Here is a 55,757-nt window from a genome sequence, read left to right as displayed (position 1 = left end):
TCCGCATCGCGGACTGCAGCCCCTCGGCGGTGCCGGCGCTCATGACCCGCTCAGAGCCCTCGTCGCCGTAGTCCCGCAGCACGTTGCCGTCCGCGTCGGTCACCTTCGACACCATGTGCGGAGAGGCCAGCTCCCCGCCGTTGGAGATCGCGGCGGACACGAGCGCCATCTGCAGCGGCGTGGCCGTCACGTCGAACTGCCCGATGCCGGTGAGCGCGGTCTGCGCCTTGTCCATGCCGGACGGGTAGGAGCTCTCGGCGGCCCGCACGGGCACGTCCAGCTTGTCGGTGTTGAAGCCGAACTTCTCGGCCTGGGCCTTGACCTTGTCCTGCCCGAGGTCGACGGCCATCTTGGCGAAGACGTTGTTGCAGGAGTACCGCAGGGCCGTGCGGATGGTCGCGTCCTCGCAGGGCGCGGAGGCGTTCTCGTTCTTGAGGACGGTCCGCGTCCCGGGCAGCGTGTACGGGTCGGGGCTCGCGGTCTTCTCGTCGACGGACCCGTAGAGCCCGCTCTCCAGCGCGGCCGCCGCGACGACCAGCTTGAACGTCGAACCGGGCGGCAGCGGCTGGCGCAGCGCGCGGTTCACCATCGGCTTGTCCTCGTCGGACGTGAGCGCCTTCCAGGCGTCGCCGTCGGTGGAACCGCTGATCTTCGACGGGTCGTAGGACGGCGTGGACACCATGCCGAGGATCTTCCCGGTCTTGGGGTCGACGGCGACGGCCGCGCCCTTCTTGTCGCCGAGCGCCTTGTACGCGGCCTTCTGCACGGCCGGGTCGATGGTCGTGAGGACGTCACCGGGGTCGGCACGCTTGTTGGTGAGCGTGTCGAGGGGGTTCTTGAGGCGGTTGTCGGTGCCGTCGAGGAGGTCCTTGTAGATGCCCTCCAGCTGGGTGGCGCCGTACACCTGTGAGCTGTAGCCGGTGACGGCGGAGTACAGCGGGCCGTCCTTGTAGGTGCGTTTGTACGCCAGGTCACCGCCCTTCGTGCGCTGCGAGCCGGTGACGGCGTCCCCGGCCACGATGATGTCGCCCAGCGGGTTCGCGTACTGCTCGATCGCGTTGCGCCGGTTCAGCTGGTCGTCCGCGAGTGCCTTCGAGTCGTGGAACTGCACCCAGGTCGCCCGCACGAGGAGGGCGAGCACCAGGAGCAGCACGAAGACCGAGGTGTGCCTGATCGTCTTGTTCATCCCACTGAAGGACGAGCACCCCGCCGCGTTCCGTTCCCCTCTTGCGGCGATGTGTCCGTTTTCTCAGGAGCTCTTCATGAACCGTGCCGCTCAGGAGCTCAGCTCTTCATGAACCCCGCCTCGTACGCCGCGATCACCGCCTGCGTACGGTCCCGCGCCCCCGTCTTCGCGAGGACCGCCGCCACATGCGTCTTCACCGTCGCCGGGCCGACCTCCATCCGCTCGGCGATCTCCGCGTTGGTCAGCCCGGCCGCCATCAGCCGAAGGACCTCGCTCTCGCGCCCGGTGAGCCGGGCGATCCAGGGCGCCCGCGCGGTCTCGGCGCGCCCGTGCTCGGCGGCGAGCGCGCGCACGGCCGCCGGGAACAGCAGCGAGTCGCTGCGCGCCACCAGGCGCACCGCCTGCACGAGCGCCTCCGCCTCGGCCCGCTTCAGCAGGAAGCCGGACGCTCCGGCGCGCAGCGCCTCGTACACGTAGGAGTCGTTCTCGAAGGTCGTGACGACGACGATGCGGGGCGGCTCGGGCATCGTCTGGAGGATCTGCTCGGTGGCGCGGATGCCGTCGATCTCCGGCATGCGTACGTCCATGAGCACCACGTCGGGCTTCAGCTCGCGCACCACGGACACCGCCTCGGCGCCGGTCGCCGCCTCGCCGACGATCTCCAGGTCGGGCTCGGCGGCGAGGATGGCGCGCAGCGCGGTGCGCACCATGCGCTCGTCGTCGGCGAGGACGACGCGCAGCGGGGCGGCGGGGTCGGTCATGGGTGTCCCTTCGTGCGGGTCGTGCGGGTCGTGTGGGTCGTGCGGGTCGTGCGGGGGTGCTGGGGGTGCGGGTCATACGGGCCCCTTCAGGGGCAGCCGTACGTGGAGTCGCCAGGTGGTGGCGGCGGTGGCGGCGGTGGCGGTGGCCGTGCTGTCGGCCGGAGCGGCGGCGTCGGGCGGTCCGTCGACGGGTCCCGCCTGCGCCGTGCCGCCGAGGAGGCGGGCCCGGTCGGCGATGCCGCTCAGGCCGTGGCCGCCGCCCGCGCGGGTGGGCGCGGGCCCGGATCCGGCGGCGGGCAGCGGATTCTCGGCGACGATCTCCAGGCCGGAGCCGTCGAGGGCGACGCGCAGCGTCACGACGGTGTCCGCCCCGGCGTGCTTGAGGGCGTTGCTGAGGGCCTCCTGCACGATGCGGTAGCCCTCGCGGGACACCATCGGCGGCAGCGCCTCCGCGTATCCGGATCCCGGCGTGCCGAGGACCTCGGGGTCGATGTCCGCGTCGACGCGCAGGCCGCCCGCCCGGGTGCGGTCCAGGAGCCCGGCGAGGTCGCCGCCGAGCGTGGGCGCCGGTGCGGTGGAGCCGCGCTCGCCGCCCTCGCGCAGCACACCGAGGACGGTGTCCAGCTCGCCGACGGTCCGCCGGGTGGTGTCCTCGATGGCGGCCAGGGCCTCGCGGACGAACTCCGGGTCCCGGTCGAGCAGTTTGCGGGCCGCGCTCGCCTGGAGCGTGACGGCGCTGAGCGCGTGGCCCACCGAGTCGTGCAGCTCGCGGGCGAGCCGGTTGCGCACGGCCAGGTCGGCGGCGCGGCGCTCGGCGTCGGCGAGGCGGTCGGCGGGCGTGGGCCCGAGCAGCGCGGGCGCCCAGCGTGCGAGGAGACCGCCCGCGCCCGCCGCGCACCCGGCGAGCGCGACGAGGAACAGGAGACCCGTGACCGGCGCGAGCGCGAGCACCCAGGGTTCCCGCAGGTTCTGGGGGAGCCCGAGCCAGGAGTCCCCGAGGCCCACGAAGACCGGCAGGATGATCTGGAAGCCCGCGAACGGCACGAGCCCGAGCGTCATCCCGCTCATGACCCCGCCGAACCCGAGGTGCAGCGTGAACCAGGCCATGGTGCGCCCGCGCGCGGCCCGTGACCGCGGCGGCCCGTCGGCGAGCGAGGCGTCCGGCACCTCGCACAGCGCCCGCACCGCCGCCACCGACATCGGCCGGGTCAGCGGGAACAGCGCGGTGATCGCGGCGAGCGGCAGCCCGAACGCGAACGACAGGAGCTGGGAGGGGAACGAACCGAGCATCGTGGTCTCGCCGAGCAGCGGCCCGGCCATCGTCGAGCCGACGAGGACGTACGGCATGGCGAGCGCGCCGCCGAGGATCAGATGGATCCACCGGCGCCGCGTCCGCCGCCCGACGAGAACCGTGGCGAACCGCCGCACGCCACCCGGGGAGGGTCGTCTCACGCGGTGCCCGTCCGCGCCGTGCGCCCGGCGCGCGAGGCCGCCCGCTCCTTGAGGAAGCGTGCCCCCGTGACGGCCACGAGCGTTCCGATGATCATCTGTACAGCGTAGGACAGGAGCATCGCGGACGTGGGCCGGTCGGCGACGTCCGCGGTGCCCGCGAACGACGCCGTGAACAGCCACGCGCCCCAGCACGCCACCGCGCCGGACCCGGCGAGGGCGAGCGCGAGCGGCACCTTCACGGGCAGCGCGGGCAGCCGCCGGAACGCGAGGACAAGGACGCCCGCCACGGCCGCGGCGAGGTAGCCGAACTCGAGGGCGGAGAGGACGTGGAAGTCGGACGTGCGCTCGGCGGCGCGCGACTCGTTCAGGCCGAGCGTCGAACCGCCCGCCCACAGCAGCCGCAGCCCGGCCGGGTACAGGGCGAGCACCGCGGCCGTCACCGCGCACACCCGCGTCGCGCGCTCGCCCCGGACCGCCTTCGGCAGGTCCCACACGCGGCCCCGCCACAGGTGCCCCCACCGGTCGCGGGCGTACAGGACGAACAGCAGCCCCAGGCTGAGCCCTTGGAGGATGAACCCGCCGTACACCACCCCGAACACCCACTCGTCGAGGAAGGCCGCGCGGCCGGTCCCCTCGGCGTTGTTCACCGATCCGCCGAGCGCCCGCACGGCGAGCTGCGCCGGGAACCCGGCCATGATCGGGAGCAGCAGCCCGGTCGCGACCCACATGGGCAGGCCGAGCAGCCAGGCCGGAACGCGCCTGCCCCAGGGCCGGGTCAGCAGCAGCGCGAGAACGATGACGGCGCCGTCCATGAGGATGGTGACGCTGTTGGCGACGGCCATCAGACCGCGGTGGTCGAGGAGGGAGCTGCCCTCGGGGATGCCGATGTGGCTCCCGGCGATCCAGGCGACCTTCAGGGAGAGATAGGGCAGGCAGGCGGCCACTGCGACGGCGCGGAGCGCAGGCCGGAGCCTGCCGGGGGAGGAGTGTGCTCCGCGGTCTGCGGCCGGGGCGGGGGCGAGTGTCTGGGTCATGCCTCCACGCTCCCGCCGCGGCCCCGCCCGCCACCTCCTGCCTGCCGGTGAACCGCCTCCGCCGCACGGGGGAGGGGGGCACCGGCCCGCGAGGAGGGGGGCGGGGAGCCGCGCGGCGGGGGCGGACGGACCCAAGAGCCGTCGGGTCGCCGACGTGAGCCGGTGGACCTCGGAGCCGCCGGGTGAGCCGGTGGGTCTCAGAGCCGCCGTGTGGCCAGGGTGAGCCGGTCCCGCGCGTCGAACAGCGCGTCCTTGACCATCTGCTCGTGGGCGGGCGTGAGCCGGGCCACCGGGACCGAGCAGCTGATGGCGTCGCGTGCGGGGGTGCGGTAGGGGATGGCCACGCCGAAGCAGCGCAGGCCCAGGGTGTTCTCCTCGCGGTCCACGGCGAAGCCCTGGTCGCGCACCGCGTGCAGTTCCTCGATGAGCTTCTCGCGGTCGGTGATGGTGTTCTCGGTCAGCGACGGCAGCGTCTCGGGGAGCATCTTGCGGACCTGCTCGTCGGTGTGGGAGGCGAGCAGCGCCTTGCCGAGCGACGTGGAGTGGGCGGGCAGGCGCCGGCCCACGCGCGTGAAGGGGCGCAGATAGTGCTGGGACTGGCGGGTGGCCAGGTACACCACGTTCGTGCCGTCGAGACGGGCGAGGTGGATGGTCTCCGTGGTGTCGTCCGAGAGCCGGTCGAGCGTCGGCCGGGCCGCGGCGACCACCTCGTCGCCGTCGATGTACGACGTGCCGACGAGCAGCGCCCGCACCCCGATGCCGTACCGCGTACCGGTCGCGTCGGTCTCGATCCAGCCCAGCTCGACGAGGGTGCGAAGGAGCATGTAGAGGCTGGACTTCGGGTATCCGACGGCCTCCTGGACGTCGGCGAGGGCGTGCATCCCGGGCCGCCCCGCGAAGAACTCCAGCAACTCCACCGTCCGCACCGCGGACTTGACCTGCGCGCCCCCGCCCGTCTCCCCAGCCGACATCGCCCTTGACCCCTCACGTCCGACAGGAAATAGTCTCCACTGTCCCCACCGATTCATCATCGGGGACGGCGTTCAGCATATCGAACGCCCCTGGTGAGTGGCAGTAGATCCGACGCACGGCGAGCGGCTCGTGACATCCGGGCCGCGGACACCGGCTCGCACGGCAACCCTGGAGGAACCCGCGGTGGCAGCAGCACCAGTCTGGAGTGTGGACCCCCGAACCGGGAAGCGGCGCGCACAGGTCGCCGCCGAGGCCACCGCGCGGGACGTGGACCACGCCGTCACGGCCGCGCACGCGGCGCGCGCCCCGCTGGCCGACCGCACCACCCGCACGGCCTTCCTGCGCACCGCGGCCGACCTCCTGGACGCGGCGCAGGACGACCTGGTCGCGACCGCGGACGCCGAGACGGCCCTCGGCACCGCCCGGCTGACCGGTGAACTGGCCCGCACCCGCTACCAGTTGCGGGCCTTCGCGGACCTCGTCGACGAGGGCGCCTACCTCGGCGTCGTCATCGACCACCCCGACAGTGCCGCCACACCTCCCGTCCCCGACCTGCGCCGCTACAAGATCCCGCTCGGCGTCGTCGCCGTCTACGCCGCCTCCAACTTCCCCTTCGCCTTCTCCGTGCCCGGCGGCGACACCGCGAGCGCCCTGGCCGCGGGCTGCCCCGTCGTCGTCAAGGCGCACCCCGACCACCCCGACACCTCCGAGCGCGTCGCCGCCGTCCTGCGCGCGGCCGCCACGCGTCACGGACTGCCCGCGGCCGTCGTCGGCCTGGTGCACGGCTTCGAGGCGGGCGTCGACCTGGTCCGCCATCCGCTGGTCGCGGCCGCGGGCTTCACCGGTTCGGTACGCGGCGGCCGCGCCCTGTTCGACGCGGCGGCCGCGCGCCCCGTGCCGATCCCCTTCCACGGCGAACTCGGCTCCCTCAACCCGGTCGTCGTCACCGAGGCCGCGGCCGCCGAGCGCGGCGAGCAGATCGGCACCGGCCTCGCGGGCTCCATGACCCTCGGCGTCGGCCAGTTCTGTGTGAAGCCCGGCCTGGTCCTCGCCCCCGAGGGCGCGGGCGGCGACCGCCTCCTGAAGTCCCTGACGGAGGCCGTCGGCGCCACCGCCCCCGGGGTCCTCCTCGACCAGCGCATGCGCGACACCTTCGTCGCCGGGGTCGTCGAGCGCGCCCAACTGCCCGACGTGAGCGCCCCGGTGGCGCCGGGTGCCGCCGACGAGCACACCGTCACCGCCGGCTTCCTCACCGTCCCCGCCGCCCGCCTCGCCGCCGCGGGCGCCCACGACCTGCTCCTCGAAGAGTGCTTCGGCCCGGTCACCGTCGTCGCCCGGTACACGGACGAGGCCGAGATCACCGCGGTGCTCGCCCGGCTCCCCGGCAACCTCACCGCGACCGTGCACCTGTCCGCCGAGGAGGCCGCGGGCGACCCGGCCGCGCAGGGGCGCGGCACCCGCCTCCTGGCCGAACTGACCCCGCTCGCCGGGCGGGTCCTCGTCGACGGCTGGCCCACCGGCGTCGCCGTGGCCCCCGCCCAGCAGCACGGCGGCCCCTACCCCGCCACCACCAGCACCTCCACCTCCGTCGGCGGCACCGCCATCGAGCGCTGGCTGCGCCCCGTCGCGTACCAGAACACCCCCGAGGCGCTGCTTCCGCCGGAACTCCACGACGCCAATCCCCTCGGTCTGCCGCGCCGCTACGACGGGCGCCTGGAACACTGACGGCATGAACGCCAAGCAGACCGGCAGCCTCACCCTGCCCGAACTCCCCTTCCCCTTGCGGCCGTACGGACCCGAGGGCGACTGGAGCTACGAGAACGGCGCCCTCACCGGCTGGGCGGGACCCCGCCAGGACCGCTTCGTGCCGCCCACCGGCGAGGCCCTCGACCCGGCGTCCGACGCGCCCCGGCTGCTCGGCGCGCCCGAGGGGGACTTCCAGCTGATCGCCCGCGTCACGGTCGGCTTCGCCGCCGCCTTCGACGCGGGCGTGCTCTACCTGCACGTGGCGGAGCGCGAGTGGGCCAAGCTCTGCTTCGAGCGCTCCCCGGACCGCCCCACGATCTGCACGGTGGTCACCCGGGGCCGCTCGGACGACGCCAACGCCTTCGTCGTGGACGGCTCCAGCGTCTGGCTGCGGATCAGCCGCACGGGCACGGCGTTCGCCTTCCACGCCTCGACGGACGGCGCGCACTGGACGTTCGTGCGCATCTTCCAGCTCGGCGACGAGAAGGCGGCCGCCGCGGCGCTCGTCGGCTTCCTCGCGCAGTCGCCGCAGGGCGAGGGGTGCGTGGTGACGTTCGAGGAGATCGAGTTCCGCCCGAACTGGCCGAAGGGCCTGCGCGACGGCTCCTGAGCCGGTCCGTTCCCCTCGTCAGAGCGTGACGCGCGTCCCCGTCGCGGCGGCCCGCTCGATCGCGTCGAGCAGCCGCTGGCGCCGGGCGGCGTGCGCGAAGTCCGGCACGGTACGGGTGCCTTCGCGCAGGTCGCGCAGGATGCGGGCGTACTGGACCCCGACGTTGTACGCGGGCTCCGCACGCAGGCCGTCCAGCTCGGGGACGTCGAAGTACCGCTCGGGGACAGGCAGTTCGGCCAGTTCCGTGGCCGCGCCCCGGGCGCCCCGCACCGTCAGCCGGGCCTGCTGCAGATGCCCGTGGTCACCGGTCACGACCAGGTCGCCGTCCGTGCCGTTGATCTCCCAGTGGAAGTCGGTGCCGCGCGAGAGCCCGCCCCGGAAGTGCACGGACGCGACCGCGCCGGAGGCGAGCCGCCCGCTGACCGCGACCTGGTCCTCGACGGTCATCGGGACGGCGCGGCCGCTGCCCTCCTCCCGAACGACCGGCCGCCGGGTCGCCGTCGTCGCCGACACCTCCGCGAACTCGCCGAGCACCATCGCCAGCGAGTCCACGGTGTGACCGAAGGGGATGGTGAGCATCGTGCCGCCGTTCTGCTTGTCCAGGAGGTAGGCGCCGCCCGGCTCGAAGACGGGTCCCCAGCGGCGGCCCGACGCGACGAGGCTCATGGACAGCACGTCACCGACGAAGCCGTCGGCGACCAGGTCGCGCAGATGCCGCACGGCGGGCGCCGACCGTGCCTGGAGCCCGGCGAACGTCCGCACCCCGGCGCGGGCCGCCACCGCCGCCAGCTCCTCCGCCTCCGTGACGCCGTTCCCCAGCGGCCACTCCGACAGGACGTGCTTCCCGGCCGCCAGCGCCGCGAGGATCACCTCCCGGTGCCGGGGCACGCGGACGCTCACGACGACCAGGTCCACAGCCGGGTCCTTGGCCAGCTCGGCGGCGGAGCCGTAGGCGCGGCCGATGCCGTACTTCTCGGCCGCGGCGCGGGCCGACTCCGGCGTCGACGCGGCCAGGGCGCGCAGGTCGTAGCCAGTGAGGCGGGTGAGGGCGGGGAGGTGGGAGTGCGGGGCCCAGCCGGAGCGGGCGGAGAGGCCGACGATGCCGACGCCGACGGTGCCTGTGGCGTTCCGGGTGTTCTCGATCATGCCCGGACCGTAGGGGCCGGAGGCCGATCACCCGCAAGGGCACCAACTATATTCTGGAAACCATGACAGCTCAGAGCCGCTTCACGCCGCCGTCGGCGGCCGCGGAGCACCGGCACGACATCTACGGGCTGCTGTGCCCCGGCCGGGAGATCTTCGAACTGCTCGCCACCAAGTGGGTGGGCCTCGCGATCACCGCCCTGGAGGACGGGCCCCGGCGGTTCGGCGAACTCCGCTCCCGCCTCGAAGGCGTCAGCCCGAAGGTCCTCACGCAGACGCTGCGGCGCCTGGAGGACTACGGCCTGGTGCGCCGCACGGTCTTCGCCGAGGTCCCGCCCCGGGTCGAGTACGAACTCACTCCGCTGGGCAGAGGCGCGCTGGAGCCCCTGGCCCACCTGCGCACCTGGATCCGCGCGAACACCCACCGCTTCGGCCCCCACCCGGGGTGACCGCCCGCCCGCACGGGCACCCTGGGCCGGGGCTGTGCCCACCCCGTGCCGCCCCTGGCGGCCCAGTTGCCCACAGGGGTGGAGGGGCGGGAGCCGGGCGGCCGCCCGCCGGGCAGGGGGCGGGGAGCGGAGGCGCCCGTAGGGCATACCGACCGGTAGACGCCGGACGGCCGGTCCCGACACCGGGAAGCAAGGTCGACCTGCGGTGGCGGTCGGCGTGGGGGCGGGGCCGCGGCGCGGGACTGGCGGTCCACTGGAAACGGGATGGGGGCCCTGCTCTTTAAGAGCTTGGGGGAGGCTGGGAAAGAATCCCGGCGCGGAGCGGCGGGAATGGAAACTCCCGGCCCCGGGTTGCACAGACGCGGAGGACGTCTCCGCTTCGTACGACCCGAGGAAGAACCACATGCGCGTCGAGATCTGGAGCGACATCGCCTGCCCCTGGTGCTACGTGGGCAAGGCCCGCTTCGAGAAGGCCCTCAAGGCCTTCCCGCACCAGGACGCCGTAGAGGTGATCCACCGCTCCTTCGAGCTGGACCCGAACCGCCCGAAGGGCGACACGGCCGCCGTGATCCCGATGCTGGCGCAGAAGTACGGCATGACCGAGGACCAGGCGAAGGACGCCGAACGCCGCCTCGGCGACAACGCGGCGGCCGAGGGCCTCGCGTACCGCACCGAGGGCCGCGACCACGGCAACACCTTCGACATGCACCGCCTCCTGCACTTCGCGCGGGAGAAGGGCGGCCAGGACGCCCAGGACCGCCTCATCGGCGCGTTCTACCGCGCCAACTTCGCCGAGGAGCGCTCGGTCTTCGACGACGACGAGCGCCTGATCGCCCTCGCCGCCGACGCTGGCCTCGACGCGGACGCGGCGCGCGCGGTCCTCGCCGACCCCGACGCGTACGCCGAAGCGGTCCGCGCCGACGAGCGCGAGGCCGCCGAACTCGGCGCGAACGGCGTGCCGTTCTTCGTGCTGGACCGGAAGTTCGGCGTCTCCGGCGCCCAGCCCGCCGAGGTCTTCACGCAGGCCCTGGAGCAGGCGTGGGACGCCCGCTCGCCGCTGACGGTGCTCACCGAGGGGGCCACCGAGGGCGCCGACGGCGACGCCTGCGGCCCGGACGGCTGCGCGGTGCCGCGCGCCTGAACCGACCCGCACAGCCCCGCGCTGGACGGCATCGGACGGCATCGGACGGCATCACCCCTGGTCGGAGGCCATGAGTAAGCGTCGCTAAGCGGTATGGGTCAGGCATCCGCAATGGACCGGGCCCGGCCGGGGCGGCACAGTGATCCCATGGAGACTTCCGGCCAGGGCCCCGTCCAGACCGTCCAGACCGCTTCGAGTCCCGCCACCACACCGGCGGCCTTCGAGGCGCTCGTACGCTCCGAGTTCACCCCCCGCACCACGTATCTGAACAGCGCGAGCACCGGCCTGCTTCCGGGCCGCGCCGTCCGGGCCATGCACGAGGCGACCCTGTCCGTGGCGGAGGGCCGCCCCGCCGACATGTTCGCGGACGTGGAGGCGGCCCGCGCCGCCTTCGCGCGCCTGGTCGGGGTGGCGCCGAGCCGGGTCGCGGCGGGCGCGTCCGTCGCCGTGTACAGCGGCCTGGTCGCCGCCTCGCTGCCCGCGGGCGCCGAAGTCCTCACCGCCGAGGCCGACTTCAGCTCGACGGTGAACCCCTTCCACATGCGCGCCGACCTCAAGGTCCGCACCGTCCCGCTGGAGCGGATCGCGGAGTCCGTGCGCCCGGGCACGGCCCTGGTCGCGGTCTCGGCGGCGCAGTCGGCGGACGGCAGGATCGCCGACCTGCCCGCGCTGCGCGCCGCGACCCGCGCGCACGGCGCCCGCCTCTATCTGGACGCCTCGCAGGCGACGGGCTGGCTGGACCTCGTCGAGCACATCGCCGACGTGGACTTCCTGTCGTCGGTGGCCTTCAAGTGGCTCACCTGCCCGCGGGGCGTGGCGTTCTTCGTGGTCCCCGACGGCCCCGAGGACCCCGAAGCTCCCGAGGCCTTCGGCGGTGTGCCCGCGCTGCTCGCGGGCTGGGTCGCGGGCGAGCGCCCCTGGGACAGCTGCTACGGCCCGATCGCCGAACTCGCCCGCTCCGCGCGGCGGTTCGACGAGAGCCCGAGCCTGTTCGCGTACGCGGGCGCGCGGCACTCCCTCGCGGTGATCGAGGAGCTGGGAGTGGCCGCGATCCGCGCCCACGACCTGGCGCTCGCGGACCGCTTCCGCGCCGGACTCGCGGCGCTCGGGCACGAGCCGGTGGACGCGCCCGGATCGCCCATCGTGTCCGTGCCCGGACTCGGCGTCCGGCAGGCGGAGTTGAGCGCGGCGGGCGTCGAGGTGTCGGACCGCGCGGGCCAGCTGCGGGCGGCCTTCCACCTGTACAACACGGAGGCCGACGTGGACCGGCTCCTGGAGGTCCTGGGCGAGAGCTGAGCCGGGCCCGAGGGCCGGGACCGGGGCGGGGTCGAGGCCGCGCCCCGGCCCCGGCCGCCCGCCGCCCTACCTGCGCAGCGCCTCCCGCCGCGCCTCCTCCGGGCAGTCCGCCGTCTCCACGCAGAGGTTGGTCTCGACCCGGGTGAGCAGCCGGGCCAGCTCCGCCCGCTCGTCGGGGGCGAGCCCGGCGAGGGTGTGGTCCTCCAACTGGCCCCAGGAGCGCCGCACTTCGGCGAGCAGCCCGCAGCTGGAGTCGGTCGCCTCGACGAGCACGGCCCGGCGGTCGTCCGGGTCGGGGCGTCGCCGCACGTGCCCGGCCTGCTCCAGGCGCTGGAGCATCTTGGTGACCGTCGACGGGTCGAGGTCGAGGATCTTGATGAGGTCGGACTGGCGCACCGGGCCCGCGTCCCACAGGTGCATCATCACGAATTCCTGGCCGGGGTAGAGGCCGAGGCCCTTCAGGAGCTTGCCCGCCGCGATCCGGTGCAGCCGGGCCACCCGGCTGATCACCATGCTGACCGGGCCGTCCTCGGCGGCCAGCGGCAGCCGCTCCCTACACGCGGGGTCGGCCTGTGCGGCCCCCGCCGTCCCTGTGTCGGCCTTCATCGCAGCTCCTGCCCTTCGCCGGCCCGGCCCTGTTCGCCGTCGCCGTCCTCCACCAGTGTCGTCCTGGTTCCCCTCCGAGATTAACTTGGTCGGCCAAGGAATGCGCTACAGTGACTCCCGGTTGAATTACTTGGCCGACCAACCTTCGTACGCCCTGGAGCTGTGATGACCACCGCATTCGACCCGATCGACCTGCACGGCGTGTCCCTCACCAACCGCATCGCCCTGGCGCCGATGACCCGCAGCCGGGCGGGCGCGGGCGGCGTCCCCACCGGCCTCGTCGCCGAGTACTACGCCCAACGCGCCAGCGCCGGCCTGGTGATCACCGAGGGCGTGCAGCCCTCCCCGGTGGGCCAGGGCTACCCGGACACCCCGGGCCTGCACAGCGCCGAGCAGGTCGAGGGCTGGCGCAAGGTCACCGACGCCGTGCACGCCAAGGGCGGCCGGATCTTCGCCCAGATCATGCACACGGGCCGCATCGGCCACCCCTCGCTGCTCCCCGACGGCCTGGTGAACGTCGGCCCGTCGCCGATCGCCGCCGCCGGGCAGGTCTACACGCACGAGGGACCGAAGGACTTCGTCACGCCCCGCGAGCTGACCGGCGACGAGGTGCGCGCCACCATCGGCGAGTTCGTCGAGGCCGCCCGCAACGCCATCGAGGCGGGCTTCGACGGCGTGGAGCTGCACGGCGCCAACGGCTATCTCATCCACCAGTTCCTCGCGCCGGGCTCCAACCAGCGCGACGACGAGTGGGGCGGCTCGCCCGAGAAGCGCATCCGCTTCGCCGTCGAGGTCGCCAAGGCCGTCGCCGCCGAGATCGGCGCCGCCCGCACGGGCATCCGCCTCTCGCCCGGCAACCCCTTCAACGGCATCCACGAGCCCGACCCGGAGGAGGCCTACCTCGCCCTGGCGAAGGAGCTGAACACCCTCGGCCTCGCCTATCTGCACATCATGGAGGTCGGCGAGGTCCGCGAGCTGACGCAGGCGCTGCGCAAGGAGTTCGGCGGCACGTTCATCCTCAACCCCGCGACCGAGGGTCCCACCGGCCACGACGACCTGGCCCTGATCGAGGAAGGCGCCGCCGACCTCGTCTCCTTCGGCTCCCTGTTCCTCGCCAACCCGGACCTCCCGGCCCGCCTGAAGACCCGTGGTCCGTACAACACGCCGGACCAGTCCACGTTCTACGGCGGCGACGCCAAGGGCTACACGGACTACCCGGCGCTGCGGTCCGCGTGACCCGCTGACCCACGAGCGGAAACGCCGACGGCGGTGGCCCGGCACCGAAGAGGTGCCGGGCCACCGCCGTCGGCCACGCGGCTCGGCGCATCAGGACGTCAGAACGTCAGGACGTCACCCCACCGGCGTGAAGTCCCGCGCCCCGATGTACTCGGGCCGCCGCACCGGCGCCGCGAACGGCTCGACCGCGGCGTTCTCCACGCTGTTGAAGACGAGGAAGACGTTCGAGCGCGGGTAGGGCGTGATGTTGTCGCCGGAGCCGTGCATGGCGTTGCAGTCGAACCAGGTCGCCGAGCCCGCCTCGCCGGTGAACAGACGGATGCCGTACTCCCCGGCGAGCTTGGTCAGCGCCTCGTCGGACGGCGTGCCCGCGTCCTGCATCTGCAGGGACTTCTTGTAGTTGTCCTTGGGCGTCTCGCCCGCGCAGCCGAGGAACGTCCGGTGCGATCCTGGCATGATCATGAGCCCGCCGTTGGTGTCGTGGTTCTTGGTGAGCGCGATCGACACCGAGACGGTCCGCATGTTCGCCAGGCCGTCCTCCGCGTGCCAGGTCTCGAAGTCCGAGTGCCAGTAGAAGCCCGACGCCCCGAAGCCCGGCTTGACGTTGATCCGGGACTGGTGGACGTACACGTCGGAGCCGAGGATCTGGCGGGCCCGGCCGACCACGCGCGGGTCGGCCGCGAGGCGGGCGAAGACCTCGCTGATCCGGTGCACCTCGAAGATGGACCGGATCTCCCGGGAGCGCGGCTCGACGATGGAGCGCTCGTCGGCGCGCATCGCCGGGTCGTTGATCAGCCGCTCCAACTCGTCGTGGTACTCGGCCACTTCCGTGGGCGTGATGAGCTGCTCGATGGCCAGGAAACCGTCGCGTTCGAACCCCGCCAGGTCCTCGCCCGTGATGGGGCCCTCGGTACCCGGCGCGGACCACACCACGGGGTCCTTGCGCTCGATGAGCACCTCTTCGGCGCCTCGGGTCGGGTACAGGTCGGCGGTGCGTCCGGGTGCGGTGGTCATGGTGTTGCCTGCCTCTCCTCTCTCGTACGGCCCTGTGCGGGATGTCCTTGCCGTCAGTCGTGGGTCACACCGTCTCCGGCTCCGTGAGCAGCGGGTACACGCCGTTCTCGTCGTGGTCCTCGCGGCCCGTCACCGGCGGGTTGAACACGCACAGGCAGCGGAAGTCCTTCTTGATGCGCATCGTGTGCTTCTCGTGCCCGTCGAGCAGATACATCGTGCCCGGCGTGATGGTGAACTTCTCGCCGGTCTCGTCATTGGTCAGCTCGGCCTCGCCCTCGGTGCAGACGACGGCCTCGATGTGGTTGGCGTACCACATGCTCGTCTCCGTACCGGCGTAGAGCACGGTCTCGTGCAACGAGAAGCCGACGCGCTCCTTGGCGAGCACGATGCGCTTGCTCTCCCAGGTGCCCGACGCGGCCTTGACGTGCCGGTCGGTGCCTTCAATGTCCTTGAACGAGCGGACGATCACGGTCAGTCAGTTCCTCTTCTGTGCGTGCTGTACGGGTGCGGTGCGGGTGGTGTACGAGGACGGGGTGCCGCGCGGGCGTCCGCTCAGGCGGTCTCGCGGACCGCGCGGGCGAGTGTGCGCAGGCCCTCGTCCAGTTCCTCGGCCGTGATGGTCAGGGCCGGGAGCAGCTTGACGACCTCGCTCTCGGGGCCGGAGGTCTCGATCAGCAGGCCGAGTTCGAAGGCGCGCTTGGCGATGGCGCCCGCGCGCGGCTTGTCGCGGAACTCGATGCCCCAGACCAGGCCGCGGCCGCGGTACTCCGCGATGGCGTCGCCGTTCTCGTCGGCGATCGCGACCAGCGCCTGCTCGATCTGCTCGCCGCGGGCCTGGGTCTGCTTCTCCATCGCCGAGCCGTCGGCCCAGTAGGTCTCCAGAGCGGCGGCGGCCGTCACGAACGCCGGGTTGTTGCCGCGGAAGGTGCCGTTGTGCTCGCCCGGCTCCCACACGTCCAGCTCCGGCTTGAACAGGCAGAGCGACATGGGCAGGCCGTAGCCGCTGATGGACTTGGACACCGTCACGATGTCCGGCACGATGCCCGCCTCCTCGAAGGAGAAGAACGCCCCGGTGCGGCCGCAGCCCATCTGGATGTCGTCGACGATCAGGAGCATGTCCCAGCGCTTGCAGACGTCGGCGAGCTGCCGCAGCCACTCGGCGCGCGCGACATTGATGCCGCCCTCGCCCTGGACCGTCTCCACGATCACGGCGGCGGGCTGGTTCAGGCCGGAGCCGGAGTCCTCCAGGAGGCGCTCGAACCAGATGAAGTCGGGGGTGCGCCCGTCCAGGTAGTTGTCGAACGGCATCGGCGTGCCGTGCACCAGCGGGATGCCCGCCCCCGCCCGCTTGAAGGCGTTGCCGGTCACCGCGAGCGAGCCCAGCGACATGCCGTGGAAGGCGTTGGTGAAGGACACGATCGACTCGCGGCCCTTGACCTTGCGGGCCAGCTTCAGCGCGGACTCCACCGCGTTGGTGCCCGTCGGGCCCGGGAACATGACCTTGTACGGCAGGTCGCGCGGGCGCAGGATCAGGTTCTGGAACGACTCAAGGAACGCGCGCTTGGCCGTCGTCGACATGTCGAGGCCGTGCGTGACGCCGTCGCGCTCCAGATAGTCGATGAGGGCGCGTTTGAGGACCGGGTTGTTGTGGCCGTAGTTGAGCGAGCCGGCCCCCGCGAAGAAGTCGAGGTACTCATGACCGTCCTCGTCGAACATGCGGCTGCCCTGCGCGCGGTCGAAGACAGTGGGCCAACCGCGGCAGTAGCTGCGCACCTCCGACTCCAGGGTCTCGAAGACGCTCAGGTCGGGCTGGGTGATGGTCACAGCGGATCTCCTGGGAGATGGATTGATCGAGGGGTTCTGAGTGGACTGGGATCGTGCCGGGGGCATGTGACGGTGCGTCAGGCCTCCGGCGGCGCGGCTGCCGGCCGGTCAGCGGAACAGTGGGGCGATGTCGTACAGGACCTCGGGCTCGTGCCCGCCGTCGTCGCCGGGAAACAGGGCCGCGTCGAACAGCACGGTCCGCTCGACGCGCGCGCCGTGGCGCTCGGCGAACGAGGTGAACAGGCGCTCGGAGGCGGTGTTGCCCGGCGAGATGGTCGTCTCCAGGGCGTCGAACCCGGGATGGGCGGCGACCTTCGCGGCGAGCCCGTCGAGCAGCGCACCGGCGAGGCCGCGGCCACGCTGCGCGTGGTCGACGGCCACCTGCCAGACCACCAGGGTGCGCGGCTTGTCGGGGCGGACGTAGCCGGTGATGAACCCGACGGGCTCGCCGTCCGCGTCCCTGGCCACGACGGATGTCGCCGCGAAGTCGCGGCACCACAGCAGGTAGCTGTACGAGGAGTTCAGGTCGAGGACCTTCGAGTCGCGGGCGATCCGCCAGATCGCGGCGCCGTCGGCGACGTCCGGGCTGTCGAGCCGCAGGCCCTCGGGCATTTCAAGGAATTTCGCTTGCAGGTCGGTCGGTAGATCGGCTTGTGCAGCGGTCATGCGGATTGAATTTACCGAGCAATTTCTGGGATTGCATCGGGGGAAGGGGTTACGCGCGGCGCATTCATATGTTATCACGCAGGCGCGGGCGCCCGCATGAGCGGCTGGGGTTTTGTGGTGTTATTGCCGGATTTACTTCCGGCAAAACGGACCGCCTGTGGAGTGCGTCACAGCAGCGTAATCCCCGCGAGACGTGCCCGAATTACGGCGTTTGGCGCTGGCGAAATCTTAGTGTTTAGGCCCTCGGAAAGCGGGCAGAAGAATACGGGAAGCTGCACTCATAAAGAATTCATGAAAGCGCACGGGATAATTGCCCTGGAGTGCTTTATCGCGGCGCGTGAATCGCGTTTCTCGGCGGTGCCGGACGGGCCGTCCCGGAGGGAAGAGCCCGTCCGGCGATTGAGGACGGGGCGCGGAGCGCCGATCGGCGCTCACCCAGGCTTACGCCCAGGTGTCGGTGACGGCACGCCGGGCGGCCTCCAGGTCCACGGCGAGCCCGACCTCGCCCATCGCCGCGCCGAGCGCCGCCAGCGAGGCGTGCACCACGCCGCGCGTCGCGTCCGGGCCGTAGTGGTTGACGCGGATCATCTCCTTGGCCAGCGCCCCGCCGCCCGCCACCAGCGGAAGCACCGGGTCGGCGGCCAGCGCCCGCGCGACCAGGTCGGAGGCGTCCACGCCGTGCGGGGCCCGCAGCGTCGTCGCGACCGGCGCGGCGTCCGCGGCCTCGTACACGTACGGCTCCAGGCCGCCGCCGAGCGCGAGGGCGCCCGCGCGCGTCGCCGTCGCCGCCGTCGCGTGCCGCCGCATCAGCGCCCCAAGGCCCTCCGCCTCGATGCGCTCCACACACGCCTCCAGGGCCAGCATCTCCAACTGCGCCGGGGCGTGCAGGAGCGCCTTGCGGCCGCCGTCGATCCAGCGCTCCTTCCAGTCCAGGAGGGAGAGGTAGGAGCGGCGCGGAGCCTCGGGGTTCGCGGCCATGCGCTGCCAGGCGCGCTCGCTCACCGACACCGCCGACACGCCCGCGGGGCCGCCCATCGCCTTCTGCGCGCCGATCACGCACAGGTCCACGCCCCACGCGTCCGGCAGCAACGGCTCGGCGGCCACCGAGGCCACCGCGTCCAGCATGAACAGCGCGCCGTGCGCCCGTACGACCTCCCCGATCTCCGCCACCGGGTTGGTGTTGCCGGTCGCCGCCTCCGCGTGCACCAGGGACACGAAGTCGATGTCCGGGTGCTCCGCGAAGGCCGCCTCGACCTGCGCGGCCGTCACGGCGGTGTGGAACGGCACCGCGAGGTCGACGACGCTCGCGCCGCAGTCCCGCAGCCAGTTCCCGAAGGTCTGCCCGTACGGGCCGGTGATCACGTTCAGGGCCTTCGTGCCCGGCCGGGCGGCGCCCCGGATGCAGCCCTCCAGGGGCAGCAGCGCCTCGCCCTGCATGATCACGACGTCCTGCTCGGTGTCCAGGAGCCGGGCCACCCGGTCCTCGATGGCGGCGAAGTGCGCGGCGCCCAGCGGCGCCAGGTCAAGGAAGGGGTGGGTCACGCTGCTGCTCGCTTCGGTAACGGGGTCTGTACGGCGGGTCGGTGAGGCGGCCCCGGGGCTCGGCCCCTGGCCTCTCGCCGTCGAGCGTACCCACCGCCCCGGTCAGCCCTGTCGCCTCCCACGCTGCTGTCTAAGCTGACGCACATGAGCGAACGCGCGGTGCTGCACGTGAAGGGGCGGGTGCTCGTAGGGCCCGAGGACGTACGCGACGAGCTGTGGGTGGTCGGCGGGCGGGTGACCTACCGGCGGCCCGCCTCCGCCGCCGGGGACGTGACGACCGTTCGGGGCTGGGCGCTGCCCGGCCTCGTCGACGCGCACTGCCACGTCGGCCTCGACGCGCACGGGCCCGTCGCGCCGGACGTCGCCGAGAAACAGGCCCTCACCGACCGCGACGCGGGCGCCCTGTTGCTGCGCGACGCGGGCTCGCCCTCCGACACCCGCTGGATCGACGACCGCGAGGACCTGCCGAAGATCATCCGCGCCGGGCGGCACATCGCCCGCACCCGCCGCTACATCCGCAACTACGCCCACGAGATCGAGCCCGACGACCTCGTCGCCTACGTCGCCCGCGAGGCGCGGCGCGGCGACGGCTGGGTCAAGCTCGTCGGCGACTGGATCGACCGCGACGCCGGGGACCTCACCGCCTGCTGGCCGCGCGGTGCCGTCGAGGCCGCCATCGCCGAGGCCCACCGGCTGGGGGCCCGCGTCACCGCCCACTGCTTCGCCGAGGACTCCCTCCGTGACCTCGTCGAGGCCGGCATCGACTGCGTCGAGCACGCCACGGGCCTCACCGAGGACACCATCCCCCTCTTCGCCTCCCGCGGCGTCGCCATCGTGCCCACCCTCGTCAACATCGCCACCTTCCCGCAGCTTGCCGCCGGGGGCGAGGCGAAGTTCCCCCGCTGGTCCGCCCATATGCGGCGGCTCCACGCCCGTCGCTACGACACCGTCCGCGCCGCCTACGACGCCGGTGTCCCCGTCTACGCCGGCACCGACGCCGGCGGCGCCCTCGCCCACGGCCTCATCGCCGGGGAGGTCGCCGAACTCACCAAGGCCGGCATCCCGGCCGTCGACGCGCTCTCCGCCGCGGTCTGGCGCGCGCGTTCCTGGCTGGGGCGCCCCGGGCTCGTCGAGGGGGCTCCCGCGGACCTCGTCGTGTACGCGGAGGACCCACGCGCCGACGTCAGGGTGCTGGCCGCGCCTTCGGCGGTGGTGGTGAACGGGAGGGTGGTGGGCTGAGCCCGGCCCCTGCGGGGCTCCCCAGTCCCGCCCCTTCCCGAACCCGGTGGCCGCGCCCCCGGCCCCCTCGCCGGGCTGCCGTTCGAGCCAGGAGAGGTGGTCGTCGTGGAAGCGCGGGTCGACGCGCCGGTCCCGGGCGGCGTGCAAGTACCCGTCGTGGAGGGTCACTTCGTCGAACCCGATGCGATTCCGCTCGGGGAAGGCGTGCGGCTTCCCGATGGCCCGCGTCTGATACCCGTGCCGTCCGAACTCGGAGGCCAGCGTGACCGGGTACTCCCACGGCACGCCGTCCCGGTAGCCGGTGCGGCGGCGCGAGGTCCGCGCGAGGCCGGTGTGCAGGGCGGCGCGGGCCGGGATGCACGACGGCGCGGCGGAGCACGCCTTCTCGAACCGGGCGCCGCGCCCCGCCAGTTGGTCCAGGTACGGCGTGCGGACCAGGGGGTGCCCGGCGGCGGACAGGAAGTCGCCGCGCCACTGGTCGGCGGTGATCAGGGCGACGTTGCGAGGCATGCGGCTCCTGTTGACGGAGGGTGACGCGACGGGGTCCGGCTCGTTGTACTTGAATTTGCCGCGCCACCGGCTGTCAACGTGACGATCACGCTTGTCACCGGCACGTGCGGGGTGAGAGAGGCCAGAGGGAACGCCCGTGCCGGCAGATTCGAATACATCGGCGGAAACTTCTCCTTGGGGTGAACTCACGTCGCGTTGCTGACTGTTCACTCTCAGTGCGTAAAGATTCCGGGAGTCGGGAGGGCGCCGCCAGGCGCATCCCGGCCTCCCTGGTGCCGCGCGCACGCGATGTCCCCGTGTGGCGTGCGCGGTTGGTACTTCCGTGACTCATGTGAGGGTTCCACCACCTTGACCAGCAACGCCTTCCGCAGACTGCCCGGGCGCCGCATCGGCGCGCTCACCGCCGCCACCGTCGTCGCCGCGGGCTCCGCGGCGCTCTCCACCGCGGGCACCGCGCACGCCACCGACGACCACCGCGGCGGCCGCGCCGACGCCGTCGTCCTGCGCACCGGCCTCAACGTCTCCCTGCTCAACAAGACCGTGAACCTCCCGCTGAACGCCGTCCTCAACGAGGTGTCCGCACCCGCGAGCGCCCAGAAGACCGCGCTCACCGCGAAGTTGGACGGCGTGGACGGGGGACGCCCCTTCAGCGTGCTGCGCGCCGACGTCGCGACCGCGCGGGCCACCGTGAAGGGCGGCACGGCCGAGGGCTACAGCAACATCGCCCGCGCGAAGGTGCACCTGCCCGGTCTGCCGCTGCTGCCTCTCGTCGAGGTCGACCAGGTGACGTCCAAGGCCCTGTGCGTGTCCGGCAAGCGGCCCGTCGCCGACTCCAAGCTCCTCGGCGGCGTGACCGTGCTCGGCAAGCGCGTCGCGGTGAAGGCCGCGGGCACCACCCAGGTGTCCGTCCCCGGCGTCGGCGACGTCCGGCTCGACCTGTCGTCGACGCGCACCACGTCCCGTACGGCCGCCGCGGTCGCCCTGCGCCTCAAGGTGTCCGTGGACCCCCTGAAGCTCGGCGTCGCGGCCGTCGACGGCACCGTCACCCTGGCCGGCGCCACCTGCACGACCCCCGGCCCCGGCCCCAAGCCCCTGCCCGAGCCCCAGAAGGCGGGCCCCGCCCCCCAGGGCAAGCCCGCCCAGCCGGTAGCCGCCAAGAAGGAGGCCCCCGACGACAACCTCGCGGAGACCGGCGGCAGTTCCTCCACCCCGTACGTGGCCGGGGGAGCGGTGGCCCTGGTCCTCGCCGGGGGCGGCGCCCTCGTCCTGGCACGGCGCCGCCGCTGAGGTCGGGGCCCTGCCGGGGCTCCCCAATCCCGCCCCTTCCCGGCTGTGACAATGTGCGGCTCCGCCGCGTGGGGGGCTCCGCCCCAGACCCCGCTCCTCAAACTCCCCCAAGCTCTCAAGGAGCAGGGGGGACCCCCACGAGGGGCTGGATATGCCGCCGGTGCGGCAAGATTTCAGCCCGTCCGGCGCTTGAGGACGAGGCGCGGAGCGCCGACAGCGGGGGTCCGGGGGCGCAGCCCCCGGGTTCGGGAAGGGGCGGGACCGGGGAATGCCCCGCAGGGCCCCACCCCTTCAGGCCCCAACACACACCACCCCCCGCAAAGCCCCCAAAAACGCATCCGTCGTCCCCCGGTCCCGCACCGCGACCCGCAGCCACTCCGCCCCGAGCCCGGGAAACGTATCGCCACGCCGCACGGCGAACCCCCGCTCCCGCAACCGTTCCCGCACCACGAGCCCGTCGGCAACCCGCACCAAGACGAACGGCCCCTCCGCGGGACCGGCCACCGACACACCCGGCAACTCGCCGAGCCCGCCCACGAGATGCCGCCGCTCGGCGGCCACCCGATGGGCCACATGCCCGGCCTCCGCGAGCGCGCGCGGCGACACACACGCCTCCGCCGCGGCAAGCGCGGGCGACGACACCGGCCACAGCGGCTGCGCGCGGGACAACTCGGCGACGACCGCCGGGTCGGCGAGGACGTAGCCGACGCGGAGGCCCGCGAGCCCCCACGTCTTCGTGAGGCTCCGCAGCACGACGAGACCGGGCACATCCACCCGCCCGGCGAGGGCCTCCCGCTCGCCCGGCACGGCGTCCATGAACGCCTCGTCCACCACGAGGACCCGCCCGGGCCGGGCGAGCCGGACGACGTCCGCGGCGCGATGCAGCACCGACGTGGGGTTCGTGGGATTGCCGACCACGACGAGGTCGGCGTCATCGGGCACCAGACCCGGATCGAGCCGGAACCCGTCCTCGGCCCGCAGCAGCACCCGCCCCACCGCGTGCCCGGCGTCCCGCAGCGCGGCCTCCGGCTCGGTGAACTGCGGATGCACCACGACGGGCCGCCGCACCCGCAACGCCCGCGCAAGGAGCACGAACGCCTCGGCGGCTCCCGCCGTCAGGAGCACCCGCTCCGGCGGAACCCCGTGCCGCGCCGCCACCGCGGCCCGCGCCGCCCGCCCGTCGGGGTAGGCGGCCAGGCCGTCGAGGGACGCGGCCACGCGACTCTTCAGCCACGGCGGCGGCGTCCCGGCACGGACGTTGACGGCGAGGTCGACCAGATCGCCCTCGCCCCGCACCTCCACGTCCCCGTGGTGCCGCAGGTCGACGTCGGGCCCGGCGACGGCCGCCGCCGGGCCGTCGGCGACCCCGGCCTCAGTGGGAGTGCGCATGGTTTCCGTGGTGGCCGTGGCCGTGGCCGTGGCCGTGACCATGGCCGTGGTGATGGTGGCCGTCGTCGTCGGGGTGGAAGTGCGGCTGCTGCGGCAGGCCCACCTTGTCCTCGAAGCCCGGCAGCGCCACCCGGTACACACAGGTGTCGCAGTTCATCCGCAGATCCCCGCCCACGGCCTCCCGGTACCGCTCCATGACCAGCTCGACCAGCTCCTCCTCGGGGCCGATCACATCGGCGGACCGCACCTCCACGTCGGGGTGCGCGGACGCCCAGCCGTCGGTCTGCTGCCGCACCCGGTCCGGCAGGATGCCGGTGAACAGGAAGTACGGCAGGACCACGATCCGCCGCGCGCCGAGCGCCACGCACCGGTCGAGCCCCGACGGCACGTCGGGCGCGGCGAGCGACACGAACGCGGTCTCCACGCCCGCGTACCCGCGCCCCTCCCACAGCAGCCGCGCCGCCTTGAACACCTCCGAGTTGGCGTCGGGATCCGTCGAGCCGCGCCCCACCAGGAGCACGGTGACGTCGGCCCGGTCCTCGGGCGTGCGCACGGTGTCGCCGAGCGCCTCGTCGAGCCGCCGCTCCAGGACCTTCAGGATCGAGGGGTGCGGGCCCAGCGGACGGCCGTAGGAGTACGAGATGCCGGGGTGGCGCTCCTTCTCGCGGGTCAGCGCCGCCGGGATGTCGCCCTTGGCGTGCCCGGCGGACACCAGCATCAGCGGCACCGCCGCGAACCGTTTCACGCCCCGCTCGACGAGTTCGGTCACGGCTTCGCCGAGCGGCGGCGGCGACAGCTCGATGAAGCCGCCCGCGACGGGCAGTTCGGGGTTGCGGCGCGCCAGTTCCGCGACGAAGTCGCGGAACGCGGCCGCCCCGGCGTCGTCGCGGGTGCCGTGTCCGGCGATGAGCAGTGCGGGCGGGGTGGTCACTTGTTCTCCTCGGGTCGGATCCCGGCGCCCGGCGCCGGGGGGTGGTACAGCAGGGCGTTCAGAGCGGCCGACGCGACCGCCGAACCCCCCTTCTCGGACACGTTGCTGACGGCGGGAAGCCCGCTGGCACGCAACGCCTCCTTGGACTCGACGGCGCCGACGAAGCCGACCGGGAGGCCGATCACGAGGGCGGGCCTGGCGTCGAGCAGCAGCAGTTCCTCCAGGGCGGTGGGCGCGCAGCCGATCACCCAGAGCGCGCCGGGACCGACCTGTTCGTACGCGAGCCGCACCGCGTGCGCCGAACGCGTAAGGCCGGTCGCCGACTTGGCGTCCTTCAACCGGCACACCGTCTCGCGCCGCGTGATCCCGGCCGCGACCATCTCCACGTCCACGACGACGGGCGCGCCCGCGTGCAGGGCGGCGTGGCCGCGTACCAGCGACTCCTCGTCCGTGACGAGGTCCCGCGCGTACTCCAGGTCCGCCGCGGAGTGGATGACGCGCTCCACGACGGCGCGCGTCAGCGGCGCGAAGTGCGAGGTGTCGAGCCGGGACCGCAGCCGCCGGAACGACTCCTGCTCGATGGGGTGCACGATGCGTTCCCCTGTGCTCATCGCTGTCACACCCCCTGCCAGCGGTAGCCGCGCGGCGTCACCATGCGGCCCGCGATGGCGCGGGTCGCGGTGTTGCCGACGGTCACGACGGTCATCATGTCGACGCTGTCCGGGTCGAGCGCGGCCAGCGTGGTCAGGCGCACGCTCTCGTCGGGGCGCGAGGCGTTGCGTACGACCCCGACAGGCGTCGTCGGCGCCCGGTGCTCGGCGAGCAGCGCCAGGGACTTGGGCAACTGCCAGTCCCGGCCGCGGCTGCGCGGGTTGTAGAACGTCACGACCAGGTCCGCCTCGGCCGCCGCGCGCACCCGGCGCTCGATGACCTCCCACGGCGTGTGCAGGTCGGACAGGCTGATCGACACGTGGTCGTGGCCGAGCGGCGCGCCGAGCAGCGCCCCGGCGGCGAGCGCGGCGGTCACTCCCGGTACGCCGACGACGTCGATGTCGTCCCCGGCCTCGGCGAGGGCGGGCGACGCCATCGCGTACACGCCCGCGTCCCCCGACCCGATCAGCGCCACCGCCCGGCCCTCGCGGGCCTCGGCGACGGCGGTACGGGCCCGCTCCTCCTCGGCGCCGAGCCCCGACTCGACGACCCGGGTCCCCGGCCGCAGCAGATCGCGGATCTGGTCGACGTACTGGTCGAGGCCCACGAGCACGGCGGCGCGCCGCAGTTCGTCGCGGGCGCGGGGCGTGAGCAGGTCCCGGGCGCCGGGCCCGAGCCCCACGACGGCGAGCCGCCCCCGCGCGGGCCGCCGCACCACGGCACACGTGGCCATGGCGGGCCTGCCGTCCGCCCGCTCCGACTTCCGCTTCGGCACGACGAGTTCACCCCCGTCGCGCAGCGCCGCGGCCTCGGCGACGGACGGCGTCCCGACGGCGGCGAGCGGCGCCCCCGAGGGGTTCGGCACGTCGACCTCGGCGAGTTCCTCGGCGGTATACGTCACCAACGGCACCCCGAGCCGCGAGGCCGCCTCGACGATCCCCGCCTCGTCCCGCTTGGCGTCGACGGTGGCCAGCTCCCGTACACAGAGAGCCGAGAGCCCGGCCGCACGCAGCGACTCCCGGACCAGCCCGAGCACCTCGTCGACGGGCGCCCCCTTACTGGCCCCGACCCCCACGACAAGCGAGGGCGGCCGCAACACGACTTCGCGCAGCGCGGGCTCAAGCGTCCGGTCGGACACGCGCACCACCGGCTGCTCCCGCCGCGCCCCTTCGTCCCGCCCGGCGGGGCTCCCGCTGCCTGCCGTCCCCTGCTGTGGCTGGTCGCCCAGCCCCGGGTGGCGGCCACCGTCCGTCTCCCGCCGTGGGCAATCGTCCCGCAGGGCGATAGGGGTCTCCCCTGGTCGAGCGGAGCCGAGAGCTTGGGGAAGGGTGGGCACAGCCCCGCCGGAGGGTGCCATGACGTTCGACGGAAGGGCGGGAAGGGGCCACGCCAACTCCGCCTCCAGGGCGACGGCCTCCCCGTCCAGCATGGCCCGGGTCACCCCGGCGACATCCCCCTCCACGGGGAACCCGAGCATGTCCAACCCCGGCACGGCCACCGCATCCGTGGCGGTAGTGATCACCGGCTCGGCCCCGAGCACCTCCCCGACCTCCCGAGCCAGCGCATTCGCGCCCCCGGCATGCCCGCCCAGCAGGGCGACGGCGAACCGCCCGCCCTCATCGACACACACGACCCCCGGGTCGACCCCCTTCCCCGAGAGCAGCGGCGCGGCCAACCGCACCACGGCCCCGGTGGCGAGAAAGCACACCACCTGCTCGCACTCACGAAAGGCCCGCTCGAACGCCTCCCGTACGGGCCCCTCGTACACCCGCGTACGAGCGGGCCAAGCCGAGGCCAACCGCTGACAGGCGCCCCCGCCAGACTTCGTGCCGGAGATCAGGCCGATCACTGAACTACCCCTTCGGTAAAGGAAGTTGAACCAGAGGGCCCCGCGCCCGGCACAGCCGACCGCGTACCCCACAGCAGAAACACCGGATTGGTCGCGGCGAGCCGCGTGACCTCACCCGGCAGCGGCGCGAGCCGCGACGACTGCAACAGCACCCCGTCGCAGTCGAACCCCGCCCCGAGCAGCGCCGCCCGCACCGCGGGCACCCGGTCGACCGCGGCGAGGGACACCACCACGGCCCGCCGCGCCCGCCGCGCGCACGCGGTGACGATGGCGGGCAGCTCGCGCCCGCCACCGCCGACGAACACGGCGTCGGGGTCGGCGAGGTCGGACAGGACGGTGGGCGCCGCCCCGTGCACGGCGAGGACGTCGACGCCGTGCGCGGCGGCGTTGGCGCGGACACGCTCGATGCCGTCGGCGGTCTTCTCCACGGCGGTCACGGCGGCGCCGAGCCGCGCGCACTCCACGGCGACGGAGCCGGAGCCCGCGCCGATGTCCCACACCAGGTCGCCCACGCGCGGCCCGAGCCGGGCGAGCGCGAGGGCCCGCACCTCGAACTTGGTGATCATCGAGTCCCGGTGCGCGAACTCGTCCTCGTCGAGCGCCCAGCGGCCGGGCCCGGTCCGCGGCCCCGCGACGGTACGGGCGGCGGCGGTGACCGCCCGGTCCTCGTCGAGGCAGAGCACGACGCCGACCGCGGTGCCCCAGTCGCGGGCGGCGGCCTCGGCGGGCGTGACGCGCTCCACGCGTTCTCCGGCGGGGTCGCCCAGGGCGGTGGCCACGACGAGCGTGCGGCCCTCCGTGCGGCGGGCCAGCTCGGCGCCGAGTTCGGCGGGGCCGCTGCCGGGGCCCGTGAGGACGGCCACCTTCGGGTGGGCGCGGCATGCGTTCACCGCCGTGCGCAGGGCGCGGCCGTGGGCGCTCACCACGACTGCGTCGTCCCAGGGGAGGCCGACCCGCGCGAACGCCGTTGCCACGGAGGAGACACTGGGCCGGACGTCCAGGGCGTCCGGCCCGAAACGATCCGCCAGCGCGCGCACTATGCCGAAGAAGCCCGGGTCCCCGGAGGCGAGCACGACCACGCGTGCCGCGTGCGTGGGCGCCGCCGATCGGCCTGCGGCCTCGTCCTCAATCGCCGGACGGGCTTCTTCTGCCTCGCCCTCGGCGGTCAGGGCCTGCTCGATCGCCTCCAACGCCGGGGCCAGCGGACCGAGCACGACCCGGCGCACGTCCACCGGAACCTCGGCCGCCGCAAGATGGCGGTGCCCGCCCACCACGAGGGCGGCGTTCCGCACGGCGGCCCGTGCCGTCGCGTCGAGGGGCGCCCCTGTCCCCGTACCGAAGACCGTGATCACCGTTCGGACCTCTCCGCGCGGAGGGCGGCGCGGGCCTCGGGGTCGGCCTTGCGGAAGCCGTGGAAGTGGCCGGGGTGGTAGAGGTGGGAGCGGGTGCCGTGGGCGCCGAGCGCGGGGCCGACGAGGAACAGGGTGTGCTTCCACAGCCGGTGTTCCTTCACCGTCTCCTCCAGCGTCTCGATGGTGCAGGTGAGCACCAGCTCCTCCGGCCAGGTGGCCTGGTACGCGACGACGACGGGCGTGGTCGTCGGGTAGCCGCCCTCGAGGAGCTCCCGCACGAGCTGGCCGCTGCGCGCCGCCGACAGGAACAGCGCCATCGTCGTGCCGTGCCGCGCGAACTCCCGCACCTCCTCGCCGGGCGGCATCGGCGTCTTGCCGCCGCCGAGCCGGGTGAGGATCACGGACTGGGCGACCTCGGGAATGGTCAGCTCACGCCCGGCGATGGCGGCGACCGCCGAGAACGACGACACGCCCGGCACGATCTCCGTCTCGACGCCGAGCGCGACGCACCGGTCGAACTGCTCCTGCGTGCCGCCCCACAGCGCCGGGTCCCCGGAGTGGATCCGCGCGACCTTCAGGCCGTCCCGTGCGGCCCGCTCGTACACGGCCACGACGTCCTCCAGGGACATCACCGCCGAGTCCAGGATCTCGGCGCCGTCGCGGGCGTGCTCCAGGACGTCGGCCTGCACGAGGCTGGCGGCCCAGATCACCACGTCGGCGTCCGCGATGGCCCGGGCGGCCCGGAAGGTCAGCAGGTCGGCGGCGCCGGGACCGGCCCCGACGAAGGTCACCTTGCCGGTGGGGGCGGCGTCGGCCATGAGGGAGTTCCTCTCGTACAGAACAGAACGGGGACAGAGCGGGGACTGAAGAAGGGATGTGCGGCCCGGGGACGGGGCCGGGGGAGTGGCCCGTGGGGCCATGGGGCCGCCGCGCGATGCGGGGGCGGGCTCAATCGGCTAGCAAGAGCGCATGGCGGTGTTCGTGGCGCTCGGCGCGTTCGTGATGACACTCGTCGGCGGCTGGACCGCCGGGCGGGTCACCGACCGGCGCCATCTGGTGCTCGGCCTCGCGGGCGGCCTGATGCTCGGCGTGGTCGGCCTCGACCTGCTGCCGGAGGCGCTGGAGGCGGCCGGCGGCCCGGTCTTCGGCGTACCGGCGGCGCTGCTCCTCGCCGTCGCGGGCTTCCTGTTCGCGCACGTGGTGGAGCGGCTGCTCGCGCTGCGCAGGTCGGCGCACGGGGCGGACGAGCACCCGGGCGGCCGGGCCCCGGAGGTCGGCCTGACGGCGGCCGCGGCGATGGTCGGCCACAGCGTGATGGACGGGGTCGCGATCGGCGCCGCGTTCCAGGTGGGCGGCGGCATGGGCGTCGCGGTGGCCGTCGCGGTCATCGCCCACGACTTCGCGGACGGCTTCAACACGTACACGATCACCCGGCTGTACGGGAACGCGCGCCGCAAGGCCGTCGCGATGCTGTTCGCCGACGCGGTGGCGCCGGTCGTGGGCGCGGCGACCACACTGGCCTTCACCATTCCGGAGCAACTGCTCGGCGGCTATCTCGGCTTCTTCGGCGGCGCCCTGCTCTACCTCGCCGCCGCCGAGATCCTGCCCGAGGCCCACCACGACCACCCGGCGCGCTCGACGCTGCTGTGCACGGTGGCGGGGGCGGCGTTCATCTGGCTGGTGGTGGGCATCGCCGACTGAGCCGCGCACGTCGGCGCGGGCCCGTGGCCGTGCGGTGGACGTCATAGTTTCCCGCCCCGCCCGCCCTCGCGCCGCGCGGGCGCGATGAGCGTCGACAGATACGGCAGCGGCCCGTCGCCCAGCTCGGCGGCGCCCCGGATGGACTCCTCGGGCAGCCCGAGCGCCGACCCCCACACCGCGTCCTCGGTGCGCCCCGTCTCCCGCAGCGCCGCCGCGACCTCGTGCGCGAGCCGCCCGAACTTGTACGCCACCACCGTCCCGGGCCCGGCGAGCGCGTCCTTCAGGACGGCGGCCCCGGCCGTCACCGGCACCAGCGTCAACGGCTCCGTGCCCTCGGTGAGCACGGCTCCACTGCGCGCCGCCAGGTCCTGCATGGCGGTGATCCCGGGCACGGTCTCGACACCGACGCCCGGCACCAGCTCCGCGATGGTCTGCGCGAGATAGGTGAACGTCGAGTACACATTGGGGTCGCCGATCGTCGCGAACGCCACCGTGCCGCGCTCCCGCAGCAGCTCGGCGACGCGCTCCCCGGCCGCGTCCCAGGCCGCCTCGCGCCGCGCCCGGTCGGTGCGCTCGTTCAACGCGAACACGACCCGGACGACCCGCTCCGCCGGAACGTAGTGCAGCACCGTCGCCTCGGCGCGGCCGCGCTCGCCGGTGTCCATGACCGGTACGACGACGACGTCGGCGCCGCGCAGCGCGTTCACACCCTTGACGGTCACGAGCTCGGGATCGCCGGGTCCGACCCCCACCCCGATCAGCCTGCTGCCGCTGCCACTCATGCCTTGCACCTCTCCACGAACCGACGGGCGATCCCGGGCTCGGCGGCCCAGTGCGTGTGCAGATAACTCGCGTGCACACCCCGTTGTACGAAACCTTCGACGCGCCGTTCAGGAGCGTGCAGCCCCCAGGCGGGAGCCGCCCCCGCGCCCGGCTCCACGACCGTGCGGTGGAATTCGTGCCCGCGCATCCGCGTGCCCACGCCCGCGAGCACACTGTCCGACACGGCGACGGCCTCGCGGTACCCCAGCGTCAACCGCTCCGACATCCGCGCCGTCGCGTCAAGGACCCCGCACATCGGCTTCCCGTCCAACTCCCGCGCCAGATACAGCAGCCCCGCACACTCGGCGGCGACCGGCGCCCCACCGGCGGCCAGGTCCGCGACGGCTTTCCGCAACGGTTCGTTGGCGGACAACTCCGGCGCGTACACCTCGGGGAACCCGCCCCCGATGACGAGCCCCCGGGTCCCGGGCGGAAGCTCTTCGTCGCGCAACGGATCAAAGGTCACGACGTCGGCCCCCGCGGCGGCGAGCAGCTCGGCGTGCTCGGCGTAGGAGAAGGAGAACGCGGCGCCACCGGCCATGGCGACGACAGGCCCATGACGACCGCGGGACCGGTCCGACACCCCCTGCCCGTCCGGCGTGCACCCCTCAGCCTGCCCCGGCGAAGTTTTCAGCCCGTCCGGCGTTTGAGGACGAGGCGCGGAGCGCCGATTCGAGGGAGGACTGTCCCACCCGCCACGGGACCCCCACCCCCGGGGTCCAGGGGCGCAGCCCCGGTTTCGGGAAGGGGCGGGATCGGGGAACGCCCCGCAGGGATCCCACACCGCACCCGACAGCGGCGCCGCACCACGCGCCAGAGCCAACACCGCCTCCAGGTCACACCCCTCCCGCACCTGCGCGGCCAACGCGGCAACAGAGGCCAAAGCCTCCCCCCGCCGCTCGGCAACAGGCACAAGCCCCAAATGCCGAGAGGGCGCCCGAACCTGCGGCACCCGCCGCAACGCACCCAGCACCGGCACCCCGGAAGAATCCAACGCCTCCCGCAACAACTCCTCGTGCCGCTCCGACCCCACCTTGTTGAGAATCACCCCACCGACCCGGACCTCCGGATCCCACGAGGCGAACCCGTGCACGAGCGCGGCCACGGACCGGGACTGCGACGAGGCGTCGACGACCAGCACGACAGGAGCCCGCAGCAGCTTCGCGACATGCGCGGTGGAGGCCAGCTCCCCCTGCCCGGAGGCCCCGTCGTACAGCCCCATCACACCCTCGACAATGGCCAGATCACACCCGGCGGACCCGTGCGCGAACAAGGGACCGATCAAGTCGGGTCCGCACAGATAGGCGTCGAGGTTCCGCCCCGGCCGCCCGGTGGCCAGCGAGTGATACCCGGGGTCGATGTAGTCGGGCCCGACCTTGTGCGGGGACACGGCGAGCCCGGCCTCCGTGAAGGCGGCCATCAACCCCGTCGCGACCGTCGTCTTCCCACTCCCGGACGCCGGCGCCGCGACCACCAGACGTGCTACCACTCGATGCCCCGCTGCCCCTTCTGACCCGCGTCCATCGGATGCTTGACCTTGGACATGTCGGTGACGAGGTCGGCGTACTCCACGAGCTGCTCCGGGGCGTAGCGCCCGGTGATCACCACGTGCTGGGTCCCGGGCCGCTCGCGCAGCACGGACACGACCTCCTCGACGTCGATCCACCCCCAGTGCAGGAGGTAGGCGAACTCGTCGAGCACGTACAGCCGGTACGTCTCGGCGGCGAGATCCCGCTTGACCTGCTCCCAGCCCTCGCGGGCCTTCTCCTCGTTGCTCTGCTCGCCCTCGGCGGGGGCGCGCTGGATCCACGACCAGCCCTCGCCCATCTTGTGCCAGTCGACGGACCCGCCCTGCTCGCTGGCGCCGAGCACCCGCAGCGCGTTCTCCTCGCCGACCTTCCACTTCGCCGACTTCACGAACTGGAACACGCCGATGGGCCACCCCTGATTCCAGGCGCGCAGCGCGAGCCCGAAGGCGGCGGTCGACTTGCCCTTGCCGATCCCGGTGTGCACGACGACGAGCGGCCGGTTGCGCCGCTGACGCGTCGTCAGGCCGTCGTCGGGCACGACACTCGGCTGTCCCTGCGGCATCAGGCGACCCTCCTCGCGGAGCCGTACGACTCCCGAACGTCCTTCACGAGCCCGGCGATCGAGTCGGCCCGCAGCTCCTCCAGCGTCACCGCGGTCCCGCCGAGCTCCCCGGCCAACCGCCCCGCGAGCCCCAGCCGCACCGGCCCCGACTCGCAGTCCACGACCACCGAGGCCTGCCCCTCGGCGGCGAGGAGCCGCGCGGCACGCCCGGCCTGCGCGACCGGCTCCACGCCCCCGGTGGCCCGGCCGTCGGTCACCACGATCACCAGCGGCCGCCGCGCGGGATCCCGTAGCCGCTCCACCCGCAGCACCTCATGGGCGCGCAGCAGCCCGGCCGCGATCGGCGTACGCCCGCCCGTCGGCAGCGACTCCAGGCGCACGGCCGCCGCGTCCACGGACGACGTCGGCGGCAACGCCACCTCCGCCCCCGTCCCCCGGAACGTCACGAGCCCCACCTTGTCCCGCCGCTGATACGCGTCGAGCAGCAGCGAGAGCACCGCGCCCTTCACGGCAGCCATCCGCTGCCGCGCCGCCATCGACCCCGACGCGTCCACGACGAACAGCACGAGGTTCCCCTCACGCCCCTCACGCGTGGCCTGCCGCAGATCGTCCCTGCGCACCACGAGCCCGCGCCCCGACCGCCCGCGCGCCCGCTGATGCGGCGCGGCGGCCTGCACGGTCGCCGCCAGGTGCAGCTTCGTGAGCGCCCCCCGGGGCCGCCGCGCACCCGTCGTACGCCCGTGCTCGGTCCGCGCCCGCGACCGCCGCCCGGCCGCGCCCTCACCGAGCCCCGGCACGCTCAACACCTTCGTCCGGAACGGCTCACCGGCGCGCACGGCCTGCTGCTCGCCAGCGCCGCCGCCCTGCGGCTGCCCGTCGTCGGCGGCTTCGGGCGTCGCGGCGGCGCCGTCACCGGACTGCTCGGGCCCGGAGTCCTGCGGCGGCTGCCCGCCCCCACCGTCGGGCCCGCCACCATCGGGGTCGGGCTCGTCGTCCCCGTCGCTCTCCCCGAACTCCTCCAGCGTCTCGTCCAGCTTGTCCTCGTCGAGCCCCGGCGCGTCGAAGGGATTGCGCCGCCGCCGGTGCGGCAGCGCGAGCAGCGCGGCCTGCCGCACGTCCTCGGCGAGCACGTCCTCGCGCCCCGCCCAGGCGGCAAGCGCCGTCGCGGTCCGCGCCATCACGATGTCGGCGCGCATGCCGTCCACCTCGAAGGCCGCGCAGGTCGCAGCGATCTGCCGCAGCGCCCCGTCCCCGAGCCGCACACGCGGCAGCAGCGCACGAGCGGCGACGATGCGAGCCCGTACGACACCCTCCTCGTCGCCCCAACGCGCCGCGAACCCGTCCGGGTCGTCGTCGTAGGCGAGCCGCCGCCGCACGACCTCCACGCGCTGGTCGGGCTCGCGGGACGCGGAGACCTCGACGGTGAGCCCGAACCGGTCGAGCAACTGCGGCCGCAGCTCACCCTCTTCGGGGTTCATGGTCCCGACGAGCAGGAACCGGGCGGCGTGCCGTACGGAGACGCCTTCGCGCTCGACGTAGGAGGCGCCCATGGCGGCGGCGTCGAGCAACAGGTCGACGAGGTGGTCGTGCAACAAGTTGACCTCGTCGACGTACAGGATCCCGCGGTGCGCGTCGGCGAGCAGCCCCGGCTCGAAGGCCTTCACGCCCTCGGCGAGCGCCCGCTCGATGTCGAGCGCGCCGACGAGCCGGTCCTCGGAGGCGCCGACGGGCAACTCCACCATGCGCGCGGGCCGTGCGGTCCCGGTGCCGGGCTCGTGCGGCCCGTCGGGGCAGGCCGGGTCGGGCGCCCCAGGAGCACACGAGAACCGGCACCCGGCGACCACGTCCACCTCCGGCAGCAGCGCCGAAAGCGCCCGCACGGCAGTGGACTTCGCGGTGCCTTTCTCGCCCCGCACGAGCACGCCGCCGACGGCGGGGGACACGGCGTTGAGGAGCAGGGCGAGCCGCAGGTCGTCTTGCCCGACGAGGGCGGTGAAGGGGTAGGGGGCGGTCATTCGTGGATCACTCCTTCGAGTGGATCACGCCGGAGCTGGCTCAGTGTGTGGCGGATTGGCGTCATGGTGGAGGTGTGGTCCTCGCTCACGCGGGGGTGATCCCAACGTCGACACTCGGGAACACGAGCTGGTCGACTGCTCCCCACGTAGGTGGGGGTGTTTGCGGCGGCGTCATTCGCTGCCCTCCAGATCTCCCTCAAGCTGGAGGTAGATAGCCCGGAGCCGTTCCAGCGTCTCCTGGTCCGGCTCCGACCACATCCCTCGGTCAGCCGCTTCCAAGAGCCGCTCCGTAATGCCCCTCAAGGCCCAGGGGTTGGACTTCCGCATGAACTCCTGGTTCTCCGCCGAGAACACGTACTCCGCCGACAACTTCTCGTACATCCAGTCGTCGACCACACCTGCCGTCGCGTCGTACCCGAAGAGGTAATCGACGGTGGCTGCCATCTCGAACGCACCCTTGTAGCCGTGCCTCCTCATGGCGCTCATCCAGCGGGGATTGACGACCCGCGCGCGGAACACCCGGTGCGTCTCCTCCCCGAGGGTCCGGGTCTTCACTTGGTCCGGCGTGGCAGAGTCACCCACGTACGCCTCGGGCGACTCCCCCGTCAGATGCCGCACCATGGCGACCATTCCGCCGTGGTACTGGAAATAGTCGTCGGCATCCGCGATGTCGTGTTCTCTGGTGTCGACGTTCTTCGCCGCGACCGCGATCCGCCGGAAGGCCGTCTCCATGTCCCCCCGAGCCGCCCGCCCGTCGAGCCCGCGCCCGTACGCATAGCCGCCCCACACCGCGTACACCTCGGCGAGATCGGCGTCGGAGCGCCAGTTGCGGGCGTCGATGAGCGGCAGCAGCCCCGCCCCGTACGCGCCGGGCTTGGAGCCGAAGATGCGGGCGGTGGCGCGCCGCCGGTCGCCGTGCTCGGCGGCGTCCTCGTCGACGTGGGCGCGTACGTAGTTGTCGGTGGGGTCCTCGTCCAGCTCGGCGACCGCGCGGACGGCGTCGTCGATGAGCCCGACGACGTGCGGGAACGCGTCGCGGAAGAAGCCGGAGATGCGGACGGTGACGTCGACGCGCGGCCGCCCTAGCTCGGCGACGGGCACGATCTCGAAGCCCGTGACGCGGCGCGACGCGTCGTCCCACACCGGCCGGCAGCCGAGCAGCGCCAGGATCTCCGCGATGTCGTCGCCCTGCGTGCGCATGGCGGAGGTGCCCCACACGGTCAGGCCCACGGACTTCGGGTACGCGCCGGTGTCCGCGAGATAGCGGGCGATCAGCGAGTCCGCGAGGGACTGCCCGACCTCCCAACTGAGCCTGGACGGGATGGCCTTGGGGTCGACGGAGTAGAAGTTGCGGCCGGTCGGCAGCACGTTGACGAGGCCGCGCGTGGGGGAGCCCGAAGGCCCTGCGGGGACGTAGCCGCCGCGCAGGGCGCGCAGGATGTGCCCGATCTCGTCGGTGGTGCGGGCGAGCCGGGGCACGACCTCCTCGCAGGCGAAGCCCAGGACGGCGACGGCGGGCGGCAGTTCGACGCCGACGACGTCACGGACGAGCCCGCGCACCGCCTCCAGCGCCCAGCCGCGCTCCTCCATGCCTTCGGCGAGGCGGCGGCACAGCTGCTCAAGCAGGTCGATGGCGTCGGCGGCGGTGCGTGCGGGCCCCTCGACCAGGGCGGTCAGGCCGTCCGCGACCTTGACCGCCGCGCCCGGCTCACCGAGCAGCTCCTTCTCGTCCAGGCCGAAGTGCTCGGCGAGGCAGGCCCGCAGGCCCGGCAGCGCGTTGGCGGCGCCACCCCACACCTGGGAGGCGCGCAGTACCGCGAGGACGAGGTTGACGCGGGCCTCGCCGACCGGCCCGCCGCCGAGGATGTGCAGGCCGTCGCGGATCTGCACGTCCTTGATCTCGCACAGATAGCCGTCGATGTGCATCACGAACTCGTCGAACGCGTCGTCGTCCGGCTGGTCGTCGACGTGCAGGTCGTGGTGCAGCTCCGCGGCCTTCACCAGCGTCCAGATCTGCGCCCGCACGGCCGGGGCCTTGACCGGGTCGAGATCGCTCACCAGCGCGTACTCGTCGAGGAGCTGCTCCAGCTTCGCCAGGTCCCCGTACGTGTCGGCGCGCGCCATCGGCGGCACCAGGTGGTCCACGACCGTGGCGTGCCCGCGCCGCTTGGCCTGGGTGCCCTCGCCGGGGTCGTTGACGATGAAGGGGTAGACGAGCGGCAGGTCGCCGAGCACGGCGTCCGGCGCGCAGCCACCACTCAGCCCGAGGCCCTTGCCGGGCAGCCACTCCATCGTGCCGTGCTTGCCCATGTGCACGATGGCGTCGGCGCCGAACGTGTTGTCGAGCCAGCGGTACGCGGCCATGTAGTGGTGGGACGGCGGCATGTCCGGGTCGTGGTAGATGGCGATGGGGTTCTCGCCGAAGCCGCGCGGCGGCTGGATCATCACGACGACGTTCCCGAACTGGAGCGAGGCGAGCACGATGTCGTCGCCGTCGACGTACAGGCTGCCGGGCGGCTCGCCCCACGCCTCCAGCATCCCTTCGCGCAGCTCGGGGTCGAGGGTGTCGAACCACGCCTGGTAGTCCGCGAGCGGCACGCGCGCGGGCGCGGCGGCGAGCTGCTCCTCGGTGAGCCATTCGACGTCGTGGCCACCGGCGTTGATGAGGGTGTGGATCAGCTCGTCGCCGTTGTCGGGGTGGCCCTCGACCGCGTAGCCCGCGTCCCGCAGGGCGTCGAGGACGCGCACGGCGGAGGCGGGGGTGTCGAGGCCGACGGCGTTGCCGACGCGGCTGTGCTTGGTCGGGTACGCGGTGAAGACCAGGCCGAGCCGCTTCTCGGCGTTGGGCTTGTGCCGCAGCTTGCCGTGGCGTACGGCGATTCCGGCGACGCGGGCGGCCCGCTCGGGGTCGGCGACGTACACGGGGACGTCGTCGGGGCCCTGCTCCTTGAAGCTGAACGGCACGGTGATGACGCGGCCGTCGAACTCGGGGATCGCCACCTGCATGGCGGCGTCCATGGGGGAGAGGGCCGCGTCGGAGTCCTGCCAGGCGGCGCGGGACGAGGTCAGGCACAGGCCCTGCAGGACGGGGATGTCGAGGTCGGCGAGGGCGCCGATGTCCCAGGCCTCCTCGTCGCCGCCCGCGCTGGCGTCGGAGGCGTGGGTGCCGCCCGCGGCGAGGACGGTGGCGACGAGGACGTCGGCGCGCCCGAGGATCTCGTACAGACCGGAGTCGGCGCCGCGCAGCGAACCGCAGTACACGGCAAGGGCGTTGGCGCCCTTCTCCTCGATGGCGTCGCAGAGGGTGTCGACGAACGCGGTGTTCCCCGACAGCTGGTGCGCGCGGTAGAAGAGCACGCCCACGGTCGGGCGCCCCTCGACGTGCGCGCGCTCCCCGTGCACCCCGTACTCGGGCATCTTCCGCGGCTCGGCGAAGCCGTGGCCGGTCAGGAGCACGGTGTCCGAAAGGAACCGCTCCAGCTCCACGAAGTTGGCGGGTCCGCCCTCGACGAGATAGCGCAGCGCCTCCGCGACGACACCGGCGGGCACCGACGAGTCGGCCATCAGCTCGGCGTCCGGCACGGACTCGCCGCCGAGCAGCACGGTCGGGATCCCGGCCGACTTGAGCGCGGCGAGCCCGTCCTCCCAGGCGCGCTTGCCACCGAGGAGGCGTACGACGGCGATGTCCGCGCCGTCCAGGAGCGCGGGCAGTTCCTCGCGCACGTCGACGCGGGTCGGGTTGGCGATGCGGTAGGGCGCGGCGGAGGCGCGGGCGGCGAGCAGGTCCGTGTCGGCGGTGGACAGTAGCAGGACGGTCATGAGGGTGCCCCCGGTGCGATGAAGGGGAGACCGGACGGAGCGCCGGTCTCGATCAGGCGCAGCAGCGCGTCGGTGTCCGCGTGTTCTTCGATGAGGTCGCCGAGGAGGTCGAGCTGTTCCTCGCGCAGGACGGCGAAGCTGGTGTCGGGCGCGGGCACGAAGCGGCGGCCCGCGGCGCGCGCGACCTCGGTGAGGAAGCGGCGCCGGAACGCGTCGCTCTCCAGCGACCCGTGCCAGTGGGTGCCCCACACGGCCCCCACCCGGCAGCCGTCCAAGAAGGGTTCCCCGCCCAGGACTTCGGCGACGCCGTGATGGATCTCGTACCCCTCGACGTGCTCGCCGAGCGCCTTGCCGACGGGCCGGGCGAGCGTCTTCTCGCGCCGGAACGTGACGCGCACGGGCAGCAGGCCGAGCCCGTCCACGGTCCCGGCCCGCGACTCGACGTCGTCCTCGATCCGCTCCCCGAGCACCTGGAAGCCGCCGCAGATCCCGAGGACGGGCCGGCCGTCGGCGGCCCGGCGCGCGAGCGCGTCCGCGAGCCCGCGCTCGCGCAGCCACTGAAGGGCGCGTACGGTCCCGCGCGTCCCCGGTACGACGACGAGGTCCGCGTCGATCAGTTCCTCGGCCCGGTCCACGAACCGCACCACGACGCCGGGTTCGGCGGCGAGCGCGTCCACGTCGGTGAAGTTGGACATCAGCGGCACCGCGCACACGGCGACCCGCAGCACGTCCTCGCCGACGGGCGCCGCCACGGCGGACTCCCGCACCGCCCCGCGCAGCGAGACCCGCAGCCCGTCCTCCTCGTCGATGCCGAGCCCGTGCCGGAACGGCAGCACGCCGAAGGTGCGCCGCCCGGTGAGGTCGTGCAGCATGTCGAGCCCCGGTTCGAGCAGCGACACGTCCCCGCGGAACTTGTTGACGAGGAAGCCCGCGACCAGCTCCTGATCGGCCGGACTCAGCAGCGCCACGGTCCCGAAGAAGGAGGCGAAGACGCCCCCGCGGTCGATGTCCCCGACCACCACGACCGGGAAGCGGGCAGCCCGGGCGATCCCCATGTTCACGATGTCGGTGCGCCGGAGGTTGATCTCGGCGGGACTCCCCGCCCCTTCGCAGATCACGGCGTCATACGTGCCCCGAAGCTCCTCCAGGCATCCCACGACGGTGTCGAGCAGCGCCTCCTGCCGTCCCCCGTGATAGCCCCGGGCACTCATCTCGCCCACCGGCTTGCCCATGAGCACGACCTGACTCGACCGGTCGCTCCCCGGCTTCAGCAGCACGGGATTCATCAGCGCACTGGGCTCCACCCGCGCGGCCTGCGCCTGCATGGCCTGCGCCCGCCCGATCTCGGCCCCTTCGCGCGTGACGAACGAGTTCAACGACATGTTCTGCGCCTTGAACGGCGCGACGGAGACGCCCTTGCGGGCGAGCCACCGACAGATCCCAGCGGTGACCACACTCTTCCCGGCATCGGACGTGGTCCCGGCGACCAGCAGCCCACCACTCATGCGAACCGCCTCCACCGCTTCGGCCGGACCAGGTCCACAGCGATCGCGCTCCCCAGGGCGAGCCACCCGACCCGCCGGGACAACTTCACGGCCCGCTCGATGTCCTCCACGACGACGGCACGCCCCTCCCCGTTGAGGACGGGCCGGTGCTCGACCCGCCCCCCGTACGAGAGGGACCCCCCGAGCCGCACCCCCAACGCCCCCGCGAAGGAGGCCTCGACGACCCCGGCGTTGGGGCTCGGATGCTTCGAGGCATCGGCACGCCAGGCCCGCACCGCCCCACGGGGGGACCCTCCGGCGACCACGGCGAGCGCGGCGGTGAGCCGAGCCCCGGGCCACCCGGCGACATCGTCGAGCCGAGCGGAGGCCCACCCGTACCGGAGGTGGCGCGGGGACCTGTGCCCGACCATCGCGTCGAGCGTGTTGACGGCCCGGAACCCGACGAGCCCCGGCACACCCCCCACGGCCCCCCACACCAACGCCCCCACGACGGCGTCGGACGTGTTCTCGGCGACGGACTCCACGACGGCCCGGGCGATCCCGTCGGCGTCCAGCGCAGCGGGATCGCGCCCGCACAGATGGGGCAGCCGCTCCCGGGCGACGTCCACGTCCCCAGCGGCGAGCGCGCCCCCGATGGCGCGCGCCTCCCGCCCGAGGGTGGTCCCGCCGACGACGGCCCAGGTCGCGGCGGCGGTCAGCCCGACGGAAGCGGCACGCGAGCGGCGTACGGCGAAGGAGACGAGCGCACCGGCGCCGACGGCGCCCCCGGCGCACACCAGGGTGTGCAGCGCGCCCCACCCGCGGTGGTCACGCCACAGCACCCGCTCGACGGCCCCCGCCGCACGCCCGAACGCGGCGACCGGATGCCCCCGGCGAGGATCGCCGAGCAGCAGGTCACCGAGGAGTCCGGCGGCGGCGCCGTACGCGAAGTCGCGATCGGCACGCATGGGGGTCAGCCCGCCGACACGCGGCGGAGGGCTCTCGGCCGTGACGGGGCCCCGGGCGGAGCAGGGGACGGCAACGGGCGGCCGCGCATGGCGATATGTCCTCACTCAGGGTTTCCGCGCCCTGGTTCGACGAGACCGGCGGCGAGAGTTCCTGGCTCCCGGGGATCGCGTGGGATCCCCGATGACAGTGGCGGGACCGCGCCGGATTCGCACCGGCTTCCTCTGCTGCCGCCGTAAATGGCTCCGGCAGTCCACCATGGCCCGCGACGCCCGTCAACTCGCTGTTGACCTGCGACGGGAGAGTGTGCGGAGGTCCACATGGACCGTCTCGGGGGGCCGGTTTAGGGCTAGGCGGGCACAACCACTCTCCGTAAGCTTGAACATGACAGCAGGAGAGCGACGCGGAACGCGAACCCGGCAGGGCGCGGTCGAATGCCGCCGGGCCCCGGCGCCGTCCGGCTCTCGTGGCGGCAGTGGGCAAGGGGGCAGCGTGGCCGACGGGTACTTACCGGCAGGGCGGTGGTTCACCAGCAGCTACAGCACGGCGACCGGTGAATGTGTGGAAGTGGCTCATCCGGAGGGAGCGGTGTGGGTCCGTGACTCGAATCACCGCGGTGAAGGGCACATGAACGTGACGCCGTCGGCGTGGCGCGCGTTTGTCAGGGGGGTGGCCTCGGGGAGAGTCGGGGTGGAGTGAGCTGTCCCAGCGTGCGCACGAAAGGCTGGAGACCATGGGGGTTGAGAGCAGGCAGCTGCCGCTGAGCAGGCATGTCGCAGGGCCCGCCCGGCGCCTCATCTTCGTGTTGTACTGCGTGCTCAGCGGTGTTGTCGCGGTCGTCACGGGTGCTCTCGCCTCCCTCCTCGTGGAGGGGCTCCAGGTCCGGCTCGCGGTCTGGCTGGCCACGGCCGCGGTCGTGGCGGCGGGGGCCGGGGCCGTGTGGGGGCTCACGCCGCTCATCCCGCGCCGGCACGTGGAGCGGGACCGTCCGCGGACGCTCCGTCAGCCGGAGGGCCGGCGCCGGTCGTAGCGGCCGATTCCTGACGGCGACCGCGGCGCAGGGTCCGTACGAGCCAGCCCACCGCGGCGGTCAGCAGCCCGCAGCCGCCCGCTAGCGCGGCGACGAAGTGCCAGGGGTTGACGTCGTAGTGCGCGACGACGCCCCGGGCGACGATCCCCGCAGGCACGAGCGCCACGACGACCACGACGAGACACACCGACACACAGCCCGCCTTCGCCAGGAAGCCCAGCGTCTGCTGCTCCTGCGTGTGCAGACTCCGCTGGTGCTCGCTGTCGAGGAGGTGGTTCAGCTCGCGGGCGAACGCCGGATCCTTCATCCCTTCTCTGAAGAGGTCGTGGATGTGGGAGGGGCTGGTGGGTTCCGTGGGGACGGGCTCGCCGCCGTCCAGGGGATCAGCGGCCGGGCCCCCGTCGGCGCCCGTGACGCCGCCCGGGGGAGTGGGGGCGGCCGGGTTCGTGGTGTCTGAGGCCGTCAGGCAGCGCAACAGCCACCGTGCCAACGTGACGACCAGCATCGTGCCAGCCCTCCCCTCGTCCCGGAGCGGACGGCTCCGGAATCAGCCTGCGAAGCCTTCCTTGACCTCGTTGATCAGGTCGATCGAGCGGCTGTCGCTGTAGGCGATGTGCCGCAGTTGTTCGAAGCAGTCCTGGAAGTTGGCGACCAGTTCGTAGTCGTCCCGCGTGGCCACGACGGCCTGCGGGCTTTCCAGGTAGATCAGGTCGTCGTCGTCCTTGAACCCGAGGAGCACGAACGCGTTCTGCGTGCTCAGCAGCGCCCCGGCCGAGAAGGGCAGGACCTGGAGCGTGGCGCGGGGGTGCTCGGCGACCTCGATGAGCCGCTGCAACTGCGCGCGCATCACCGCAGGATCCCCGATCAGCCGGTGCAGCGCCGACTCGTCGACGACGAAGTGGAGGTCGTCGATCCCGGTCTCGTCGAAGACCCGCTCCTGGCGGGCCGTGCGGAACTCCACGAGGCGGCGGCGGGTGCCGGGGTCGCTGACGTCAGGTGTGGCCAGGGCATCCGCGTACTCCTCGGTGTGGAGGAGGCCGGGGATGATGATGGGGTGGTACGCGCGCAGTGAGTCCGCGGCCGCCTCGAACGGGAGGTACTCGGTGAACCTGGGGTTCGCGATGTCCGACCACTGCATCCACCACGACTGTCCCTTCGAGCCGCGGGCGGCGGAGACCAACTCGGCCACCTTCTCCTCGTCGTCCACGCCGTACTGACGCAGCAGCGCCCGAAGGTCCGTCACCGAGACGCTGACGGTGCCCTTTTCGATGCGGTTCAGCTTCGACAACGACCATTCGAGATCGGCGGCTGCCCCACCCTGGGTCTGCCCGGCGTCCTCACGGGCCTTGCGCAGGGCGATGCGGAGCTTGCGACGATTCAGGCTCGGGTCTACTTCGCTGGGCATGAGGCTCCTTCACTACGACCAGGAGTCAGCTCGCCATGAAGCCGTACGAAGGGCGGCGATAAGAAGTTATGCCTAACGAAGACGTGCCCTCCGCCGTGCAGCGCAGCGCAGCCGCTCTGTCTGACATATGTGCGGCAGACCCTAGCAGACTGCTGCTACCCAGTATGCCATATGTCTAATCGAACTTGAGCGAGTGGCGGCGCGTCCTGATCACGGACGTGCGGTGCCGTGTGCTTCTGATCTCGCCTGCGGTGCCGTGGACCGCGTCCTGGAACTGCGAAAAGCCCTGGGGGGCGACCGACACGGTCGCCCCCCGGGCTTGTGCTGTGAGTCCGCGCCGCGCGCCGTCGCGCGGTGACCGGACGTGTCAGGCGACGATCAGCGAGATCCCGTACGCCACTGCACCTGCGCACAGTGCGAAGCACGCGTACGCTCCCACGCGCGCGGGGAGCGCGGCGGCAGAGCCTCCGTTCGCCCGCGCCTCCCGCGCCTGCTCCTGCTTGGAGAGGCCGACGATGCCGAGGGTGAACAGGCCCACGAGGGCGACGGTCACCACGAGGCTGACTCCGAAGACGGAGCCGAGAGCTGCCCAGTCGATCTTCATGCTGCTGCTTCCTTACACCGTGGCGGGCCGGGCGGAGTCCGCCACGGAGGGGGCGGACGCGGCGCCTTCGGCCGTGGGGGTCGCGGTGGTGGCGGCCACCGGGCCCGCCGGGGGCGGGGTGACGGCGGCGATGGCGGTGGTCACGACGCCCGCGGGCTCGGCGGTCTCGGCGCCGGGGGCGCCGATCTCGTCGGCCGTGACGTTCGTGTGGTCGACCGGCTGGCGGCGCGACAGCGACCAGATGGCGGCGGAGCCGCCGATCAGGAGCGCGGCCGTGGTGGCGATGCCCCAGGTGCCCTGCTTGGTGAGGAGCTCGGCGCCCGCGCCGACCAGACCGGCGGCCGGGAGCGTCAGGCCCCACGCCACGAACATCCGCGTGGCCGTGGACCAGCGGACCACGCCGCCCTTGCGGCCGAGGCCCGCGCCCATCACGGCGCCGGAGCAGACCTGGGTGGTGGAGAGCGAGAAGCCGATGTGCGAGGAGGCGAGGATCGCCGTCGCCGCGGACGTCTGCGCCGCGAAGCCCTGCGGCGGCGCCAGCTCGGTGAGGCCCTTGCCCATGGTGCGGATGATGCGCCAGCCGCCCAGGTAGGTGCCGAGCGCGATGGCGAGACCGGCCGAGACGATGACCCACATCGGGGGGTTGGCGCCCGGGTTGAGCACGCCACCGGTGATCAGGGCCAGCGTGATGATGCCCATCGTCTTCTGGGCGTCGTTCGTGCCGTGGGCGAGCGAGACGAGCCCGGCCGAGGCGATCTGCCCGGCGCGGTAGCCCTTCGAGGTCGCCTTCTCGTCCGTACGGCTGCTGATCTTGTACGTGAGCCGGGTGGCGAACGTCGCCGCGATACCGGCGACGAGCGGAGCGGCGATCGCGGGGAGCAGCACCTTGGTGACGACCGTGCCGCCGTTCACCGACGACCAGCCCATCGACATCACGGCGGCGCCGATCAGGCCGCCGAACAGGGCGTGGGAGGAACTGGACGGCAGGCCGAGCAGCCAGGTCAACAGGTTCCAGAGGATCGCGCCCACCAGGGCCGCGAAGATCACTTCGGTCTTGAGGCCGTCTTCATTGATGATGCCGCCGGAGATCGTCTTGGCGACTTCGACGGAGAGGAACGCTCCGACGAGGTTCAGCACGGCGGACATGGCCACCGCCGTCTTGGGCTTGAGAGCGCCGGTCGAGATGGTGGTCGCCATCGCGTTGGCTGTGTCGTGGAAACCGTTCGTGAAATCGAACACGAGAGCGGTAACGATCACGATCCCGAGGAGAAGCGTGATGTGTTCCATTTACCCAGGCTTCTGTTGGACGTCAGTGGCTCGTGGAACGTAGGCAACCTGGATGAACGGAAAGTGAACTGAGCTGGGCCGCATGGTGACTCGAACCGGGTTGCCGTCACTCCGCATCCTTCCGGCATACACCCACTCGGGCGGTGGGGTGGTGGCGAGGGCCCGTGGTGGGCCCGGAATTAGGCCGTCCGTGGTCCTTTCGGGCGACCCCTGTTCGAACCGCTGAGCTGGGCCGTCGGCCCGCGGAAGAGATCCTGATCACCTGCCGTGACCGGCGCCGCCGTCGGACCGCCCGAAGGTCTCAAACCTCCGGCCGTGTGGCGGTGCCGTGTTCCAAGGCTCCACGGACTCCACCCATTCCATTCCACGGCCCGCGCCGACGGCAGGACGCCCCTGCCGCCCGGCCTCCGCGGCCCCGCCCTCTGGCAGGATCACCGCATGACTGAGCAGCGGCACGACACCACTGCGGGCGCGGGGCGCGAGGCGGTCGCGCGGGCCTGGGACGACCTGGTCGCGACCGCCCGCAGGACCGTGACGGACGGCCTGGTCGTCGGCACCTCGGGCAATGTCTCCGTGCGGGTCGGCGACACCGTCCTGGTCACCCCGAGCGGCGTCCCGTACGACGAGCTGACGTCCGCGGACGCCCTCGGCGTCGGCCTGGACGGCGCACGGCTCTTCGGCGAGCTCGGACCCACCAGCGAGCTGCCCATGCACCTGGCGATCTACCGCGCCACCGACGCCGGTGCCGTCGTCCACACCCACGCCGTGCACGCCACCGCCGTCTCCACCCTCGTACCGGAACTCCCGCCCATCCACTACATGACCGGCGCCCTCGGCGGCCCCGTCCGCGTCGCCCCCTACGCCCTCTACGGCACCGACGAGCTGGCCGAGCACATGCTCCACGCCCTGCGTGACCGCACGGCCTGCCTGCTCCAGAACCACGGCACGGTCGCCTACGGGGACTCCCTCTCCCAGGCCTTCGACCGCACCGCCCAACTGGAGTGGATGTGCCACCTCTGGCTCACCGCGACGTCGGTGCCCGGCCGCACCCCGAGCATCCTGTCCGCGGAACGGGTGAGTGAGGCGGGGCGGAAGTTGAAGGGGTACGGGCAGCGGGGGTCGGGGGCTGGTGGGGCGGGTGTGGCTGAGGGGGCTGGCGGGGGCTGACCCTCCTGGGGGCGGGGTGAGTGGAGGCCGGCGCCGCCGGTGCTGGGGCTCGGCGGGGGCTGACCTCGCCGATGGCGCGATGCGGGTGTGGCCTGACGGGGTTGACAGGGGTTGACAGGGGCTGACCTCGCCGACGGCGTGCTGCGGGCGTGGCTCGCGGCGGGTGCCGGCTCGGCGGTCAGGGCGAGTACCGGCCGGGCGAGTGCCGGCCGGGCGAGTGCCGGCCGGGCGAGTACCGGCCGGGGCCGGCCCGCACGGCTGGGCGGGGCGACGGCCGAGACCGGTCGGCGGCCCGCGCCGAGCACACTCCCGCGCCCCCGCCCACTGGCCCCGCTCCCCGACCCCGCAGACACTGTTGGGGTGCGCCCTGCCAAAGCGACGACCGCCGCCGTCACCACCGCAACCGCCGTCCTAGGCGCCACCGCCCTGGCCATCGCCGCCGGGCGCTACGCCAGCGACGCCGCCCTGAAGGCCCCCGCGGGCCGCCCCCTGCCGACGGAACCACGCCTGACCGTGCACTCCACGGCCGCCGGCCAGATCGCCCTCACCCGCTCCCTGGCCTCCCAGCGCCCCGGCCTGTACGGCCTGAGCGGCAACGGCTGCCACGCCGTCGTCGGCCCGGTCCTCGACGCCGCCCCGCACGCGGCCGACACCGTCGTGCGCCGCCTCGAACGCGTCACCCACGGCACGCTGGAGCCCGGCGCCCGGGTCTGGCTCACGCCGCAGGTCCACATCGGCGACCCGCACGGCGCGCTCGGCATCGACCACGCCGACGTGGACATCCCCGGCGAACTGGGTCCGCTGCCCGCCTGGTTCGTGCCCGGCGCCCGCGACACCTGGGTGATCGCCGTGCACGGCCTCGGCACCACCCGGGAGCACCCGATGGTCGTCATGGACTTCCTGCGCCGCCAGCGGCTGCCGGTGCTCGACCTCGCCTACCGCGGCGACCTGGGCGCGCCCCGGCCACCGGACGGTCTCGGCCACCTCGGCGAGACCGAATGGCGCGACCTGGACGCCGCCATCCGCTACGCCGTGCGCTACGGAGCCCGCGACGTCGTCCTGTACGGCTGGTCCACCGGTGCCTCGATGGCCCTGCACGCCGCCGCCCGCTCCGCCCTGCGCGACCGCGTCAAGGGCCTGGTCCTGGACTCGCCGGTGCTCGACTGGGAGACCACACTGCGCGCCCTCGCCACCGCCCGCCGCACCCCCGGCGCACTGCTCCCGCTGGCCGTGCGCGCCGCCCAGGGCCGCACCGGCCTCCGTGGCGACCGACTCCCCGACGCCGCCGACCCCGCCGTCCTGCGGGTGCCGACCCTCGTCCTGCACGGCCCCGGCGACACCGTCGCCCCCTGGGCGCTCTCCCGGAGACTGGCTGGAAAACGCCCTGACCTCGTCACCCTGCACACCGTTCCGGATGCGCCCCACGGCGCCATGTGGAACGCCGACCCCGCACGGTACGAAGAGGCGCTGCGCCGCTTCCTCACCCCCTTGATGTAGCCGATGCGGCGCCCTCTCCACCCCTGGGCCTGACGCTCCGCGACCGCCCTCGGGTCCGTCCGCCAGGCCCCCGACGGGATTCCGTTTGGGTTTTCGGACCGTCAACAGGAAGACTGCTCCCGTGACGTCCCGTATCCCGCGCGACTCCCGGCTCCACCTCGTCCGCACACCGTCCCCGAGGGCCGAAAGGCGAGCGGAGGCGGAGCGCGGCCGAGCACGCGGCCCCCTCGGCGCCCCCGGCGCGGTGACCCAGCGCCGCTCGCGCCGTCCTGCGCCCCCACCGCCGGAGGGCACCCCCGCGCCCGCCGAACTGGCCCGCATGGCCCGCGCGGGCCTGGCGAGCGCCGTACGCGTCGCCCGCTGGGCCGACCACGCCCTGCGCCCCGACACCGGCCCCCTGCGCGCGGCGGGCAAGGGCACGGGCAACGCCAACGCCACGACCGGCGCCGCGCAGGGCGGCAAGAACGGCGGAAAGAACGGCCGCACGGGAGCCGACCCGAAGGCAGGCCCGAACGCCGACGCGGACGCCGGGACCGGCAAAGGGACCGGCGGCGCGCTCTCCGACGCCACCGCCGAACGCGCGGCCGCCGAACTGGACATGACGGTCCACCAGGTCCGTGCCGACTGGGACACCGCCCGCCTGGCCGGACTCGTCGAGGTGCACGGCGGCGCCGCACGCCCCGGCTGGCGGCTGCGCGCCTGGGACCGGGACGACGCCGCGGTCCTGCGCGGCTGGGTCGCCCTGTTCGACGCCTGGTCGCTCGTGCACCCCGCCCCCGCCGAACTGCCGCCCGCCACCGTCGCGGAGGCCGTCGAAGCCGTCCCGCAACTGCTCTCCTTCCTCCAGCTTTCGGCGGGCCCCGTGCCCGTGCCCCAGCTCCTGGACCTCCTGGACCAGCGCGTACGGGAACTGCGCACCGAGCGCTGCGAGATCCCGTACGGTCCGCAGGCGGAGCCCGAGCCCCAGTCCCGGCCCGCGCCGCACGCGGAAGCGGTCCCGCCCCCGCCCGCCACCGACCCGGCCGCCGAGCCCGCCGGGCCCGACGACTGCGCGCCCCGGCCCCCGCTGCCCGCCCTGCTCGACTGGGCGCTGCGCGCCCTGTCCGCCGTGGGCGCCCTCACCTGCGCCGACAGCCAGGCCACCCTCACGCCGCTGGGCAGTTGGGCGGTGTGGGTCAAGCTGGAGCAGATCTGCGTGGCCGCGCAGAGCCCGGCGGGGCACATCGAGCAGTCCGCCGAGGACATGCTCCGGGGCTGCGCCCGCCTTCGGCCCAACGCGGCCCGCGCCGAGTACCGCGCCTGGCTCGCCGCCCGCGATGCCGGCACCGCCGTCACCGAACTCCTCGACGCCGCCCGGGGCGAGGACGCCCTGCTGCGCGGCCTCGCCTTCGAGGCCCTGCGGGTCGTCGGCGCCCCGGCCGAGCCGGACGTCCGCGCCGTCGTCGACGAGACCTCGCTGCGGCCCTACGCCCTGCTGTGGCTCGCCGAGCACGAGGGCACCGACCCGGAGGACGTCCACCTCGTCCTGACCCGGGCGGAGTCCACCTGGCTGTGGGTCGACACCGCGGCGGCCGTCGCCGACCACGGCGAGGCCGAACTGCTCGTGCGCCATCTGGAGTCGGCGCCGCAGCCCACCGTGCCCGCGCTCATCGACGAGGTGCGCACCGTCGGCCATCCGCGCACCGTGCAGGTCCTCGTCGCGCTCGCCGCGGCCCACCCGGACCCGGCGCTCGCGAAGGCCGTGCGCCGGGCGGCGTTCCAGGTGCACACCGGCGGCATGTGAGAGCCGCGCCCGCCCCGCGCCCGGGGCGGGTCAGCCGGGTATCTCCGGGGCGTACGTACCGAAGCTCCAGATGTTGCCCTCCGCGTCCCGCGCCATGTAGTCCCGCGAGCCGTAGTCCTGGTCCGTCGGGGGCATCAGGATGTCCGCGCCGTGCTCCACGGCCCGCTGGTGGTGGGCGTCGACGTCGTCCACCACGATGTACGTCGCGGTCGGGCCCGCGTCCTTCATCGTCTCGGCGAAGAGGCCGCCGCGGCCCTTGGAGCCCAGCATCACCGCGCCGTTGCCGTGCGCGAGCTCGGCGTGCAGGACCGTGCCGTCCTCGCTCTCGTACACACTCGTCTCCGTGAAGCCGAAGGCCTCCGTGAGCTGCTTGATCGCGGCCTTGGCGTCCGCGTACGACAACGTCGGGAAGATGCTCGGACGTCCCCTGGCAGCGCCTGCCATGGCGATCACTCCTTCGTTCGACGTGACCTGTTCCACAGTCTGGCACCCGGGTCCGACAACGGTCCGAGAGCGCCCGCAGGGGCCGCCGAGAGGCTCAGCGGAAGGTGTTGCACTGCGCCATGTCGCCGGTACGAAAGCCCTGGTAGAACCAGTCCTGGCGCTGCTTCGCCGAGCCGTGCGTCCAGGACTCGGGGGTCACCCGGCCCTGGAAGCGCTCCTGGATCCGGTCGTCGCCGACCGCCGCCGCCGCGTCCAGGCCGTCGCGGATGTCGTCGTCCGTGAGCTTCTTGATCACGGGCCTGCCCTCCTCGTCGGGCGTCCGCGTGGCGTGGTGCGCCCACACTCCCGCGTAGCAGTCGGCCTGGAGCTCGACCCGCACGGCGTTGCTGCCTTCGCCCGTCCTGCCGTCCTGTGCCCGGCCCAGCGTGCCCATCAGGTTCTGCACATGGTGCCCGTACTCGTGCGCCACGACGTACGCCTGCGCGAACGGGCCGCCGCTTGAGCCGAACTTCGTCCGCAGCTCCTCGAAGAAGCCCAGGTCCAGATAGACCCTCCGGTCGCCGGGGCAGTAGAAGGGCCCGACCGCCGACGACGCCGCGCCGCACGCCGTGCCGACGCGGCCGGTGAAGAACACGGTCTGCGCGGACGCGTACTGGCCCCGGCGGCGCGGGAACTCCTGGCGCCAGTAGTCCTGGACGCTGTTGACGACCGCCAGGACGCGGCAGTCCTCACGGGCGTTCGCGTCCTTGCCGGTGTGGCAGCTCCGCTTGACCTCGGCGAGCGAGGAGGACGAGGCGGCGGGCTCCTCGCCGCCGTCCGTCAGACCGAGCTGGTCCGGACCCACACCGAAGAAGAGACCGAGGAGCAGCGCGATCAGACCGGCGACACCGCCGCCGATGGTCGCCTTGCCGCCGGGGACGCGACTGCCGCGCACATCCTGCACCTCCGAGGAGTCAAGATTCGCGTCGTCGTCGAACTGCATGGGCGCACCACCCTCTGCCTCGCGTACGAGCCGCGCTGCCTCACCTGTGGGACGACGCTCCGCCGCCCGCGCCGGACCCCGGCCACTTCATCCTGGTACGCCCCGCACCGCCCGGCGCCGGACGGAGGTCCGAACGGGCTACGCCCCCGGCCCGCCGCGTCGCACTCATGGCCCCCCGGCGGCCGGTGCGCCCGCCCCGGGAGCGGCCCCGGGGGCCGCGCCGGAAAAACGGTTGCGGAGCCCCGTTAGAATTGGCCCATGGCCATTCTCCTGCTGCATTAGACGGCTGAGCGGCGCGCTCCGCGCGACAACGCATCGTGCATCGTCCTTGCCCCCTCCAGCCGTCCATATCCCCTGTCCAGGAGTCTGACCGTGATCACCGCCTCCGGTATCGAGCTGCGTGCCGGCGCCCGCATCCTCATCGAGAACGCCTCGTTCCGCATCGCCAAGGGCGACCGCATCGGCCTCGTCGGCCGCAACGGCGCGGGCAAGACGACGCTCACCAAGTGCCTGGCCGGTGAGGGCACCCCGGCGGGCGGCACGATCAGCCGCTCCGGCGAGGTCGGCTATCTCCCGCAGGACCCGCGCACGGGCGACCTCGACGTCCTCGCCCGCGACCGCGTCCTGTCCGCGCGCGGCCTCGACGTACTGATCCGCAAGATGCGCGAGAACGAACACCGGATCGCGAGCGGCTCGGGCGCCACGCGCGAGAAGGCCCTCAAGCAGTACGAGCGCCAGGAGACGGAGTTCCTCACCAAGGGCGGGTACGCCGCCGAGGCCGAGGCCGCCACCATCGCCGCCGCCCTGAACCTCCCGGACCGCGTGCTCGGCCAGCCCCTGCACACGCTCTCCGGCGGTCAGCGCCGCCGCATCGAGCTGGCCCGCATCCTCTTCTCGGACGCCGACACGCTGCTCCTCGACGAGCCCACGAACCACCTCGACGCCGACTCCATCGTCTGGCTGCGCGACTACCTGAAGACGTACCGCGGCGGCTTCATCGTGATCTCCCACGACGTCGACCTGGTCGAGACGGTCGTCAACAAGGTCTTCTACCTGGACGCCAACCGCGCCGCGATCGACGTCTACAACATGGGCTGGAAGCTCTACCAGCAGCAGCGCGAGTCCGACGAGAAGCGCCGCAAGCGCGAGCGCCAGAACGCCGAGAAGAAGGCCGCGGCCCTGCACTCGCAGGCCGACAAGATGCGCGCCAAGGCCACCAAGACCGTCGCCGCGCAGAACATGGCCCGCCGGGCCGACAAGCTCCTCGCGGGCCTCGACGAGGTGCGCCAGAGCGACAAGGTCGCCAAGCTGCGCTTCCCCGAGCCCTCGCCCTGCGGCAAGACGCCCCTCACCGCCGAGGGCCTGTCCAAGTCGTACGGCTCGCTGGAGATCTTCACCGACGTCGACCTGGCCATCGACAAGGGTTCGCGCGTCGTCATCCTCGGCCTCAACGGCGCGGGCAAGACGACCCTCCTGCGGCTGCTCGGCGGCGTGGAGAAGCCCGACACCGGCGAGGTCGTGGAGGGCCACGGCCTCAAGCTCGGGTACTACGCCCAGGAGCACGAGACCCTCGACCCCGAGCGCACGGTCCTGGAGAACATGCGCTCCGCGGCGCCCGACCTCGACCTCGTCGAGGTGCGCAAGACGCTCGGCTCCTTCCTGTTCTCCGGGGACGACGTCGACAAGCCCGCGGGCGTGCTCTCCGGCGGCGAGAAGACCCGGCTCGCGCTCGCGACCCTCGTCGTCTCCTCCGCCAACGTCCTGCTCCTCGACGAGCCCACGAACAACCTCGACCCGGCGAGCCGCGAGGAGATCCTGGGCGCCCTGCGCACCTACAAGGGTGCCGTCGTCCTCGTCACGCACGACGAGGGCGCCGTCGAGGCACTGCAGCCGGAGCGGATCATTCTGCTCCCGGACGGCGTCGAGGACCTGTGGGGCGCGGACTACGCGGACCTGGTGGCCCTCGCCTGACGATCCCCCGGTCGGGGCCCGCCTCGGGGTCCACCGGGCTTGATCGAATGACTGATCCACTGCGTATGGATCATTCGGCCGATCCGTGATCCTTCATCTGTGTGAGACGTCCTCGTACCGAGGTGTGGCATACACGGATTTTCGCGTCCCACGGGACCCGCAGGCCCGTCTTTCCCCGGCACGGCGCTGACCTGCCGCTTCCTCGCAGAACCCATTCGGCGGTACGTCCCGCGACGTGCGGAATCGTTAATTCCGCTCGTGACGGACGCTTGACGCCCGGCGAATCAAGTCGCATGGACCTTGCCGAATGGGTGGCCAGGACGCTCGGAAGGGGTGATCATGAGAAGTCCAGAGCGCACTTCCCATGAGGAGGCACGGGTGGCCGAGACTCTGAAGAAGGGCAGCCGGGTTACCGGCGCCGCGCGCGACAAGCTCGCGGCAGACCTGAAGAAGAAGTACGACGGCGGTGCGAGCATCCGGGCGTTGGCCGAAGAGACCGGCCGGAGTTACGGGTTCGTCCACCGGATGCTCAGTGAGTCCGGAGTCACGCTGCGGGGACGCGGCGGGGCAACGCGAGGCAAGAAGGCCGCTTCCAGCTAGCCGGCTTCTCGCGGCCGTCCAGCTCCGGGTGGTCCGGTGTGGCCACCCGGTCGATCGGCTGATCGACCGGGTGGTTACTGTGCAGTCACTTGTGGGCGCGCCAGTGCCCGCAGGGCGCGCCGACAGGCGTCCGTCAGGGCGCTGACACGCGCGTGTCCACCATGACTGCACCCACCCGGAGGCACTGATGGCTTCGCCCGACAGCGGTTCGCCCGAGAGCGGCCCGAGCGTCCCCAGCACAACGGCGCCGGTCCTCGACCGGGACGGCGTACGCCTCACGATCGACGAGGCCGTCGCCACGGTGACGCTGACCAACGCGGCCAAGCGCAACGCCCAATCTCCCGCGCTGTGGCGGGCGTTGACCGAGGTCGGCCGGGTGCTGCCCGGCAGCGTCCGCGTGGTGCTGCTGCGCGGAGAGGGCAAGTCCTTCTCCGCGGGCCTCGACCGGCAGGCGTTCACGCCCGAGGGCTTCGACGGCGAACCGTCCTTCATCGACCTGGCACGCGGCGCGGACGACGAGCTCGACGCGGCCATCGCCGAGTACCAGGACGCTTTCACCTGGTGGCGGCGCGGCGACCTCGTGTCCATCGCCGCCGTCCAGGGCCATGCGATCGGCGCCGGGTTCCAGCTCGCCCTCGCCTGCGACCTGCGGGTCGCCGCCGACGACGCGCAGTTCGCCATGCGCGAGACCAGCCTTGGCCTGGTGCCCGACCTCACCGGCACCCACCCGCTGGTCTCCCTCGTCGGGTACGCCCGCGCCCTGGAGATCTGTGCCACGGGCCGCTTCGTCCAGGCCGCCGAGGCCGAGCGCATCGGCCTCGCCAACCTCGTCGTGCCCGGCGACCAACTCGATGCCGCCGCACAGGACTTGGCCGCCGCGCTGCTCGCCGCGCCGCGCGCCGCGGTCATCGAGACCAAGGCGCTCCTTCAGGGCGCCGTCGGGCGCTCGTACGAGGAGCAGCGCCGCGCCGAGCGGGCCGCGCAGGCACGCAGGCTGCGGGACCTGGCGGGCATCGGGGACTGAGGGTTCCCGGGCGGCCGTCGGCCGCGGTCGGCGGGGCGGTCAGTCCACCGCTGTGACCAGGACCGCCACCGACGGCCGGTCCGGCAGGGCCCCGGCGGCGGCCGTGCGGACCGCGCGCGCCACGTCCAGGGTGCGGTGCCGGGCGTCCGCCGCCAGCTCCACGCGGACATGGCGGCGCGGCAGCGTGAGCGGCGCCCCGTGCTCCTCGATGTGGACGGCCCGGGCCAAGCCGCCGAGGACGCCCGCCATCCGCGTCACGCCCGGCACCGCGAGGGCGGCCCGCGCCACGCGCCCCTCGTCGTCGGCGGACGGCTCGTCCCCGTGCCCGGGGCGGGGACCGGAGGGTACGTCGGCCAGGCCGCCGTCGACCGAGGAGGGATCCGCCGGGGCCGCGTCCCCGGACGCCCCGGTCTCGGGCACCGCACCCCCGGGCGCCGCACCCCCGGGCACCGCACCCCCGGACACCGAATCCCCAGGCGCTGCACCTCCGGACGCTCCGGGATCCGCGCCCCCCTCCACCAGCCCCGTCACCCGCAGGTCCACCTCCGTCACCACCAGCCCCAGCAGCTCCGCCGCCGCCGAACCGAGCGCCCCGCGCAGCCGGTCCGCGGCCGTGGCCAGCGGCTCGGTCGCCGCGGCCTGGAACTCCGCGCTGATCCGCAGCGGCCCCGGCGGCAGCGCGCTCGGCGGCGACGGCACCGTGGCGACGTACGCGTCCGGAGACAGCGGAGCGGCGCGCGGCTCCACGAGGGACACCCGCAGGCGGGTCACGCGGACCCCCGCCACTCGCGCGGCCGAGCCGCGCAGCACCGACCGCGCCGCCGACTCCGCGATCCAGGCGCCGTCACCCGGGCCGCCCAGCGGAAGCATCCGGCCGAGGCCAAGTTGGCGGCGTACCGCCGAGGTCCACCCGTCACCCGTCATGGCTCCAGCCTGCCTCATCCCGGGCGCGCTGGTCCCGGGCCGCGCTTAATGTGGATGAAAGAGCAGATCCCCTGCTGAAAAGGACCATGCGATGACCGACACCGGAGAGCGCACGACCTCCCAGACGCTCGCGAAGGAGTCGCCCGACGAAGCCAAGGCTGGCGGCACGGCACGGCGTGGGGGAGGCGACCCCGCGACGCGCGGGCGCACCAGCATCGCCGACGGTGTGGTCGAGAAGATCGCGGGCCTCGCCGC

The 55,757-nt window shown here is 73.3% G+C and carries 49 protein-coding genes, 1 pseudogene and 1 riboswitch (2 of these 51 cut by a window edge); of the genes and pseudogenes, 17 read left to right on the top strand and 33 right to left on the bottom strand.

The window, feature by feature from the left end; translation table 11 throughout:
* The 5 genes from ACZ6BG_RS00530 to ACZ6BG_RS00510 all read right to left on the bottom strand — a co-directional run.
* Positions 1-1,186 carry the 5' portion of a peptidoglycan D,D-transpeptidase FtsI family protein gene (locus ACZ6BG_RS00530; protein WP_468994723.1) on the bottom strand. Its footprint begins 260 nt before the window's first position, so only the first 1,186 of its 1,446 coding nucleotides appear in the window; the start codon lies at positions 1,184-1,186; its stop codon lies off the left edge, out of view.
* 98 nt (positions 1,187-1,284) lie between these two features.
* The gene (locus tag ACZ6BG_RS00525) at positions 1,285-1,947 is read right to left on the bottom strand and encodes a response regulator transcription factor (protein ID WP_468994720.1); all 663 of its coding nucleotides are present in this window, start codon (positions 1,945-1,947) and stop codon (positions 1,285-1,287) included.
* A gap of 72 nt (positions 1,948-2,019) precedes the next feature.
* Positions 2,020-3,375 carry a sensor histidine kinase gene (locus ACZ6BG_RS00520; protein WP_468997795.1) on the bottom strand — a complete coding sequence of 452 codons (1,356 nt, stop codon included), beginning with the start codon at positions 3,373-3,375 and terminating at the stop codon, positions 2,020-2,022.
* Between the two features lie 20 nt (positions 3,376-3,395).
* Entirely contained in the window at positions 3,396-4,433 is a 1,038-nt protein-coding gene (locus ACZ6BG_RS00515; RefSeq protein WP_468994718.1) for a hypothetical protein, read from the bottom strand.
* Between the two features lie 197 nt (positions 4,434-4,630).
* On the bottom strand, positions 4,631-5,404 hold the full coding sequence (locus ACZ6BG_RS00510; protein WP_385710880.1) for an IclR family transcriptional regulator: 774 nt from the start codon (positions 5,402-5,404) through the stop codon (positions 4,631-4,633).
* A 184-nt stretch (positions 5,405-5,588) separates the two neighbouring features.
* Here ACZ6BG_RS00510 and ACZ6BG_RS00505 point away from each other — a divergent pair, with 184 nt between their 5' ends.
* Together ACZ6BG_RS00505 and ACZ6BG_RS00500 are read left to right on the top strand one after the other, a co-directional pair.
* Positions 5,589-7,130: an aldehyde dehydrogenase (NADP(+)) gene (locus ACZ6BG_RS00505; RefSeq protein ID WP_468994713.1), complete on the top strand. Its 1,542-nt coding sequence runs from the start codon at positions 5,589-5,591 to the stop codon at positions 7,128-7,130.
* 4 nt (positions 7,131-7,134) lie between these two features.
* Positions 7,135-7,761, top strand: a complete 627-nt coding sequence (locus ACZ6BG_RS00500) for a DUF1349 domain-containing protein (protein ID WP_468460586.1) — start codon at positions 7,135-7,137, stop codon at positions 7,759-7,761.
* An 18-nt stretch (positions 7,762-7,779) separates the two neighbouring features.
* Here ACZ6BG_RS00500 and ACZ6BG_RS00495 read toward each other — a convergent pair whose 3' ends face one another.
* Positions 7,780-8,907: a Gfo/Idh/MocA family protein gene (locus ACZ6BG_RS00495; protein ID WP_468994710.1), complete on the bottom strand. Its 1,128-nt coding sequence runs from the start codon at positions 8,905-8,907 to the stop codon at positions 7,780-7,782.
* 62 nt (positions 8,908-8,969) lie between these two features.
* Between ACZ6BG_RS00495 and ACZ6BG_RS00490 the strand changes: the two genes are divergently transcribed.
* The 3 genes from ACZ6BG_RS00490 to ACZ6BG_RS00480 all read left to right on the top strand — a co-directional run bounded on the left by ACZ6BG_RS00490 (position 8,970) and on the right by ACZ6BG_RS00480 (position 11,790).
* A complete protein-coding gene (locus ACZ6BG_RS00490) occupies positions 8,970-9,353 on the top strand; it encodes a winged helix-turn-helix transcriptional regulator (protein ID WP_468994705.1) in 384 nt (127 codons plus the stop codon).
* A gap of 403 nt (positions 9,354-9,756) precedes the next feature.
* Positions 9,757-10,494 (top strand): DsbA family oxidoreductase, encoded by a 738-nt coding sequence (locus tag ACZ6BG_RS00485; RefSeq protein WP_468994703.1) that lies wholly within the window; start codon positions 9,757-9,759, stop codon positions 10,492-10,494.
* Positions 10,495-10,605: 111 nt separating this feature from the next.
* The gene (locus ACZ6BG_RS00480; RefSeq protein ID WP_468994700.1) at positions 10,606-11,790 is read left to right on the top strand and encodes an aminotransferase class V-fold PLP-dependent enzyme; all 1,185 of its coding nucleotides are present in this window, start codon (positions 10,606-10,608) and stop codon (positions 11,788-11,790) included.
* A 66-nt stretch (positions 11,791-11,856) separates the two neighbouring features.
* On the opposite strand, the gene ACZ6BG_RS00475 is transcribed toward ACZ6BG_RS00480, so the two are convergent.
* Positions 11,857-12,396, bottom strand: a complete 540-nt coding sequence (locus tag ACZ6BG_RS00475) for a MarR family winged helix-turn-helix transcriptional regulator (protein WP_468994696.1) — start codon at positions 12,394-12,396, stop codon at positions 11,857-11,859.
* Between the two features lie 165 nt (positions 12,397-12,561).
* Between ACZ6BG_RS00475 and ACZ6BG_RS00470 the strand changes: the two genes are divergently transcribed.
* Positions 12,562-13,632: an alkene reductase gene (locus ACZ6BG_RS00470; protein ID WP_468994692.1), complete on the top strand. Its 1,071-nt coding sequence runs from the start codon at positions 12,562-12,564 to the stop codon at positions 13,630-13,632.
* Between the two features lie 114 nt (positions 13,633-13,746).
* Here ACZ6BG_RS00470 and thpD read toward each other — a convergent pair whose 3' ends face one another.
* The 5 genes from thpD to ACZ6BG_RS00445 form a co-directional block, all read right to left on the bottom strand.
* Positions 13,747-14,646: an ectoine hydroxylase gene (gene thpD / locus ACZ6BG_RS00465; RefSeq protein WP_468994689.1), complete on the bottom strand. Its 900-nt coding sequence runs from the start codon at positions 14,644-14,646 to the stop codon at positions 13,747-13,749.
* A 64-nt stretch (positions 14,647-14,710) separates the two neighbouring features.
* Positions 14,711-15,115 (bottom strand): ectoine synthase, encoded by a 405-nt coding sequence (locus ACZ6BG_RS00460; RefSeq protein ID WP_030358882.1) that lies wholly within the window; start codon positions 15,113-15,115, stop codon positions 14,711-14,713.
* Positions 15,116-15,198: 83 nt separating this feature from the next.
* Positions 15,199-16,470 carry a diaminobutyrate--2-oxoglutarate transaminase gene (gene ectB / locus ACZ6BG_RS00455; protein ID WP_468460571.1) on the bottom strand — a complete coding sequence of 424 codons (1,272 nt, stop codon included), beginning with the start codon at positions 16,468-16,470 and terminating at the stop codon, positions 15,199-15,201.
* Between the two features lie 108 nt (positions 16,471-16,578).
* Positions 16,579-17,136: a diaminobutyrate acetyltransferase gene (gene ectA / locus ACZ6BG_RS00450; protein ID WP_468994677.1), complete on the bottom strand. Its 558-nt coding sequence runs from the start codon at positions 17,134-17,136 to the stop codon at positions 16,579-16,581.
* Between the two features lie 441 nt (positions 17,137-17,577).
* On the bottom strand, positions 17,578-18,678 hold the full coding sequence (locus ACZ6BG_RS00445) for a pyridoxal-phosphate-dependent aminotransferase family protein (RefSeq protein ID WP_468994674.1): 1,101 nt from the start codon (positions 18,676-18,678) through the stop codon (positions 17,578-17,580).
* 144 nt (positions 18,679-18,822) lie between these two features.
* Here ACZ6BG_RS00445 and ACZ6BG_RS00440 point away from each other — a divergent pair, with 144 nt between their 5' ends.
* Positions 18,823-19,917, top strand: a complete 1,095-nt coding sequence (locus tag ACZ6BG_RS00440) for an amidohydrolase family protein (RefSeq protein WP_468994671.1) — start codon at positions 18,823-18,825, stop codon at positions 19,915-19,917.
* Between the two features lie 147 nt (positions 19,918-20,064).
* On the opposite strand, the pseudogene ACZ6BG_RS00435 reads toward ACZ6BG_RS00440, so the two are convergent.
* Positions 20,065-20,427: pseudogene (locus ACZ6BG_RS00435) on the bottom strand (sulfatase-like hydrolase/transferase); the annotation flags it as partial.
* 348 nt (positions 20,428-20,775) lie between these two features.
* Here ACZ6BG_RS00435 and ACZ6BG_RS00430 point away from each other — a divergent pair.
* A complete protein-coding gene (locus ACZ6BG_RS00430; protein ID WP_468994668.1) occupies positions 20,776-21,714 on the top strand; it encodes an SCO1860 family LAETG-anchored protein in 939 nt (312 codons plus the stop codon).
* A 291-nt stretch (positions 21,715-22,005) separates the two neighbouring features.
* Here the strand turns inward: ACZ6BG_RS00430 and cobC are convergent, their stop codons facing one another.
* From cobC to cobM, 6 genes are read right to left on the bottom strand one after another with little or no spacing between them, the layout of a single operon-like run.
* Positions 22,006-23,103 (bottom strand): Rv2231c family pyridoxal phosphate-dependent protein CobC, encoded by a 1,098-nt coding sequence (cobC, locus tag ACZ6BG_RS00425; protein WP_468994663.1) that lies wholly within the window; start codon positions 23,101-23,103, stop codon positions 22,006-22,008.
* Entirely contained in the window at positions 23,087-24,034 is a 948-nt protein-coding gene (locus ACZ6BG_RS00420; protein ID WP_468994659.1) for a sirohydrochlorin chelatase, read from the bottom strand. Before ACZ6BG_RS00420 ends, cobC begins: the two co-directional genes overlap by 17 nt.
* Positions 24,031-24,645, bottom strand: coding sequence for a precorrin-8X methylmutase (locus ACZ6BG_RS00415; RefSeq protein ID WP_468994655.1), 615 nt, complete (start codon positions 24,643-24,645; stop codon positions 24,031-24,033). Before ACZ6BG_RS00415 ends, ACZ6BG_RS00420 begins: the two co-directional genes overlap by 4 nt.
* 5 nt (positions 24,646-24,650) lie before the next feature.
* The gene (gene cobJ / locus ACZ6BG_RS00410) at positions 24,651-26,534 is read right to left on the bottom strand and encodes a precorrin-3B C(17)-methyltransferase (protein WP_468994651.1); all 1,884 of its coding nucleotides are present in this window, start codon (positions 26,532-26,534) and stop codon (positions 24,651-24,653) included.
* Entirely contained in the window at positions 26,531-27,886 is a 1,356-nt protein-coding gene (gene cbiE / locus ACZ6BG_RS00405) for a precorrin-6y C5,15-methyltransferase (decarboxylating) subunit CbiE (RefSeq protein WP_468994649.1), read from the bottom strand. Before cbiE ends, cobJ begins: the two co-directional genes overlap by 4 nt.
* The gene (gene cobM / locus ACZ6BG_RS00400; RefSeq protein ID WP_468994646.1) at positions 27,883-28,704 is read right to left on the bottom strand and encodes a precorrin-4 C(11)-methyltransferase; all 822 of its coding nucleotides are present in this window, start codon (positions 28,702-28,704) and stop codon (positions 27,883-27,885) included. The genes cbiE and cobM overlap by 4 nt, the downstream gene beginning before the upstream one ends.
* A 151-nt stretch (positions 28,705-28,855) precedes the next feature.
* Here cobM and ACZ6BG_RS00395 point away from each other — a divergent pair, with 151 nt between their 5' ends.
* Positions 28,856-29,587 carry a ZIP family metal transporter gene (locus tag ACZ6BG_RS00395; RefSeq protein ID WP_468994643.1) on the top strand — a complete coding sequence of 244 codons (732 nt, stop codon included), beginning with the start codon at positions 28,856-28,858 and terminating at the stop codon, positions 29,585-29,587.
* A gap of 41 nt (positions 29,588-29,628) precedes the next feature.
* Here the strand turns inward: ACZ6BG_RS00395 and cobI are convergent, their stop codons facing one another.
* From cobI to ACZ6BG_RS00360, 7 genes are all read right to left on the bottom strand, one after another.
* Entirely contained in the window at positions 29,629-30,369 is a 741-nt protein-coding gene (gene cobI / locus ACZ6BG_RS00390) for a precorrin-2 C(20)-methyltransferase (RefSeq protein ID WP_468994638.1), read from the bottom strand.
* Positions 30,366-31,898, bottom strand: a complete 1,533-nt coding sequence (locus ACZ6BG_RS00385; protein ID WP_468994636.1) for a cobyrinate a,c-diamide synthase — start codon at positions 31,896-31,898, stop codon at positions 30,366-30,368. Before ACZ6BG_RS00385 ends, cobI begins: the two co-directional genes overlap by 4 nt.
* Positions 31,892-32,500 (bottom strand): cob(I)yrinic acid a,c-diamide adenosyltransferase, encoded by a 609-nt coding sequence (gene cobO, locus ACZ6BG_RS00380; protein ID WP_468994631.1) that lies wholly within the window; start codon positions 32,498-32,500, stop codon positions 31,892-31,894. The genes ACZ6BG_RS00385 and cobO overlap by 7 nt, the downstream gene beginning before the upstream one ends.
* Positions 32,500-34,515, bottom strand: coding sequence for a putative cobaltochelatase (locus ACZ6BG_RS00375; RefSeq protein ID WP_468994628.1), 2,016 nt, complete (start codon positions 34,513-34,515; stop codon positions 32,500-32,502). Before ACZ6BG_RS00375 ends, cobO begins: the two co-directional genes overlap by 1 nt.
* Before the next feature lie 171 nt (positions 34,516-34,686).
* Positions 34,687-38,334, bottom strand: a complete 3,648-nt coding sequence (gene cobN, locus ACZ6BG_RS00370; protein ID WP_468994625.1) for a cobaltochelatase subunit CobN — start codon at positions 38,332-38,334, stop codon at positions 34,687-34,689.
* Positions 38,331-39,839: a cobyric acid synthase gene (locus tag ACZ6BG_RS00365; RefSeq protein ID WP_468994623.1), complete on the bottom strand. Its 1,509-nt coding sequence runs from the start codon at positions 39,837-39,839 to the stop codon at positions 38,331-38,333. The genes cobN and ACZ6BG_RS00365 overlap by 4 nt, the downstream gene beginning before the upstream one ends.
* The gene (locus ACZ6BG_RS00360; RefSeq protein WP_468994620.1) at positions 39,836-40,786 is read right to left on the bottom strand and encodes a cobalamin biosynthesis protein; all 951 of its coding nucleotides are present in this window, start codon (positions 40,784-40,786) and stop codon (positions 39,836-39,838) included. Before ACZ6BG_RS00360 ends, ACZ6BG_RS00365 begins: the two co-directional genes overlap by 4 nt.
* Positions 40,787-40,909: 123 nt before the next feature.
* Positions 40,910-41,060, bottom strand: a riboswitch (cobalamin riboswitch).
* Here ACZ6BG_RS00360 and ACZ6BG_RS00355 point away from each other — a divergent pair.
* Positions 41,043-41,483 carry a DUF397 domain-containing protein gene (locus tag ACZ6BG_RS00355; RefSeq protein WP_468483877.1) on the top strand — a complete coding sequence of 147 codons (441 nt, stop codon included), beginning with the start codon at positions 41,043-41,045 and terminating at the stop codon, positions 41,481-41,483. (Overlaps the previous riboswitch by 18 nt.)
* Positions 41,484-41,740: 257 nt before the next feature.
* On the opposite strand, the gene ACZ6BG_RS00350 is transcribed toward ACZ6BG_RS00355, so the two are convergent.
* The 4 genes from ACZ6BG_RS00350 to ACZ6BG_RS00335 form a co-directional block, all read right to left on the bottom strand.
* On the bottom strand, positions 41,741-42,319 hold the full coding sequence (locus ACZ6BG_RS00350) for a hypothetical protein (protein WP_468483876.1): 579 nt from the start codon (positions 42,317-42,319) through the stop codon (positions 41,741-41,743).
* 42 nt (positions 42,320-42,361) lie between these two features.
* Positions 42,362-43,219 carry a helix-turn-helix domain-containing protein gene (locus ACZ6BG_RS00345; protein ID WP_468483875.1) on the bottom strand — a complete coding sequence of 286 codons (858 nt, stop codon included), beginning with the start codon at positions 43,217-43,219 and terminating at the stop codon, positions 42,362-42,364.
* 367 nt (positions 43,220-43,586) lie between these two features.
* The gene (locus tag ACZ6BG_RS00340; RefSeq protein ID WP_468483874.1) at positions 43,587-43,823 is read right to left on the bottom strand and encodes a hypothetical protein; all 237 of its coding nucleotides are present in this window, start codon (positions 43,821-43,823) and stop codon (positions 43,587-43,589) included.
* 12 nt (positions 43,824-43,835) lie between these two features.
* Positions 43,836-45,110 carry an inorganic phosphate transporter gene (locus ACZ6BG_RS00335; protein ID WP_468994615.1) on the bottom strand — a complete coding sequence of 425 codons (1,275 nt, stop codon included), beginning with the start codon at positions 45,108-45,110 and terminating at the stop codon, positions 43,836-43,838.
* A 438-nt stretch (positions 45,111-45,548) separates the two neighbouring features.
* Between ACZ6BG_RS00335 and ACZ6BG_RS00330 the strand changes: the two genes are divergently transcribed.
* From ACZ6BG_RS00330 to ACZ6BG_RS00320, 3 genes are all read left to right on the top strand, one after another.
* A complete protein-coding gene (locus tag ACZ6BG_RS00330) occupies positions 45,549-46,277 on the top strand; it encodes a class II aldolase/adducin family protein (RefSeq protein WP_468994611.1) in 729 nt (242 codons plus the stop codon).
* Between the two features lie 360 nt (positions 46,278-46,637).
* Positions 46,638-47,774, top strand: coding sequence for an alpha/beta hydrolase family protein (locus ACZ6BG_RS00325; protein ID WP_468994609.1), 1,137 nt, complete (start codon positions 46,638-46,640; stop codon positions 47,772-47,774).
* A gap of 121 nt (positions 47,775-47,895) precedes the next feature.
* On the top strand, positions 47,896-49,557 hold the full coding sequence (locus ACZ6BG_RS00320; RefSeq protein WP_468994606.1) for a hypothetical protein: 1,662 nt from the start codon (positions 47,896-47,898) through the stop codon (positions 49,555-49,557).
* Positions 49,558-49,587: 30 nt separating this feature from the next.
* Here ACZ6BG_RS00320 and ACZ6BG_RS00315 read toward each other — a convergent pair whose 3' ends face one another.
* On the bottom strand, positions 49,588-50,001 hold the full coding sequence (locus tag ACZ6BG_RS00315) for a VOC family protein (RefSeq protein WP_468994603.1): 414 nt from the start codon (positions 49,999-50,001) through the stop codon (positions 49,588-49,590).
* Positions 50,002-50,095: 94 nt separating this feature from the next.
* The gene (ypfJ, locus tag ACZ6BG_RS00310; protein ID WP_468994600.1) at positions 50,096-50,983 is read right to left on the bottom strand and encodes a KPN_02809 family neutral zinc metallopeptidase; all 888 of its coding nucleotides are present in this window, start codon (positions 50,981-50,983) and stop codon (positions 50,096-50,098) included.
* 372 nt (positions 50,984-51,355) lie between these two features.
* Here ypfJ and ACZ6BG_RS00305 point away from each other — a divergent pair, with 372 nt between their 5' ends.
* The 3 genes from ACZ6BG_RS00305 (at position 51,356) to ACZ6BG_RS00295 (ending at position 54,578) form a co-directional block, all read left to right on the top strand.
* On the top strand, positions 51,356-52,954 hold the full coding sequence (locus ACZ6BG_RS00305) for an ABC-F family ATP-binding cassette domain-containing protein (protein WP_468460514.1): 1,599 nt from the start codon (positions 51,356-51,358) through the stop codon (positions 52,952-52,954).
* 378 nt (positions 52,955-53,332) lie between these two features.
* Positions 53,333-53,554: a helix-turn-helix domain-containing protein gene (locus tag ACZ6BG_RS00300; protein ID WP_016645426.1), complete on the top strand. Its 222-nt coding sequence runs from the start codon at positions 53,333-53,335 to the stop codon at positions 53,552-53,554.
* A gap of 187 nt (positions 53,555-53,741) precedes the next feature.
* Positions 53,742-54,578 carry an enoyl-CoA hydratase/isomerase family protein gene (locus ACZ6BG_RS00295; protein ID WP_468994594.1) on the top strand — a complete coding sequence of 279 codons (837 nt, stop codon included), beginning with the start codon at positions 53,742-53,744 and terminating at the stop codon, positions 54,576-54,578.
* Positions 54,579-54,617: 39 nt separating this feature from the next.
* Here the strand turns inward: ACZ6BG_RS00295 and ACZ6BG_RS00290 are convergent, their stop codons facing one another.
* Positions 54,618-55,502 carry a nucleopolyhedrovirus P10 family protein gene (locus tag ACZ6BG_RS00290; protein WP_468994592.1) on the bottom strand — a complete coding sequence of 295 codons (885 nt, stop codon included), beginning with the start codon at positions 55,500-55,502 and terminating at the stop codon, positions 54,618-54,620.
* 91 nt (positions 55,503-55,593) lie between these two features.
* Between ACZ6BG_RS00290 and ACZ6BG_RS00285 the strand changes: the two genes are divergently transcribed.
* On the top strand, positions 55,594-55,757 hold the start of the coding sequence (locus ACZ6BG_RS00285) for an Asp23/Gls24 family envelope stress response protein (protein ID WP_468994589.1). It continues 322 nt past the right edge of the window; the window shows 164 of its 486 coding nt (coding positions 1-164); the start codon lies at positions 55,594-55,596; the stop codon falls past the right edge of the window.

The organism is Streptomyces sp. NPDC041205 (assembly GCF_055591765.1).
The sequence above is the reverse complement of the archived record's forward strand: the minus strand, read 5'-3'. Positions and strand labels throughout refer to the sequence as shown.

Bases quoted from the DNA above. Each gene is read 5' to 3' on its own strand.
- ACZ6BG_RS00490 (WP_468994705.1), top strand. From the start codon at position 8,970: ATGACAGCTCAGAGCCGCTTCACGCCGCCGTCGGCGGCCGCGGAGCAC.
- ACZ6BG_RS00470 (WP_468994692.1), top strand. From the start codon at position 12,562: ATGACCACCGCATTCGACCCGATCGACCTGCACGGCGTGTCCCTCACC.
- cobI (WP_468994638.1), bottom strand. From the start codon at position 30,369: ATGAGTGGCAGCGGCAGCAGGCTGATCGGGGTGGGGGTCGGACCCGGC.
- ACZ6BG_RS00510 (WP_385710880.1), bottom strand. From the start codon at position 5,404: ATGTCGGCTGGGGAGACGGGCGGGGGCGCGCAGGTCAAGTCCGCGGTG.
- ACZ6BG_RS00315 (WP_468994603.1), bottom strand. From the start codon at position 50,001: ATGGCAGGCGCTGCCAGGGGACGTCCGAGCATCTTCCCGACGTTGTCG.
- ACZ6BG_RS00345 (WP_468483875.1), bottom strand. From the start codon at position 43,219: ATGCCCAGCGAAGTAGACCCGAGCCTGAATCGTCGCAAGCTCCGCATC.
- ACZ6BG_RS00340 (WP_468483874.1), bottom strand. From the start codon at position 43,823: ATGAAGATCGACTGGGCAGCTCTCGGCTCCGTCTTCGGAGTCAGCCTC.
- cobM (WP_468994646.1), bottom strand. From the start codon at position 28,704: ATGGCCGACGCCGCCCCCACCGGCAAGGTGACCTTCGTCGGGGCCGGT.
- cobC (WP_468994663.1), bottom strand. From the start codon at position 23,103: ATGCGCACTCCCACTGAGGCCGGGGTCGCCGACGGCCCGGCGGCGGCC.
- ACZ6BG_RS00500 (WP_468460586.1), top strand. From the start codon at position 7,135: ATGAACGCCAAGCAGACCGGCAGCCTCACCCTGCCCGAACTCCCCTTC.
- cobN (WP_468994625.1), bottom strand. From the start codon at position 38,334: ATGACCGTCCTGCTACTGTCCACCGCCGACACGGACCTGCTCGCCGCC.
- ACZ6BG_RS00365 (WP_468994623.1), bottom strand. From the start codon at position 39,839: ATGAGTGGTGGGCTGCTGGTCGCCGGGACCACGTCCGATGCCGGGAAG.
- ACZ6BG_RS00485 (WP_468994703.1), top strand. From the start codon at position 9,757: ATGCGCGTCGAGATCTGGAGCGACATCGCCTGCCCCTGGTGCTACGTG.
- ACZ6BG_RS00415 (WP_468994655.1), bottom strand. From the start codon at position 24,645: ATGAGCACAGGGGAACGCATCGTGCACCCCATCGAGCAGGAGTCGTTC.
- ACZ6BG_RS00360 (WP_468994620.1), bottom strand. From the start codon at position 40,786: ATGCGTGCCGATCGCGACTTCGCGTACGGCGCCGCCGCCGGACTCCTC.
- ACZ6BG_RS00440 (WP_468994671.1), top strand. From the start codon at position 18,823: ATGAGCGAACGCGCGGTGCTGCACGTGAAGGGGCGGGTGCTCGTAGGG.
- ACZ6BG_RS00330 (WP_468994611.1), top strand. From the start codon at position 45,549: ATGACTGAGCAGCGGCACGACACCACTGCGGGCGCGGGGCGCGAGGCG.
- ypfJ (WP_468994600.1), bottom strand. From the start codon at position 50,983: ATGCAGTTCGACGACGACGCGAATCTTGACTCCTCGGAGGTGCAGGAT.
- thpD (WP_468994689.1), bottom strand. From the start codon at position 14,646: ATGACCACCGCACCCGGACGCACCGCCGACCTGTACCCGACCCGAGGC.
- ectA (WP_468994677.1), bottom strand. From the start codon at position 17,136: ATGACCGCTGCACAAGCCGATCTACCGACCGACCTGCAAGCGAAATTC.
- ACZ6BG_RS00335 (WP_468994615.1), bottom strand. From the start codon at position 45,110: ATGGAACACATCACGCTTCTCCTCGGGATCGTGATCGTTACCGCTCTC.
- ACZ6BG_RS00515 (WP_468994718.1), bottom strand. From the start codon at position 4,433: ATGACCCAGACACTCGCCCCCGCCCCGGCCGCAGACCGCGGAGCACAC.
- ACZ6BG_RS00480 (WP_468994700.1), top strand. From the start codon at position 10,606: ATGGACCGGGCCCGGCCGGGGCGGCACAGTGATCCCATGGAGACTTCC.
- ACZ6BG_RS00375 (WP_468994628.1), bottom strand. From the start codon at position 34,515: ATGACCGCCCCCTACCCCTTCACCGCCCTCGTCGGGCAAGACGACCTG.
- ACZ6BG_RS00495 (WP_468994710.1), bottom strand. From the start codon at position 8,907: ATGATCGAGAACACCCGGAACGCCACAGGCACCGTCGGCGTCGGCATC.
- ACZ6BG_RS00295 (WP_468994594.1), top strand. From the start codon at position 53,742: ATGGCTTCGCCCGACAGCGGTTCGCCCGAGAGCGGCCCGAGCGTCCCC.
- ACZ6BG_RS00350 (WP_468483876.1), bottom strand. From the start codon at position 42,319: ATGCTGGTCGTCACGTTGGCACGGTGGCTGTTGCGCTGCCTGACGGCC.
- cobO (WP_468994631.1), bottom strand. From the start codon at position 32,500: ATGCCGCAGGGACAGCCGAGTGTCGTGCCCGACGACGGCCTGACGACG.
- ACZ6BG_RS00290 (WP_468994592.1), bottom strand. From the start codon at position 55,502: ATGACGGGTGACGGGTGGACCTCGGCGGTACGCCGCCAACTTGGCCTC.
- ACZ6BG_RS00355 (WP_468483877.1), top strand. From the start codon at position 41,043: ATGGCCCGCGACGCCCGTCAACTCGCTGTTGACCTGCGACGGGAGAGT.
- ACZ6BG_RS00395 (WP_468994643.1), top strand. From the start codon at position 28,856: ATGGCGGTGTTCGTGGCGCTCGGCGCGTTCGTGATGACACTCGTCGGC.
- ACZ6BG_RS00475 (WP_468994696.1), bottom strand. From the start codon at position 12,396: ATGAAGGCCGACACAGGGACGGCGGGGGCCGCACAGGCCGACCCCGCG.
- ACZ6BG_RS00525 (WP_468994720.1), bottom strand. From the start codon at position 1,947: ATGACCGACCCCGCCGCCCCGCTGCGCGTCGTCCTCGCCGACGACGAG.